This is a genomic window from Streptomyces spirodelae (assembly GCF_017676385.1).
Classification (GTDB): domain Bacteria; phylum Actinomycetota; class Actinomycetes; order Streptomycetales; family Streptomycetaceae; genus Streptomyces; species Streptomyces spirodelae.
Window position 1 is genome coordinate 114,197 of sequence record NZ_JAFFZN010000018.1, and the last position, 43,260, is coordinate 157,456.

Genomic DNA, 43,260 nt, shown 5'->3' on the forward strand with positions numbered 1-43,260 from the left:
AGACGATTTCTCCCATCTTGGTGGCGATGGGTTCGACGAAATCGCTGATTCCCTTGTCGACAGAGTTGGTTATGGAGTCGAGTGACAATGTGGTTACCACCTGTGGGGCGGGTCGGCGCATGGGAGTGTGCGCCGCAGGGAGCGGACATGGTGCAGAACGCCGTCGTCCGTCGGCGAGAGAGGGAAGCGGTCCGCGGACTCGAACCACGATCGCCCTGGTAGTGATGTCGGTACCGGTCCTCCGCAGTGCCGGCGAGGGGTGGTGCCGGATGAGGAGTTGCGTTGTTCTAGCACGTCCGTGCGGTTTCGTGGGTGATGTAAATCACATGACGGCGAGTAGTTGAGCAAAGTGCCAGCACGCGTGATGTGACCGTTATCCGGACAGCCTCCTGCCGTTAACGGGACGGCACACTTTCGTCGCAGGAACCGTCCCGATTCGGGATGCTCGGCTCCGCGCGGCCGCGCCGCCGCCCCGCCTCGCGCTCGCGCCCGACCCCGGGACCGGCCGGGCCCGCCACAGGGCGCACGGGGGCCGTCCGGAGCCGTGGCAGGGACCTGCAGCCCCTGCCACGGGGCCGCCTGCGCGGCGAATCTGGAAGCGACCCCGAACGAGAGGTGGACACCATGTCCCGCAACGTGACCGTGGGCCTCGACGGCTCAGCCGAGAGCCGCGCCGCCGCCGAATGGGCCGCCCGCGAGGCCGAGCTGCGCGCTCTCCCGCTGCGGCTCCTCCATGTCCGCGAGCCCTCCTCCGCCTCCCTCACGCAGTCCCGGCTCCCGGCCGGCGCACCGAGGTGGCAGGACTGGACGGCGCGGATGCCCCAGGAGGCGGCAGAAGGCATCCAGCTGCGCCACTCCCGGGTCGAGGTGACCGCTGAGCAGGTCGAGGGCGCTCCCGTCGAGGTCCTGACGTCCGCGGCCAAGGACGCCGAACTGCTGGTCCTCGGCTCCCGGGGACTCGGCGCCGCGCGCGGCTTCCTGGTCGGTTCCGTGGGGCTGGCCGTCGCCGCACGCGTCGAGAGGCCCGTCGTCTTCGTACGGGCCTGCGAACTGGCCGCCGACGAGCACGCCATGGACCCCGCAGGCATCCCGTCGGCCGCGACCGCGTTCCGCCCGGTCGTCCTCGGCCTCGACGCCGACAGCCCCAACGACGCCGTGCTCGCCTTCGCGTTCGAGGAGGCCGCCCGCCGCAGCACGGCGCTGCGGGCCGTGCACGGCTGGAACCTGCCGCCGTACTACGTCTACGGCCTCTCGGCGGCGCTCGGGCTGCCCGAAGAGCTCGCGGTGCACAAGGCGGCAGAGGTCACCGAGGCGCTGCGCCCCTGGTGCCAGAAGTACCCCGATGTGCGGGTGGTCGAGGAGTCCCGGGTCGGCAGCCCCGCCCAGCACCTGATCGAGGCGTCCCGCGACAGCTCGCTGATCGTCCTGGGCCGCCGTACCCGCAACAGCCGTATCGGCGCGCGCATCGGCTCGGTCACGCACGCCGTCCTGCACCACGCCGCCGTCCCCGTCACCGTCGTCCCGCACGGCTGACGGCTCCGCCTCCGACGATCCGGCCGCTACAGGGGACCTGATCGACGCCGGCTCCGGGCACGGGACCACCGTGATGCCGTCCCCAGCGTTTCGTACGCGCCGGGGACCGGCAGACCGGGTAGAAAGTGCGGTGCGGGGCCTGCCCCGGCTCCGGCATCGGCGCGGGCGACGCGCTGGCCACACGGCTGGAGAGGGCCGGGATGAGTGGAGACGACGGTCTCGCGGCGCGGACCGGACCCCTGCACCGGGCGATGCGGGCCCGGGACCCGGCGGAGGAGCACCGGAGCGCCACCCCGCTCGAGTTGCTGTTCGACCTCACGTTCGTGGTGGCGGTCTCGCAAGCCGCCGCGCAGCTCCACCACGCGCTGGCCGAGGGCCATGTGGGCGACGGGCTCATCGGATATGCCGCGGTCTTCTTCGCCGTCTGGTGGGCCTGGATGAACTTCACCTGGTTCGCCTCCGCCTACGACACCGACGACGTGCCCTACCGGCTGCTGACCCTGCTGCAGATGGCCGGGGTGCTGGTGCTGGCGGCGGGGGTCCCGGACGCGTTCCAGGACGGCGACTTCGCGGTCGTCGTGATCGGCTACGTCCTCATGCGCTTTGCGCTGATCGCCCAGTGGCTGCGGGCAGCAGCCGAGCACCCCGAAGGCCGTGGCACAGCGCTGCGGTACGCCGCGGGGATCACCGTGGTGCAGGCCGGGTGGATCGCCCGGCTGTGGACGACCGGCGGGTGGGCACCGGCCACCTTCGTGCTGCTGGTGGCCGCGGAGCTGGCCGTGCCCGCGTGGGCGGAGTTCCGCGGCGGCCGACCCACCACCTGGCACCCCCGGCACATCGCCGAGCGCTACGGGCTGTTCACCATCATCGTGCTGGGCGAGGTGATTCTCGCCAGTCTCACAGCCGTCCAGTCGGCGCTGAGCGACCACGGCCTGTCCGCCACCGTGCTGCTGATCGCCCTCGGCGGGCTGCTGCTCGTCTTCGCTCTGTGGTGGCTCTACTTCGCCGGCGGCGAGGCCGAACTGGCCACTCTGCGCACCGCCCTCACCTGGGGATACGGTCACTACGCGCTCTTCGCGGCGCTGGCAGCGCTCGGCTCCGGCCTGGAGGCCGCGCTGGACGTCGGCGAGCACCACGCACACCTGAGCGAGCAGTCCGCCGGGCTGGCCGTGGCCCTGCCCGTGGTGGCTGTACTGCTTCTGCTCGGGGCCGTGCACCGGCTGACCGGGGCCGGTGCCGTGGGCCACGGGCTGCTGGTGTCGGCCGGGGCGCTGGTGGTACTGGCGCTGGGATTCAGCCCCGCGCTGTTCGGGCTGGGCGGCGCCGTGTTCGCCATGGGCCTGGCCGTCGCCGCAACTCTGGCCGGGAACGTGGCGGCCCTCCGCCACCGGGCGCGCCTTCCGCGCTGACGGTGAACCGGCCAGGCGGTGCGCGACGGGCGCGACCCGCTGCCTGGTGTCCGGCCGCTACTTCTCCTGCTTCTCCCGGAGGACCTTGCCGGTCCTCACCTCGACCACCAACTGCGTCTGCGCCGCCTCGGCGTGCGCGCCCTCGACGACGGTCACCTGCCAGAGGTCCTCGCCCTTCTTGTTCTTGGTGGTCACCACGGAGTGCAGGTCCTGGTCCGGGTGCCGGGCGGCTGCCTTCCGTACGGCTTCCTCGACCGGGACCCGGAAGTCCTGGAGCTTGCCGGCGTTGTCGTCCGGCGTCGTGTCCTCGTGCCTGCCCGTGACCTTCTTGCCGTCGTCCGAGACGGAGACGTCCCACTCCGAGCCGCTCTCCTCCGCGACCTTGATCTCCCACTCCGGGATGCCCTCGTCGTCGTGCGTCACGTGGTACGCCGTGCTGCGGGGCAATGCGCGCTGTGCCGTCTCCAGCGCCGTCAGCCCGTGGCGGACGGACAGCGAGAAGCGCCGGGGCGAGGCACTCTCCGCCGGGGAGAAGGTGGGCGAAGCAGTCGCTGAGGCTTCGGCCCCGCCCGCGTACAGCCGGGAGTCCGAGCTCTGGCAGGCGGTCAGCGGGCCGAGGCCCAACAGCAGCGCGGCCGCACCCGCGAGGGCTGAGGCAGCGGTACCGGAAGAAGGCACGGATCGGTTTCGGCAGTTCGGCATGCCGCCCTCTGTACCACCGCGAGGCCCCTGCGGAACCTGTCGCAACGCGGGAACCCCGTGGGTGCCGGACAGCGCGCTCGGGTGATCACCACCGCCCGGACGAAGGATGTCCGCACCTGCGCTCCGTCGCCGCGTCCGGAGAGGGGAAGCGGAGGACGCATGAGCGCGTGCCCTGCCGCGATCGAGCTCCACAGCCGCCGAAGGCCAGGAAGGCGAAGGACCAAGGGCGACGGACGGGAAGGCGACGGAGAGAAAGGCCGGTGATCCGGTGAGGTGGATCCGCCGGCGGACCGAGCAGGCAGTGGAGTTGCTCGGCGGCCGGGAGCGCGCGCGGGCCGCCGCTGTACTGGCCGCCGTACTCGCGATGGACGGCGCCGACAAGGGCACGCTCTCGACGGCGGCGGGCGGCCTCAAGCGCTCCTTCGACCTGGGCAACACCGAGATCGGGCTGCTGGTCAGCGTCGTCGCGCTGTCGGCGGCCGTCTTCACCGTGCCCGTGGGGCTGCTGACCGACCGGGTGCGGCGCACCCGGCTGCTCACCATCAGCACGGCGCTGTGGGCGGTGGCCACCTTCTCGTCCGGCCTGGCCCCGTCCTACCTGTGGCTGCTCGCCTCGCGCGCCGCGCTGGGCGCCGTGACGGCGACGGCGGGTCCGACCGTCGCCTCGCTGACGGGCGACTTCTTCCCGGCCCGGAACCGCGCCCGGATGTACGGGTTCGTACTGGCCGGCGAGATGGTCGGCACCGGACTGGGGTTCGCGGCCTCCAGCGTGGTGGAGGACGTGCTGGGCTGGCGCTTCGCTTTCTGGTGGCTGGTCGTACCAGGAGCCGCCGTGGTGTGGGCTGTGGCGCGGCTTCCCGAGCCGCGCCGGGCCGGCCAGGTGCCCGTCGGAGCCGAACCGAGTGAGCGGACCGGGCCGACCGGGCAGGCCGCGGAGCGGGCGGGCGTCGAGCCGGACCCCTCCATGGTCCTGCGCTCCGACCCCCGTCGGGCCTCACGGTGGGCGTCGATCCGCTACATCTTGCGGGTGCGGACGAACCTGATCCTGATCGTCGCCTCCTCGCTCGGCTACTTCTACTTCACCGGGCTGCGCTCGTTCGCCACGCTCTTCGTCACCGACCACTTCGGGGTCAGCACGTCGTTCGCCGGCTTCCTGATCCTGGTGGTGGGCTCGGGCACGGTCATCGGCGTGCTCGTGGGCGGGCCGGTCGCCGACCGTCTGCTGCGGCGCGGCATGGTCAACAGCCGTGTACTGGTGCCCGTCGTATGTCTGGCGGGAGTGCCGCTGCTGGTCGCCCCCGCCCTGTACGTGAGGAGCGTGCTGATCGCGCTGCCGCTGCTGATCTGCGGCGCGGCCCTGCTCGGTGCGATCAACCCGCCTCTCGACGCGGCCCGGCTGGACATTCTCCATCCCTACATGTGGGGCACGGCCGAGGGGGTGCGGACCTTCCTGCGCACCCTCGGCGAGGCCGCAGCGCCCACCCTGTTCGGGTACGTCTCGGTGCACGCCTTCGCGGGCGGCGACGAGGGCCTGACCTACACCCTGATGGTCTTCCTCGCCACCCTGCTGGCCGCCGCTCTGCTGGGCCTCATCGCGCTGCGCACCTACCCGCGCGACGTGGCGACGGCCGCCGCGTCCCACCGGGCCATCTCCGGCCGGGCGGAATCCTCCGGCACCTCCGCGTCGGGCCCGCGCAGCTGACCCCGCGCCCCGGAGCCCGGCAGCAGCCACACGAGCAGCACGGAGGCGGCGGTGAGGGCGGCGGCGGTCAAGTAGGCGGCCGCGTACCCGTCGGCGAGCTGTCCGGGCCCTGGCCGGCCTGCGCCGTCGGCGGTCGCCCCGACCGAGACCGCACCGAGGACGGCGAGGCCCAGTGCTCCGCCGACCTGCCGCGAGGTGTTGACCAGCCCGGCGACCACTCCCGCCTCACGGGCCGCGGCGCCCGTCGTCGCAGCGTCGGTCAGCGGCGTCATCAGCAGGCCGATCCCGGTGGCCATCAGGACACCGGGGCCCAGAATCGTGCCGAGGAAGGTGCCGTCCGCCGACAGCACCAGGCCCTGCCAGCCGAATCCGGCCGTGGTCACCAACCCGCCGACGGCCACCATCGTGCGGGTGCCGAACCGTGCCATCAGCCTGGGTGTCACCTTGGAGCCGACGATGACGCCCGCGGTGTGCGGCAGGAAGGAGACGCCCGCGCGGACGGGGGAGTAGTCGAGCACGTTCTGCATGTAGAGCGAGAGGAAATACCACATCGCGAAGGCGCCCGTCATGGCAACGAATGTGACCACGTTCCCCGCGGCGACAGCGCGCAGCCTGAACAGGCGCAGCGGCACCAGCGGTTCGGTCGTGCGCGCCTCGACCGCGACGAAAGCGCCGAGCGCGAGCAGCCCGCCCACGAGCGGTACCAGGACATCGGCGGAGCCCCACGGGTGCGACTCGGTCCGGCCGATGCCGTACGCCAGAGCGGCGACGCCCACGGTCACCAGCGCCGCACCCGGCAGGTCCAGCCCCCGGCGGCCCGCCCTGTGGTGCTGCTCGTGCAGCCCGAACAGCACCACGGCGACGACCAGCGCTCCGACGGGCACGTTGACCAGCAGCACCCACCGCCAGGACAGCAGATCCGTCAGCAGCCCGCCGACCAGGCCACCGGTCGCACCGCCCGCCGTACCCACGGCCGCCCAGGTGGCGATCGCCCGGGTCCGTGCGGGTCCTTCAGGGAAGGTGGAGGTCAGCAGGGAGAGAGTGACGGGCGCGAGGATGGCGGCGCCGATCCCCTGTACGGCGCGAGCGGCGATGAGTGTCTGCGCCTCCTGTGCAAGTCCGCCCGCGAGGCTCGCGGCGGTGAACAGGCCGAGCCCCACCAGGTAGACGGGTTTCCGGCCGAAGATGTCGGCGGCGCGCCCGCCCAGCAGCAGGAAGCCCGCGAAGGTCAGCGCATAGGCGTTCACGACCCACTGCAGCGTGCTGCTGCTGAGCGCGAGCCCCGCGCGGATGCTGGGCAGTGCGACGTTGACCACGGACACGTCGAGGACGACGAGGAACTGGCCGATGCTGGAGGCCAGCACGACCGCCCAGAGCCGGACGGCGCGCCCCGAGCCCGGGTCCTTGCCGGGAGCGGCGCTCGATGACAGCGATGATTCGGAGAGCATGGCAGCCATCCTGTGCGCCCCGGCCACCCGCGGGCATCGGAACAAGGTCCCACCTGTCCGCGCACTTTGGGCCTAGGCCGCACGACGGGGGCCTGGCGCCTCGGGTCGTCGGCGGGCCGGATCGCCTGCGGTCACGCGGCCGTGGTCCGGTCGCGTGGCTGTGGTCCGGTCGTGCGGCCGCGGTCTAGGGGACACTGCCGGAGCCTGCGGGGCGGGAGTGTGTCAGGCGGGCCAGCTGGTCACGGACCCCGCGGGCCTGGGGGTGCCTGCGGTAGGGCGCGAGGACGCGGCGGAGGGCGGTCAGGGTGGAGGTCGTACGACGGGAGGCGGTGTACGGGTAGTGGGCCAGGGCACGCGTGCACTGGTCGAGGGCGGCCTCCAGTTCGCCGAGGGCAAGCAGGATCTCCGCCAGCCGCGCGTGGGTGAGGACGAGCGCTATGTGGTGTGCCGGGGGGCGGACGGCCAGCGACTCCTGGAACGCGGCGGCGGCCTGCGCGCGGTCGCCCAGGGACAGCAGGGTCTCGCCGCGCTGGTAGTGGAACGCCGTCGTCGGATACCGCGTGAAGGGCTCGAGGGGATCGTCGGCCGCTTCGCGCCGGGGCTCGGTGTCGTGGTACCGCTCGGCGGCCAGCAGATCCGCGAGCGCCGCGCTCCGCTCGTCGCCGCAGGCCCGCACCAGCGCGCGCCCCGCGTACAGATACGTCCGCACATGGCTGCTCGGGGTGGACGCCGCGGTCTCCAGAGCCAGTTGTGACCACTGCTGCGCGTGTGGCAGGTCGTCCAGGCGCAGCGCCAGTACGGCCATGGTGCGCAGGGTGATGGCGTAGACGTTCCGGTCGTCGGCCCGGTGTGCCAGGTCGAGGGCGGCCCGGTAGCAGTGGTAGCCGAGATTCGGCAGTCCGGAGTCGGCGGCCATCGTGCCCAGCAGGTGCATCAGGCAGGCGCTGCCGGTCAGCACGGCTGGATCGGCCGGCCCGGCCGTTCCGCTGCCGGGGGATGCGGTCAGGCGCTGGGCGACGTCGTCGGCGACGTAGGCGCCCAGCGCGGAACGCGCGTGCGCGCCACCGTACTTGGCTGCCAGCTCGGCGAAGACGGTGACCATGTCGGCCAGCCGCGCGTCGGCGCCCGCCGACTCGCCCTGTGCTGCGCCGCCCTGTGCTGGGCCGCCGTGCGCTGAGCCTGACTGCGCCGTGCCGGGCTGCCGACCGGGGGGTGGCTCGTCGGCGGGCGGCCAGGCGGGCAGCCGGACGTCGACGGCGGTGAACATCTCCCGATTGAGCGCCAGCCGCCGCGCCGGGTCGGCGTCGGCGGCGCACAGCGCGGTGAGCCGTTCCACCGGATCGCTGGTCCCCAGCACCGCTTCGGCCGAGGCCCCGGCGGTCGTGCTGCTTTCCAGCCCGGTCTCGCTGACGCGCACCGGGCGGCCGAGGCGCCGCCCGAACACCTGGGCCACCAGGCCCGGGACCGGTGGGCGCGGCCGGGAGCCCTCCAGCCAGTGGGCGACGGCCGTCCGGTCGTAGCGCAGCCGCAGCCCGTACTTGGTCCCCAGAGCGTTGACCGCGCGCGCCAGTTCGCCCGCGCTCCATCCGGACTCCGCCAGCAGGGCGGCGAGTTGGCGGTTCGGCCCGCGAGGTCCCATGGGAGTCTCCCGCTCACTCCGCCCGGTCACGCAGGCCCGGGGCTTCCGGCGGACACAGGGGTCCAGGGTTTTCAACGCGTTCACGCCTTGGTGACCGAAACCGGTCAGCACCGTGCCCGTGCTTGTGTTTCGGTGGAGACATACCCCGGCGAAGCCCTTCCCACATGGGGGAGGGGCAGTTTCGGACTGTACTCACGGGGTGCCATGGCGCGGCGTTGCCGGTGGGTCTGCTGGTGCCGCTCCGCGGGCGACACCAGGGCGCCGACCGCCGGGGCGCACCGCCGCACCGCAGGTCGCGGCGGCCGACCGGCACCCGGCCGCCCGGCGAGGAGCCGACGGCGTGCCCCGTCGCGAAAAAGGCCAGAACACGCCCCCGCCGACGAGGACGCGCCGCCGTTCCCGTCAACACGGTCAACAGCACACCTCACACGCCTCAGTCCCCCAGGCGAGAAGGAGACAGGAATATGCCGCGAGCATACGACCGGCCCGGGTTACCACCGGCGCCCTGGGCGCCGCCGGCCGAGACCATCCATCTGTTCCCCGGGCAGGGGGACTTCGCCGTCTCCCCGCTGGTACGCGCTGTGCGCGCCCACCCCGTGGTGCGCACAGCCGTCGCCGAGGTGTTCGCCCAGGTCGACGAGGTGAGCGCCGCGTACGGGATTCCGGCGCTCGGGCCCGCGCTGCTGGGTGACACACCGCCGAGCGGCCGGACGCTGGCCGCCGGGCCCGTGGGCACACCGCAGGTCGCGCTGTTCGGCGCCTCCATGGCGCTCCACCGGGCGCTGTGCGCGGTCGGCGCGGCACCCAGGCGGATGGTCGCCGTCAGCTTCGGGGAGATCGCCGCGCTCACGGCGGCGGGTGTCTTCGCCGTGCCCGACGGCACCCACCTCGCCTGCAGGCTCTCCCGCTGGCTGAGCCGCTGCCGGGGCGGGATGACGGTGCTGGCGACGGGGATCGACGAGGCGGAGCGGCTGATCACTGCGGTCGCGGCCCGGAAGGTGGCCGTGGCCTGCGTCAACGACCCGGGAGAAACCGTCCTCAGCGGCCCGGTCCGGGAACTCGACCAGGTGGAGGAGCGGGCCGCTGAGCACGGCGTCGGCACCGCCCGGCTCCGGCTGCCCTTCTCCTCCCACCACCCGTCGCTCACCACCCAGGCCGAGGGGTTCGCGGCGGCGATCCGCACCCTGCCCGCACGCCCGGCCCACACCCCGGTCCACTCGACCGTGCGCGGTGGACCGTATGGCAGGGGCGACGACGTGTACGCGGGCCTGGCCGCCTGCCTGACGAGCCCGGCCCGGCTGCCCGCCGTGCTCGACCGGGCGGTGGCCCACGGCCCCGCGCTGCTCCTGGAGTGCGGCACCGGACAGGCCCTCACCCGCAGCGCCCGGCGCGTCCTGGCGCACCGGGACGACATCGCGGCGTACAGCCCGCTCAACTCCCCGGACTTCCCCTGGGAGCGCCCGGACCGCCTGCACCGGGCCGCAGCGCCGGGGGAAGCTCCCGGAACAGCGCACCGTCAGCCGCAGGGGGAGATCGCGTGACCCGGCCCGCAACCGACCCGCCGGCCACCGCACCCGCCCCGCCCCAGCCCTTCACCGACCCTCTGCGGACGCCCCGGGCACAGCGCATCGCCGAGGCGCTCGGCCCCGTCCGCCCTCCCGAACCGGGGGAGAGCACGAGCCGGAACCAGCTGACCCACCATGCGCTGGCGCGGCTGGCCGCGGTGCTGCCGCCGGCCCGCCAACTTCTGCACGACCGCAGCCTGTTGGCGGAGCTGAGTGCCTGCACGGCACTGATGGACCCGGCACTGTACATGACGGTCGTCAACCACTACTTCCTGTGCCTGGGCTCCGTCGTCGCCTCGGCCGACGAGCGGCAGCAGGCCGCACCGGAGCTCGCGCGGGTGGTGGAGGAGCTGGAGAGCGGCCGGCGAAAGGGGGTCTTCCTGGTCACCGAGATCGGCGACGCCACCAGCCATCTGGCCCTCCGCACCACCGCCGAGTTCGACCCGCGGAACCGCGAGTTCGTGCTGACCACGCCCGACCCCGGGGCTGCCAAGTGCTCCGCCGTCGGAACGCCGGGCAGCGCGCAGTCGGCCGTGGTGTGCGCCCGGCTGCGGGTGGGCGGCAGGGACCACGGCGTCCACCCCTTCCTGGTCGACCTGTGCGACGAGCGGCGCACCGCCCCCGGGGTCTCCCTCTCGGGCGCGCTCGGCGCGGAGACGCTGCCGCTGGAGTACGCGCTGGTGCGGTTCGAGGGAGCGAGGCTGCCCTACGACCGCTGGCTGCGCGGCGAAGCCCGGATCGACGCCGACGGCGCATTCCGCGACCCCCACGGCGACCCCGGCCGCGCGCTGCAGCGCACCCTGGACGTCGGCAGGGCGCTGTGGGCGACGGTACCGTCGGCCGCCGCCGCGACAGCCCGCGCCTCCGCCGCCTCGACGCTGCGCCATTCCCGGCACCGGCGCTCGCACGGCCGGCTCGCCCCCGAAGCCCCCGTGCTGTCCTACAGCACCCAACAGCGCGCGGTGCTCGGGGCGCTGGCGGAAGCGTTCGCGCTCGACTGCGCCTCCCGGACCGCGCTGGACATCTGGCAGCAGTCGGAGAAGGCCCGGACCGACCCGAACGCCTCACCCACGACGGAGACGGCGTTCTCCCCGTGGGCGGCGGTCGACCGCCGGCTGTCCGCCTTCAAGGCGCTGGCGGTGGCCGGCGCGGTCCGGGTCACGGCCGAGTGCAGGCGTCGCTGCGGACTCGCCGGGCACCTCACCGTCAACCGGCTCAGTGGCTACGCCGGTCTGGCGGAGGCATTCGGCGCGGCCGGGGGCGACAACCAGCTGATCCTCCTGGACATCGGCCGCGCCCTGGCGGAGGAGGAAGCGCCCGCACCCGCCGACGGCACATCCCGTCCTGCCGGCACCGATGACCCCGCCTGGTGGCTGTGGACCGTCAGCGCGCTGGAACAGCGGCTGACAGCCGGACTCCGGGCCGCGCTCGACGAGCGCCGTCAGCGGGCCCCGGAGGGTATGGACCTGTGGAACCCGCTGCTGGAACAGGCCCGGCAACTCGGCGAGGTCCACACGCTCCGGCTCGCCGCGCAGTCCGTGGCCGACGCGACCCGCACGGCAGACGACACCGACCCGGCCGCAGCCGCTCTGGCCGCCTTGTACGGGACCGGTCAGGCGCTGCGGCTGGCCGGACCGCTGCTGTGGACCGGTGTGCTCTCGCCCGGGGCGGCCGCCGTTCTGGAGGCGGCCGCGGACCGCCAGTGCGCGCGGCTCATGTCCTCCCTCGACACATTGACGGCCAGGCTCGCCCCGCCGAACGCACTTGTCCCTGTCCCGCTGGCCGCCTCCGACTACGCGGCCGCGCTCGCCGCCACCGCCGACCGAACCCCCGGAGGATGCTCGTGACCGGCAGCTTTTCCCATTCCAACGCGTCTTCTGACGTGACTGCCTCGACCGCTGACCCGATTTCCGACCCCACTGCTGTCGCCGACTCCGACGGGGCGTCGGGCATCGGTGTCCTGGGCATGGGCACCTACCTGCCCACGCGGCAGCGCTCCAACGACGAGGTCGCCCGTGCGATCGGTGTCAGCCCCGACTGGATCGTGGAACGCACAGGGGTGCGCAAGCGCCACGAGGCAGCACCGGACGAGGCCGCCTCCGACATGGCGGCCGCCGCCGTGCGCTCCGCCGTGGCGGCGGCCGGACTCGACCCGGACCAGCTCGACCTGCTGGTGCTGGCCACCTCGACGCCCGACGAACTCGGTCCGGCCACGGCGTGCCGCGTCCAGGCCCTCACCAAGGCACGCAACGCCGTCGCCCTCGATGTCGGCGCCGCCTGCTCGGGCTGGCTGTTCGCCACCCGCTTCGCACACGACTATCTGCGCGCGGACGCCGGTTCCCGCTACGCGGCGGTGGTCGGCGTGGAGGCGTACTCGAAGTTCCTCGACCCCGCCGACCGTGCCACCGCCGTGCTGTTCGCCGACGGCGCCGCCGCTTCCGTGCTGGGCCCGGTACCGGCGGGGGAGGGGTTCACCGACTTCCACCTCGGCTCCGACGGTGCCCTCGCTGATCATGTACTGATCCCGGCGGGCGGGAGCCGCGCACCCGCCGACGCCGGCACAGTCGCCGACGGGCGGCACACCATCCGGATGGACGGGCGTGCCGTGCGGGACTTCATCGTCGAGATGTTCCCCCTCGTCGTCTCCGACAGCCTCACCCGCAACCGGCTGCGCGCCGAGGACATCGACGCCTTCGTCACCCACCAGCCCAACCCCCGGATGCTGCGCTCCGTCGGCACGTCGCTGGGTATCCCGCCCGGTCGGCTGCCGATCGTCGCGGACGAGGTGGGCAACATCGGCGCGGCCTCGACGCCCTACGCACTGGCTGCGGCTGCCGTCGACGGCCTGCTGCGGCGCGGGGACCGCGTCCTCCTCGCCACCTTCGGCGCCGGGATGACGTGGGGCAGCGCACTGCTCACCTGGAGCGGAGCCCCCGTCATTCGTACCGCCCCCACTGCCGCGTCAGCCGCGGCCGCCCCCGCGGCAGAAGCCACCGGCTGTCCGGCCGGGACCGCAGAAGCCGCCGGGACCGCAGAACCTGCCGAGACCGCAGAAGCCGCCGTATCCGCCGTATCCGCCGTATCCGCCGAAAGGAGCGCGCGATGAACAGCACGCCCCGCACCGACTCCCTGACGACAGCCGAAGCCTTCCGGCTCGACGGCGCCCGCGCCCTGGTGACCGGAGCGTCACGCGGCATCGGACGCGCCGTTGCCCTCGCGCTCGCCGACGCCGGTGCCGACCTGGCGCTCTCGGCCCGCAGCGAGGCGGCGCTGAAGGACACCGCCGACCAGATCGCCCACCGGGGACGGAAAGCCGTCCCGGTGCCCGGCGACTTCACGGAGGCCACCGCTGCGGGCGGCGTGGTGGACGAGGCGGCAGCGGCGCTGGGCGGCCTCGACGTCGTCGTCCACAACGCCGGCATCCTGCCCACCGAGCCCGACGGCGCACCGCGGCTCGCCCCTCTCCAGCACACCACCCAAGAGGACTGGGACCGGGTGGTGACCGTCAACCTCAACGCCACTGCCGCGCTGTGCCGACGCGTCCACCCGCACCTGGCCGCCTCGACCAGGGCGAGCCTGGTGCTGATGTCCTCGGTCGCCGGAGCGGTGGGCACCCCCATGATGGACGCCTACGCGGCGACCAAGGCGGCCCAGATCTCCCTCGCCCGCAGTCTGGCCACCGGCTGGGCGCGCGAGGGCATCCGCGTCAACGCGCTGTGCCCGGGATGGACCCGCACCGACATGACCTCGTTCGCCGCCGAGGCCGCGCCGCTGTCCGACTGGCTGATGGCGCACGTCCCGCTGGGCCGGTGGGCCGAACCGGAAGAAGCCGCCTGGGCGGCCCTGTATCTGGCCTCGCCCGCGGCCGCCTTCCTGACCGGTCAGGCGCTGCTGCTGGACGGAGGGCTGTCGGTGCCCGACGGAGGACTCGCCGGTATCCCCAAGCCCGCCTCACCGTTCGCCGGGGTGTGACCGGTGACGTCCAGTACCGCCCCACAAGCCGGGCGCACCACCGTCGTCTGCGGCATCGGCGCTTCGCTGCCCGAGCAGGTGCGCAGCAACGCCGATGTGACGCGGGACGGCGCGCTCGCCACTACCGACGAGTGGATCCGCTCCCGTACCGGCATCGCCCACCGCCGCCGCGCCGGACCCGGCGTCGCCACCGGTGACCTGGCCGTGGCGGCCGGCCGGGCCGCGCTGGAATCCGCCGCCGGAGCCCGCCCGGACCTGCTGGTCGTCGCCACCACCACGCCGGACCGGCGCTGCCCGGCCACCGCGCCCGAAGTCGCCCACCAGCTGGGCCTGGGAACCGTCGCCGCCTTCGACCTGGCGGCTGTCTGCTCCGGATTCGTCTACGCCACCGCCGTTGCCACCGGGCTGGTCCGCTCCGGGATGTGTGAACGGCCGCTGGTCGTCGGCGCCGAGACGTACTCGAGCATCGTGGACCCGCAGGACCGGGACACCGCCGTCGTCTTCGGCGACGGCGCCGGAGCCGTACTGCTGCGTGCCGGGGAGCGGGGAGAGCCGGGCGAGGTGATCGCCTGGGACCTGGGCGCTGACGGATCGGGTAGCGACCTCATCGCCATCGCGGCGGGCGGCTCCGGCACACCCGACACCGGGACCCGGCCCCCGCGCGCCCACCGGTACCTGCGCATGCGCGGACGCGAGGTCTACGCGCACGCGGTGCGGCGGATGACCCAGTCGTCCCGCACCGCGCTGCGCCTGGCCGGGTGGGAACCCTCGTTGCTCGGCGCGTTCATCGGCCACCAGGCCAACCAGCGCATCCTGGACACGGTCGGCGACCGGCTCGGCATCGCACCCGAGCACCGGTTCGGCAACATCCGAGACGTCGGCAACACCGCGGCAGCCTCCGTCCCCCTGGCGCTGGCCGACACGGCGGAGCGTGGCCTGGTACGGCCGGGCACGCCCACCCTGCTGACCGCCTTCGGCGGCGGTCTCACCTGGGGGTCGATCGCCCTCACCTGGCCCGCGGCCCGCGCCTGCGCCGACTCCCCGCGCGGAACCCGAGAGCAGGAGCGCCAGCCGGAACAACACCAGCCGGAACACCAGCAACCCGAACACCAGCAACCGCAGCGACGACGAAAGGAAGACCCATGGACCCTGTCCACACCTACGTGACCACCGTGCTCACCGACAAGTTCGAAGTGCCCTCCGACGAGGTGCGGCCCGGGGTGACCCTCACCGAACTGGGGCTGGACTCGCTGGCCGTCACCGAGCTCCTCGTCACCGTCCAGGAGCACTACGGCACCGGCGCGCCGGACGACGCGGTCACGGGTGAGGCCACGCCGGAGGACGTCGTCGCGCTGGTCCATGAACTGCTGGGCGAGACGCAGCCCGTGGGACAGATGGGGGAGGAGTGACCGGCGTACGTACCGACCGGGCGATGGCCGTCACCGGCGTCGGCCTGATGACACCGGCAGGGGTGGGTACCGAGGAGACCTGGCAGCGGATCTGCTCCGGCCGGCCCGTCGCCGCCGACGACCCCGAACTGGCCGCAGCCCCTGTCACGCTCTCCTGCCGGGTGACCGGGTTCGATCCGCGCACCCACCTGGACGGGCCGCGGCCCTGGCGCCACGACAGGTTCACCCAGTTCGCCCTGGCGGCGGCCGGCGAAGCGGTGCGTGACGCCGCCTTGGACCCGCACGGCTGGGACGGCGCCAGGGTCGCGGTGGTACTGGGCTCCGCCGCGGGCGGGGTCGGCAGCTACGAGGAACAGCACCACAAGCTGTCGACCGTCGGTCAGGGCGCGGTCTCGCCGCTCACCCTGCCCGCCTTCCTGCCGAACATGGCCGCGGGCCAGCTCGCCATCGACCTGGGCATCCACGGGCCCGTACTGCACACCGCCACCGCCTGTGCCTCCGGCGCGACCGCGCTGGCCACCGCCGCCATGCTGCTGGACAGCGACGCCTGCGACATCGCCGTGGCCGGCGGCAGCGACGCGATGGTGACGCCCCTGTGCGCGACGGCGTTCGCCCGGGCGGGAGCCCTCGCCCGGCGCGGTGACGACCCGGCTGGTGCCTCCCGCCCCTTCGACACCGACCGGGACGGCTTCGTCCTCGGCGAGGGTGCCGGGGTGCTGGTCCTGGAGCGTGCCGCGGACGCGACCGCACGGCGCGCGCCGGTCCGTGCCCTGCTCGCGGGGCACGGCTCGACGACCGACGCCCACCACGCCGTCGCGCCCCGGCCGGACGGCCGCTGGCTGCGGGATGCCGTGGAACAGGCCCTGGCGCGGGCCGGCGCCGCTCGCGGGGACGTGGACCACGTCAACGCGCACGGCACCGGAACCCCGCTCAACGACCGCACCGAGGCGGCCGTGCTGCGCGAGCTGTTCGGCTCCAACGGTCCGGCCGTCACCTCGGCCAAAGGGGTCATCGGCCACACCATGGGCGCGGCCGGTGCGGTGGAGGCGGCACTCACCGTGCTGACCGTGCAGCGGCAGACCGTGCCACCGACCGCGAACTTCCACACGCCCGACGCGGGCACCTCGGACATCGACGTGGTGTGCGGGGCCGCCCGGCCGTGCTCCGTGGAGCTGGCCGTCAGCAACTCCTGCGGCTTCGGCGGGCACAACGTGGTGCTGGCGTTCGCTCCGGCGGCTACCGCTCGCGGGGGGTGACAGAGCCGGGGCCGCACGGACGGCCCGGGCGCGACGGTGCGGGGGTGCCGGCGCCGTCCGGCCCGGTGGCGGTGTGAGCCGCCACCGGGCCGGGCTCCGGCTGAGGCCCGGACGAGCCGCCCGGTGCGGAGCCGTCGCCGCCGACGGCGCGTGCGGCGAGTGCGTAGTGCTCGGGATCGGTCATGACCGAACCGATACCTCGCCGGGCCGCCGGTACGACAGGTACGCCCGGAAGACCACCCGTGCGGTGGCCGTGACGTGGGATCAGCCGCAGTGCTGGGCCTTCTCCTCATCGGTCATCGGGCGGGTGTGCTGCGTCTTGGTGCTCGGCGCGTCCGGCTTGGGACCGGTGGCCTCGAAGGGCACGTACCAGATGTAGTGGCCGTGGAACCGGTCGGGGAAGTGCATCTCGTACTTCCCGCTGACGGTCTGCAGCTGGGCCTCGCGCGTCACCCAGCCGACCTCGCCCGGCCGCACGTCGATGTTCGTCTGGGCCGACTCGGTGTGCGAACTCTCCCACGTATGCGAGTAGTTCGTCTCGATGCTGACCTTGAACACCTCGGCGAAGCCGTACTCGGCGCTCAGCGACACGCCCACGCTGTTGCTCTCGCCGGTCGTGTCGGACCAGCCGACCGTGGAGCGCTGGAGATCCTTGGTGCAGTTGTAGGCGCTGTCGCCGACCTGATGGGCCTCACCCATGGAATCGCGGGGCGGCCCGTCGGGGTGGAAGACGCAGACGTCGGTGCCGTTGTCACACTTGTCCAGCAGTTCCCGGACGGTGGGCGGGTTGTCGTCCGCCTGCGCCACGCCGGGGGCGAGCGCGGCGCTGCCGGCGGTCACCAGCGCGGCCAGCATGACCGACCACCTGACACGTTGCTTCATGGGGGTTCTCCTCACTGGAGGTGGGGGGTGGGAGCTTCGTCGTCAGCTGAAGCCGATGGACTGGGTGCGGTCGTTCATGAAGGCACCGATGTCGGAGGTGTTCTCCTTGAACGGGCCGTCCCGGTCCCCGCCGAGCCCGGGCTCGGGGTAGAGCCAGATCCAGCAGTTCCCCCACGGCTGCACCGAGGAGATGCGGTTCTTCCAGGCGTCTTCCAGGTCGTACTGGTAGTCGACCCAGCCGTCCTTCTCGCACAGCCCCTCGCCGGTGATGGTCAGCGAGTCGCCGCCGAAGCCGGGGTCGTCGAAGAAGGTGCCCTGGATGACACCACCGGCGCGCTCGTCGCCGTCCGCCGCCAGCGAGCGCGCCTGCGCGCGGAACCGGCTGTCACGCGCCGCCGTACGGGCCGAGGCCGGCGCGTCGTCGATACGCCCGCCGCTCGCGTTCTCGATGGCTTCGGTGAAGCTGGTGTAGCAGTGCTCGGTACCTGTTGTCAGGTCGAGTGTGCAGTGCCGGGGCTGTCCCTCCGCGCCTGACGGGGGACCCGAGGGGACGGCCTGAGCCGCCGGCGCGGTGACCGCACCGAACAGCAGCGCCGAAGCGGCCAGGGTGACCGTACGCCGTACCCGGTGTCTCGGCCGGGAGATCATGTGGCCTCCAAGTGTTCGTGGGGGCACGCCCAGTTGGACGTGGAACAGCAGTACGCGTGCTCGCTCGGCCACGGCTGAAACAACAAGCCCGCGATTGCCCGCAAGTTACCGCTCGTAACAGCAATGACTCGGCGCCCGTGCCCGAGAATGTGGGATACCTGCCATGTCGCCCGCGCACCCGCACACACCGGAGCCCGGCCTGTACCGTCCCCCGTTTGGCTGACGAGGCGTTCCCCGGCCGGCGACCGGCCCCCTGCACGAGCCCCCCGACCGCCACGACTGATCCCCTACCTCCACCTCAAGGAGCAGCTGAGCCCTTTGTCGGTGTGCCGCCGACGTGCCGGGGGCTTCGTGGCGGAACATGGCCAGCGGCGGCCGTGCGCGGACGGCACACCGTGGCGGCCGCCGGCTGCCGAGTGACGGCTGCCGACCTGCGTCCAGCTTCGGGAGCGGTGTGAGCGGCGAGAGCGATACGGGGAGGTCCACCGGCTCGGACGGCCCCGGCTGGGGGCAACTCGACGCTGTCCTGGCCGACGTCATGAAGGCCACCGGTGCCTCGGTGGGTCTGATCTACCTGCTGCCGCCCGGCGAACGGGTGCTCCGGCTCGCGGTGGTCTCCGGAGTGTCCCGCAGCATTGCGTCGCCATGGGCCCGGGTCCCCTGCGACGCGCCCGTCCCGGTGGCGGTCGCGGTGCGGCGCCGGCGGATCGTCTGGCTGGCCGGGCAGGAGGACATGGCCCGCCACTACCCCCGCGTCGGCCTCGTACTGCCGTACGACTTCCGGCTGGCCGCGGCGCCCATCGTGGTCGGCGCCACCGCGCGGGGCGGCATCGTGCTGCTGTGGCCGACCGGCCACCCGTCACGCCTGTCCGCGCGCGAGCGCCACATCGTGGGAGGCGGCTGCCGCAGCGCGAGCCGTGTGCTGCGGCAGGCGGCGGAGAGCGGCCGTCCGCTGTTGCCGCAGGACGAGCCGCGTCTGCTGCACCAGAAGCCGTCGCAGGAGCCCGGGCCCGGCCAGGCGACGGCGGCCTTCGAGTTCGCCGAACGGCTGCCCGACGGCTGCTGCTCCCTCAACGTGGAGGGCCGGATCGTCTTCCTCAACTCCGCTTGTGCCGAGCTGGTGGGAGCCGACGCGGAGGCCCTGCTGGGCACCCGCCCGTGGGAGTCGCTGCCCTGGCTGCGCGACCCGGTGTTCGAGGACCGGTACCGCGCTGCTGTGATCGCCCGGCAGCCGACCACCTTCACCGCACGGCGGCCGCCCGACACCTGGCTGTCCTTCCGGCTCTTCCCCGGCGAACGCGGCGTGAGCGTCCACATCACCGTCGCCGCGACCGAGCACCCTCCCTCGCCGCAGGACCGGAGCCCCGACGAGACCGCGCAACCCGGCGGTGCGACAGCGCTCTACCACCTCACCCATCTGGCGGCCATGCTCAGCGAGGCGGTGCGCGTCACCGACGTCGTCGAGCTGGTGGCCGACCAGCTCGTCCCCGCGTTCGGACCCGCTGCGCTGGCCCTGATGACCGTCGAGGAGGGTCGCCTCCACGTCGCCGGGCACCGTGGCTGTCCTGCTGATCTGGTGGCCGGCTTCGACGCGGTACCCCTCTCCTCCGAGACCCCGGCGGCGTGTGTCCTGTCCACCGGTGTGCCCGCCTTCTTCTCCAACGCAGCCGACCTGGCAAGCCATTCGCCCGCCGCACACCACGGCCAGATGGGTGCCTGGGCCTTCCTTCCGCTGACCGCGTCCGGCACCGCCATCGGCACCCTCGCACTCGCCTACGACCAACCCCACCCCTTCACACCGCCCGAAAGAGCCGTGCTCACCTCCTTGGCCGGACTGCTCGCGCAGACGCTGGACCGGGCCCGCCTCTACGACAACCAGCGGCAGCTGGCCCACAGCCTGCAGACCGGTCTGCTGCCGCACCGCCTGGCCGGCGTCCCGAACCTCGAGGTGGCCGCCCGCTATCTGCCGGCGGGGCACGGGATGGACATCGGCGGCGACTTCTACGACCTGGTCCGCTGCGACGACACCAGCGCCGCCGCGGCCATCGGCGACGTCCAAGGGCACAACACCACGGCGGCCGCGCTCATGGGCCAGGTTCGGACCGCCGTCCACACCCATGCGACCGCCGGAGCCTCACCCGGTGAGATCCTCGCCCGTACCAACCAGCTCCTCATCGATCTGGACACGGGCCTGTTCACCAGCTGTCTCTACGCACACCTCGACCTGCCCCGCCGAGAGGTGCGCCTCGCCACCGCGGGTCACCCACCACCCCTGCTGCGCCATCCGGACGGCCGCACCGAGATCCTGGACGTACCACCCGGGCTGCTGCTCGGTATCGAAGCCGAGACCGACTACACCACCGTGAGCGTGCGCCTGGAACCCGGCTCCGTCCTCGTCCTCTACACCGACGGACTCGTGGAGATCCCCGGCGGTGACATCGGCGACTCCACGGCGGCCCTGGCCCGCAGACTCGCTGAGGCCGCCGCCGACCAGAGCCTCGACGACCTGGCTGACACCCTCACGAGCCCCGCGTTCCAGCCCACACCCCCCACCGACGACATCGCCCTCCTCCTGGTGCGCCCCACCGCCGAACAGGTCAGCGGGAACGTGACCACTCACCGCCCATGAGCCCATCGCCGTTCCTGAGCACATCGAAGAGCGTCCACCCGTCCAACTCCACCTCGAAGCCTGCCCCGGACGGTCGGCCGCACGCGCCGGTACGGGCGACGGCCTGATCCAGCAGCCGGCGGACGTTCCCGGGCTCGTTCAGATTGAGCGAGCGTCCCAGCGCGTCGACGACCACGCCTGACTGCGGGTACCCGGCGGTCAGACGGTGCTCCGGAACGGTGCGGAAGACGATGCGCAGCGTCCGGCGAGGACCGGCCCGGTGCAGGCTGAGCACCTCGCGGCAGTAGGGGTGCCGATGGCGGACGGTCCAGAGCCAGGTGGTACCGCCGACGACGAGCCGACGGAGCCGGCGTTCACTGCGCATGCCCGGACGATACGGGACCTGTGCCGGGCCCGCTCAGCGGCCCGTTCAGCCGGAGGAGGCCGCCTGCAGCGGGGTCCATCGGATGCGCGTGCTGCACAGGGAGACCGCCAGGGAGGAGGCGGCGACGGTCGCCATCCCCCACGCCAGGTTGCCGGCTGCGGCGACGAAGCCGATGAGGGGCGGACCGGCCAGCAGTCCGGTCGTCCCCATGGCGGCGACCAGCGTCAGCGCGTCCGAGCCCTGCCTGGCCGCGGCCGCGTACACGCAGGGTGTCACGGCGGCGATCCCCAGTCCCACACAGGCGAAACCCGCCAGGGCCGGCGCCACGCCGCCGCTCACCAGTGCGGCGGCGAGCCCGGCGCCCGCGAGCGCGCTCCCCAGCAGCACGACACGCGCGTCGCCCCAGCGGGCGCGCCAGCCGTCGGCGAAGAGCCGGGCGAGGACCATCATCCCGGAGACGACGGCGATACCGAGGGGTGCTGTCTGTGCCGACGCCTTCGCGATGTCCCTCATGTACAGGGTCGACCAGTCGTTCATGGCGCCCTCGGCGATCGTGCCGAACACCATGGCGCAGCACATCCACAGCGTCACCCGTGACGGCAGGGGCCAGCGGCGGCCGCGCGCCTCCGTCGTCCCGCCTCCCTTCTCCCTCCCCGCTCGCGCGGCCTCTTCCGCCTGCGTGCCCTCGTCCGCGTATGTCTCGTCCGTGTACGTTTCCTTCCCGGCCGGTTCGTCGTCCGCGAGCAGCCCGGTCCGTGCGTAGACGCCCAGCAGGACCAGGAGCACGACGGCCACTCCGAAGTGGGCCCCGACCGCTTGTGTGACGGTGCTGACGCCGGAGGCGAGCAGGGCGGCGAGCAGCGACCCACCGCTGAAGACCGCGTGCAGCCGGGCCATGGCGTTGCGCTCGAACTTCGCCTCCAGCGCCGCCCCTTGCGCGTTCATGGCGACGTTCAGGCAGCCGACGAGCAGCCCGTCGACGCACATCACCCCCAGGGCGACGGGATAGTTCGGCGCCGCGGCCAGGGCCGGCAGCAGCAGGGTCAGGCCCAGTTGGGAGAGGAGGGCGAGCCGCAGCGAGCCCAGCGCCCGCATCAACAGCGCCACCAGTGGGAACGACGCCGCAGCTCCCACACCCGCGGCCATCAGCAGCATCCCCACCTCGGCCGCCGTCAGGCCCAGTTCGCTCTTGATCGCCGGAATGCGGGAGGCCCAGGTGGCGTACTGGAATCCGAGGGAGCAGAACAGCGCGGCGATGGCCCACTGGCCGCGGACGAATGACTGCTGCTGGGCGCGGACTTCGAGGATCCGGAACACAGATATCAGCTCACTTCGTGCGGCGAGGACGGGACGCGCTGTGGAGCGGCTCCCGGATCGGACGACCGGCTCAGGCAGGGGGACACCGGCTGGGACATGTACAGCGCGCCGGTGCCGTAGCCGCTGTCCGGTGGTACGACGCCGGGGTACGGAGCGAACCCGCGCGCCGCCCAGAACCTGTCGCTGCCCCCGACCGCGACCAGGGAGATCCGCCGGTGCCCGCGTGCCCGGGCGGTGCGGGCGAGGTGGCGCAGGAGGTGCTGCGCCATTCCCTTGCGGCGCAGGGCGGGGGCGACGACGAGGTCGTGGAGATGGAGATTGCCCGTCCGGGTGGTAGCGGGGGAGTGCGCCCGCGTCAGGTCCGGGAAGTGGAAGGCGGGGCAGGGCAGGGCCAGCACATAGCCGGCCGTCCGGGCGCCGACGTGCAGCGCGAAGCATGTGCCAGGTGACGCGGCTGCGCGGGACCGCAGCGTGGCCCGCCCCTCCGAGAGGCCCAGTCCGGCGTAGGCGTCGCGTTCCAGCGCAGCGATGGCGTCCCAGTCCGCGTCGGCGATACGGCGTATCCGCACGGCTTCGTCCGCCCTCAGGAGCTCACCCATGGCGGCTGCCCGGTTCGGTGAACGCGTACGGGAGCGGCGCGAAACCGTTGAAGCCGCGGGTCATATAGCTGAGCGCGTACGCACCGCTGGACAGCACCCACACCGGGTCGCCCGACGCCAGCGCCCTGGGCACGGGGACAAGCGCGTGCTCGGGGGAGCAGGCGTCGTCACCGTCGCAGGTGGGGCCGGCGAGCACGGCCGGGACGTTTGCGCCCCCGGTGTGCCCCGGAAAGACCAGCGGGTAGTGCAGCGCGTCCATCTCGTAGAGGCCGTTGAATCTGCCGCAGCTCAGATACAGCCAGTGCTGCCGCTCGCCGTCGGCCCTTCGGCGCTCCGTGAGACGGGCGACATGGGCCCGGACCGCTCCGTGGTCGGCGACCAGATGGCGCCCCGGCTCGATGGTGAACTCCAGGCCGCCGCCCAGGATGTCGCGCAGGCCGGCCATCCCTTCCCTGATCACCGCGAAGATCTTGTCCAGCGGTGGGTCGTGGGGTCGCCCGCGCCGGTCGAGGTAGCCGAGGGCGGGAAGGCCGCCTCCGAGGTTGATGTGGTCCGGGCGGATGCCGCGCCGGACCAGGGCACGCGCCACCTCGCCCAGGCTCTCCAGCGCGCTGTGCCAGGACTCGGGCGTCAGCTGCTGCGAGCCGACGTGCACGGACAGGCCCGAGGGAACCAGGCCCGCCTCCCGGGCCCGTTCCAGCACCAAGGGGGCCTCGCCGGGCGGGCAGCCGAACTTCTCCCCGAGGCCCCAGACGGCTCCGGCCCCGCTGGTCAGTACACGGCAGAAGACACGGGCCCCGGGGGCGTGCGCGGCGAGGGCCGCCACGTCCTCGGTGCTGTCGGTCGCGAAGTCCCGGATGCCGAGCCGGTGGGCGGCGGCGATGTCCCGGTCGGACTTGACGGTGTTGCCGTAGTGCATCCGGTGCGCCGGTACGCCCGCCCGCAGCGCCTGGCGCGCCTCGCCGGGGCCGGCGGCGTCGATCCCGGCACCCCGGCGTGCCAGGGCCGTGATCACCTCGTCGACCGGGCACGCCTTCATCGCGAACCGCACCCGCACTCCGGGAAGTTCACGGCGCAGCGCTTCGTAGCGCTGCTCGATGCCCGCGAGGTCGAAGACGATCCGGTCCGTGGGGGCTGCGGCGAGCGCCTCGGCCAGGGCAGCGCTGAGGTGCGAGTCCGCCGTGCTCGCCGTCCCGGTGACCGCGCTTGCTGTCCCCACGACCGTGCTTGCCGTCCCCGCGGCGCCGGAGGACGGCCGGGAGAGGGCGCCCGTGCCCATCACCGGCTCACCCCCGGCAGCCCGGACCCGGACGCAGCACCCGGCGGAGGGCCCGGCGGAGGGCTCGGAGCCGTGTGCCGGGCCGCGGCGACGAGTTCGCTCCACACCTCGGTGAGCAGCGCGAAGTCCTCGATGTCGCTGCGCGCCTCGGCGAGCAGGCGTTCCCGGCGCGCGGCCAGCCGGTCGGCGAAAGCGGCGTAGCGGCCGCCCAGGCGCCGGTAGGCGGCCTCGAGAGCGTCGAGGCGCTGGAGGTTTTCCGCGGTGTCCAGCCGGGTGGCCTCCCTGGCGAACGCGGCGACGGTGCCGGCGCGTATCCGTCCGCGCTCGTCCAGCAGCGAGTCACCGGCCTCGGCCATCCGGTCGTAGATGTGGTGCAGATAGAGCATCGACAGCAGGAACTTGGCGAAGCGGCTCTGATACGCCAGGAATCCGGTGTCGGTGCGGCGTTCGGCCGTGTGGTGGTTGACGATGTTGCGGTTGTGCAGGACGCCTGGCAGCCCGGCGTTCCGCACGAGGTGGAGCAGGAAGTAGTCGCTGCCAATGGTGTCGCGCGCGGGCGGCAGCGGCACCTGTTCGTGTACGCCGTGGAAGCTGACGTTGCACATGTCCACCCGCATCGGGTCGACCAGTGTCAGCAGCGAGTGGTCCCGTTCGAACGGCTGTGTACCGGCGCCCCGGAAGGACTCCGCCGCCAGCTCCCGCTTCTGCTCGGCAGACCATCCTGCGGGTGCCCAGAGGCTCACGACGTCGCGGTACACCTCAGGGTCCGCTGCCAGAATCCCGCCGATGTCCACGGACAGCTCCCCGATGAACGAGCTGCCCACCAGCGCCACCCGTCTGGACGACTGCTCCTGGGTCAGCGCGGTCTCGCTGACGCCTCGCGCGGCCTGCGCCGCGGGTTTGCCCAGCGACATCAGCTCGTGGTGCACGGGGAAGACCGGGCGGCCGTGCACGGTCTGGTACCGGCTGTCGGAGTCCCTGCGGTGGACCGACTCGCAGCCCAGCGCTGCCGCGTACAGGAAGGCGCGATCGGTGCAGGCGCCGTAGGAGACACCGTCCGGGAGCAGCAGGTCGAGCAGCAGCTCCGCCTTGGCGCTGCGGGCACGCTCGACCACGCGGGCGAGGAAGTCCCGCTGCCGCGCCTCGTCGACGTGGTGCACGGTGAGGCGGGGGGAGCGGGGCAGGTGCCGGACGGCTTCGGCGTGCTCGGCGTACACGGAGGGCGCGCAGGAGTCGAGGATCAGCAGATGGACATCGTTGTCAAAGCGGTCGGCGGCGTAGTCGGCTTCCGCGCCGACGGCTGCGATCGTCGCCGCGCAGGGCCGGTTTGTGGGGAGGGTCAGGCAGATACCGCGCATGTCTCCTCCCCGGTGGCCTCGGTGGTCTCAGTCGGCTCGATCGTCCTGGTCGCCGCGTCACCCCGCGCCTGTCCCGGCTCGGGGTGCCAGGAGGTCAGGCCCAGCAGTCTGGCCCCCAACCCGGTGAGCCCGGCGGGTCCGTAGCGCTCCGACTCGGGCCGGATGGAGTCGCCGACAAGCGTCGGGTTCCAGTCCGGGGTGCTCAGATGGCGCCAGGAGTCGATCCGCGACTGCCGCAGCCTGTGGTGGCTCTCCAGGGCCGGCATCATCGACAGGTACTGGACCGAGCGCACCCCCTTCTCCGAGGTGTTGGGCGCCACGCCGTGCGCCAGCAGACCGTTCCAGATGAGCAGGTCCCCGGCCTGCAACTCCGGGCGTACGACGGGTATCTCGGACCGGTCGACCGCCGGCCGGATCGGGTCGCGGCCGTCCGGCTGGAGCGCCTTCCAGCGGTCGAACCGGTGGAACAGTTCGGGGCAGCACTGGAAGCCGCCCAGGTCCGGTTCCGTGTCGTTGAGCGCGATGATGCCCTGGACGCGCTGGGGCGGTACGCCGAGCGAGGTGTCGACGTCCCAGTGCAGGTCGATGTCGAAGCCGCGCTCGCGAGGCTCGATGAGTGCACGGTCACGGTTGCGGATGTTGGGCGGGTTGAGGTTGAGCCGATCAAGGGTGACCCACAGCTCCTCGCAGTCCCACACGTCCACGAAGGCGTCGTAGACCCGCCGCGTCTGGCGGCTGTCCCAGATGAGCTGGTGGTGGTACGCCTCGACGAACCCGTAGATGTGCAGCTCGCGTTCGAGGTCGGAGCGGAAATCGCGCTCCTCGTACCAGGTGTCCGGGTGGTCGGGCGAGAGGCCCTGGAAGTCCCAGGCGAAGTCCAGCAGCCGCTGGGCGGCACCGGCGGATATCGCCTCCCTGACGACGATGTAGCCGTAGGTCTGCCAGAAGGCGAAGTCCTCCTCGGACAGCACGCGGAGCGGGCGCGTCTTGCTCAGGTCACGCAGCGGCGTGCGGGCGAGATACGTCTCGCCGTCCTCGCTGAAGTAGGGGATGTTCGATGCGGCTCGGTGGAGATAGCGGTCAGACGTCGCCATATGGGGCTCCAAGTGCTCACGGCTGCCCCCGGGCCGGGAGCGGCAGGCGGTGCGAACAGTGGACGGGCCGGTGCTGGGCCGACGGTGGACGTTCGGGTGCTGCGCCGACGGAAGCTGTGCCGGCAAAGGTCGGGGGCGCGTGTCAGGTCGCGCTCGTGGCAGGGTGCTGCTCGCGTCCGGGTTGCGGCGCGGGACCGGCGGGGCCGGTTCCGGTGGCGAGGCTCCGCAGGCGCAGCGCCGCAGGCCCGCGCTCCGGCCTCACGAACGGAACGCGTGCCCCACGTGCCTCTACGGTGACTCGCGCCTCACCATATTTGGACTAGACCAAAGTGAATGTCAACTCCCGGCCGTGCCCGGCCAGTCCGGCACTCGGCCCTCGTCGCTCAGCGTCCGCCACAGGAAGGTGTGGACCAGAGCCTCGACATACGCCGCCTGCTCGTGGTCGGCCGCACCGGCGTGGCCACCGCCGGTGTTCTCGAAGTAGCGCACGGGCAGCCCCAGCTCACGCATCCGGGCGGCCATCTTCCGGGCGTGGCCGGGGTGCACCCGGTCGTCACGGGTCGAGGTCGTCAACAGCAGCGGTGGACAGCCGCGGTCGGCGTCCAGATTGTGGTACGGCGACCAGTCCAGCAGGTGCGAGCGTTCTTCCGGATTCTCCGGGTCGCCGTATTCGGCGACCCAGGAACTGCCCGCCAGCAGCCGGTGGAAGCGGACCATGTCCAGCAGCGGTACCTCGGCGACGACCGCGCCGAACAGTTCGGGAAAGCGGGTGAGCATGACGCCCGTCAGCAGGCCGCCGTTGCTGCCCCCGGCGATGCCGAGCCGCCGCGGTGCGGTGATGCCGCGCGCGACCAGGTCCCGCGCCACCGCCGCGAAGTCCTCGAAGGCCCGCTTCCGCCCGGCGCCGAGCGCCGCCCGGTGCCAGGCGGGACCGTACTCGCCGCCGCCCCGGATGTTCGCCACCACATGGGCGCCGCCGCGCCGCAGCCATGTCCGGCCGGTCACGGACGAGTAGGACGGGGTCAAGGACACCTCGAACCCGCCGTAGCCGTACAGCAGCGTCGGTACCGGGCCCTCCTGCCGCTCCGGCCCGACGACGAAGTACGGGATGCGGGTCCCGTCGGCCGAGAGCGCGAAGTGCTGCCGCACCCGCAGCCCCTCGGCGGCGAAGCCGGCCGGCGCCCGCTTCAGCGTCTCCGTGCCCGGCACGCCGGCCATCGCCCGGCACAGGGTGGCAGGCTGGAGGTACCCGCTGACGCTGAAGAGGAACTCCTCCGCGTTCTCGTCCTCCTCGGTGGCCGCGGTCGCCGTCACGCCCGCCGTGGACAGCGGCGGCACCTCGCCGAGCGCACTGCGCGACCAGCCGCCGCCCTCGTTCGGGGTGAGCAGGTGGAGGCGGGAGGAGACATCGGTGAGGGTCTCCAGGACGATATGGCGACGGGTGGTGGCGAATCCGTCGAGGACCGTGCGCTCGTCGGGGGTGAACAGCACATCGTGCTCCCGCCCGCCGCGCAGAAAGGCGTCGAAGGAGAAGGCCAGCAGCGCTCCCGCGGGCCGGCCGAGCCAGGGTGAGCGCAACTGGACCAGCAGCCACTCCCGATGAACCTCTGCCAAGGCGTCGTCGGGCACCTCGATCCGCACCGGCGAGCCGTCCGGCACCAGGAGGAAGTGCTCGCTGTGCCAGAAGTCCCGGTTCCGCACGGCCAGTTGCCGCTCATAGCCCGGCGTGTGGTCGTGCCAGGCGTGGACGGACACGTCCTCCTGCCGACCCTCGAAGACGACCGGCGCCTCGTCCAGCGGCGTACCGCGCCGCCAGCGCCGCACCGTGCGGGGGTAGCCGGAGGTGGTCAGCGACCCGGGCCCGGTGTCGGTGCCGACGAGGACGTGGGCCTCGTCGATCCAGCTCACCGAGGTCTTGGCGGCGGGCAGCCGGAAGCCGCCCTCGTCCTCCCCGACGAAGCGGCGCCCCTCCACGTCGTACTCCCGCACCTCAGTGGCGTCCGCGCCGTCCCGGGACAGCTCCACCAGCGCCCGCCGCAGGCCGGGCCGCAGCACCGAGGCACCCGCCCACACCCACGGCACGTCCTCGGCGGCCGCCAGCTCGTCCACGTCGAGCACCGTCTCCCAGCGCGGGCTCGGCCCCCGGTACTGGTCCAGCGTGGTGCGCCGCCACACACCTCGCAGGTGCGAGGCGTCGCGCCAGAAGTTGTACAGGTGCGGGCCGCGCCGTACGACGTACGGAATACGCGCGGGATCGCTCAGCACCTCCCGGATCTCCTCGCGCAGCGCCTCGAACCCGGGATCGGCGGTCAGCTCCGCCACCGTCTCGGCGTTCCGCTCACGCACCCAGCCGAGCGCGGCGTCGCCCTCGATCTCTTCCAGCCACAGATACGGGTCGTCCTCGATCACCGCACGATTGTCCCCCGCGGTCCGCCCGGCACACGACGGGCTCCGCGGGCGGCATGCGCCGCGCAGGGGATCAGGCGCCGTCGGTGGGACGGCGCGCGGTGACGACGTAGTAGTCCAGCAGGCCCTCGCGGTAGCTGGTCAGGAAGTTGCGCGGCCAGGTCACCGGCAGCTCGACCCCGGAGAGGTAGCGGTCGAAGCCGGGCCACACGTGCGCGCCGATGGACTCCCCGCGTACGTCGGTCAGCCCGGCCTCGCCGAGCGCCGTCAGCAGGGTGCCCAGCGGATGGGCGATGTCGAGGCCCTCGGCGAAACTGTCCAGGCGCGCGGCCAGGGACGCGGCCGCCCCGTCCGCGCCGTCCGGCAGGAAGAAGCTGGTGACCGCGAGGCCGCCGCCGGGCCGCAGCACCCGGGCGCTCTCCCGCGCGAACCCCGCGAGGTACGGGAAGTGCTGCGCGGCCTCCACCGAGTAGAGGGCGTCGAACTCGCCGTCGGGGAACGGCAGCCGCTCCGCAGCACCCTGAACGAAGCGCAGCCGCCACGGCTCCCGGGCCAGCAGCCGGGCGTTGACGCGACGGGCACGCGCCAGCTGCTCCGGATGGATGTCCAGCCCTGTCACGGACCGGAAGCCGAACTCCTCCAGCGCCAGGGCGCCGCCCAGTCCCAGACCGCACCCCACCTCCACGGCGCGCCCCCGCGCCGGCAGCGTCCGCAGCACCCTGCGGTAGAGGTTGCGCTCACTGCGCACCCGGTCGTCGGCGGTGAGCGGACGGTCGAGGGGAATTCCCTCCCAGTGGCCGAAGTTGATGAAACCCCCGGAGAAGGCCGGAACCGAGCTGAGATCCTCGGGACCGTAGGCGTCCCGCACCCGCGAGGCGGCCGCATCCGCCGCACCGCTGATTCCCTTGTCCTTGTGACTGGTCACATGCGCAGGGTAGTCGAGAGGGAGCGAGCGCACGGGGGGAAATCCGTTCGCGGGGCGCTCCGCGCCCTCCCTACCGTGGAGCCGTGGACGAGACGAACCCGGAACCGACCGGACCGGACCTCGCCCGGCGTGCCGACCTGTTGCTGGGCGCCCCGCTGGGCCGCGACTACCTGAGCGCCTTCGTGGACGACTGGCTGGAGGACACCCTGTTCGCCGCGCTCGGTCTGGGCGATGTCCCGGGGACGGCGACGGTGTCGGTCGAGGACGACGGCCCAGGCTCCACGCCCCGGAGCCGCACCCTCCACCGCCGCAAGCACCGGGAGTGGTGCGACGTACCCGCCGCCGAGGCGGGCGCCGTGCTGCACGAGGCAGTCGCCCGGCGGGGGTGGAGCGGCCTCGGCGAACTGACCGAGGCCGCGCTGATGGAGCGGCTTTCAGAGGTGTCGAACCTGTTCGGCTTCGGTGGCGGCGACACCGCACGGTGGGGCCTCACCGGGCTCGCCGCCGAGGAACTGCGGCCCGTCGCGGAAGCGCTGGCCGCATCACCTGGAGCCGGTTGGTGGTGGGACCCGGTCGACCGCACGGACCAGCGGCAGCTCGTCTGGGGCAAACCGGGCAGGCGGAAGGGCGCCGGTGGCGGGCTCGCCGGTGTCGAGAAGGCGATGCGGCGCGACATGGCACGGGAGCGCGCCGCCCACAAGAAGGGGCGGCGCGGCCGCCCACGCCCCGGTGAGCGCAATCTCGGCGCCACATGGTGGTCGGTCCCGGACTTCGCCGAGAACACCTGGACGACCGGGACCCGGGGCGGGCTGCCCGCGCTCGAACTCGGCCACTTCATCGACACGTTCACCCCCTTCGAGGAATCGACCGCCACCGTCGGCAGCCTCCGGATCGGCGAACACGCCCGCGTCGCCGAGATCCGTGGCCCCCGCGACTGGAGCGAACTGGTGACCCGCTTCCCCCGCGACGTGTCGGGGACACACGACGGCGAGTGGCGCGACTGGGGCGATGTGGACGGGCCCTGGTATCTGCCGGACTGGGAAGCTCTGGCCGGGCACTACGACGGGGTGCATGTCACCGTCGGCGGCTATCTGTCGTCCTGCGGTCTCGCGCAGCCCGTCCACGACGGCTACACCATGCTCGCGGGCTGGGTGCCCGACGCCACCGTCTGGGTGCGTGACGTCGCCACCGGACACCGGCTGCTCGGCCTCTGGCGTGGCGACCCCCAGGACTGCGGGGAGTGGGAGGAACACCTCGCCGGGTGGGACCCGTATCCGGGCGGCTGACCCGACTCGCTGCCCGCGTACGGGTCCTCGCACCGGGGAGGGCGACGGCCTGTGGGCGGCGTGTGGGTGATGTGTGGCCGAAATGTCGGGACCTGTCGGCCGGATGTCGGCGTTCTGTCCGCCGATGGCCGGAGGCTCGGGTCGTCGGCCCGGGGGCGAAGTCCCGGGCCGGAGACCGGAAGGGGAACACCATGGCACCCGATATCGTCCAGACCCGCACGACGCCCCAGAGCGCACCCGCCTCCGCCGCATCCGGCAGCCGCCGGGTCCTGATCTCCGGCGCGAGTGTGGCAGGACCCGCCCTCGCCTACTGGCTCAACCGGTACGGCTTCCGCGTCACGGTCGTGGAGCGGGCCCCGGCCCTGCGCCCCGGCGGCCAGGCCATCGACGTACGTGGTCCGGCGGTCGAGGTGGCGCGGCGCATGGGCGTACTGGACGAGCTCCGTGCGCACGCGACCGACCTGCGCGGCATCTCCGTACTGGATGAGGACGGCAACGAAACCTTCCGCAGCACCGAGTACACCGCCAGCGGCGGTCGCCTCGACCGCGACGACATCGAGATCCTCCGCGACGACCTGGCCCGGATCCTGGTGGCAGCCTCGGGCCCCGGGGTCGAGTACGTCTTCGACGACTCGATAGCCCAGCTCGACGACGGCCAGGACGAGATCCGGGTGCGCTTCGCGAGCGGACAGGAGCGCGCGTTCGACATCGTCGTCGCTGCCGACGGCGTCCACTCGCAGACGCGAGCCCTGGCCTTCGGGTCGGAGGAGGACTACCTGCGGCCCCTGACCGGGCACCTCGGCGTATGGACGGCTCCCAACATCCTCGACCTCGACCGCTGGCAGATCGCCTACCGCACTCGGGACGAGCAGGCGTGGGGCTGCCTGGTGATGAGCGTACGCAAGAACTCCGAACTGCGGGTCTACGTCGGTCTGGACGGGCTGGACCACCGCGACCCGGCGCTGCGCGATCCGGAGGCGCAGAAGCGGCTGATCGCCGAACGGTACGGAAACGCAGGCTGGGAACTGCCCCGCCTCCTGAGGTACATGTGGTCGGCGCCCGACTTCCACTTCGACGGCGGGGCGCAGATCCACATGGACACCTGGTCGACGGGCCGGGTGGTGCTGCTCGGCGACGCGGGATACTGCGGCTCTCCCGCCTCGGGCCAGGGCACCAGCATGGCCATGGTCGGCGCCTATGTGCTGGCCGGAGAGCTCAAGGCAGCCGACGGCGACGACCGCGCCGCCTTCGCCGCCTACGAGCGCGAACTGCGGCCCTGGGTCACCGCCAACCAGGCGCTGGCAGACCTGCAGATGGCGCGGGCTCACAGCGATGCGGGGGACACGGACACCGGAGGAAACGACGGGCACGAGGACTCCCCGATGACGACGACCGTGGACGACGACTACTACTCGGTCGTGGACGACTTCACCGTCCGCGACTACTGAGAGCCGCCGGGGCGCGCGGAGTTCCCGTGACGCCCGGTGTGTATGCGAAGGAGCGGGTGGGAGGTGTTTCTCCCATCCGCTCCTTGTCGCATGCGGGGTGTTGCGGTGTGGCCTGGGTGTGGGCTCAGTAGGCGGAGTCGACGTTGTCCATGGAGCCGTAGCGGTCGGCTGCGTAGTTGCAGGCGGCGACGATGTTGGCGACGGGGTCGGTGAGCTTGTCGGGGGTTCCTTCGACGTGGTAGCGGTCGAAGGTGGGCTGGATCACCTGGAGGAGGCCCTTGGAGGGGGTGCCCTTCTTCGCGTTGATGTCCCAGTCGTTGACCGCGTTGGGGTCACCGGCCGACTCGCGGATGATGTTGCGCTTGATGCCGTCGTAGGAGCCGGGGATGCCGTGCTCCTTCATGATCGCGCGGGCCTCGCGGATCCACCCGTCCAGATCGTCCGCGTACTCCTGGCCACCAGCCTGCTTGCCATCGGCCTTGCTGTCGGCCTTGCTGTCGGCCTTGGCGTGGGCGGCCTGGGCGGTCAGGTGCTGGGCGGTGGAGGCGGCACTGGCGATCGCGGGACGGGCCTCGTGCTTGCCGGCCTCGGCAGCGTGCGCGGTACCGGCCAGCGCGGTGGTGGCGATACCGGCCGTACCCACAGCAGTCACAGCGGCAGCGGCCAGCCGGCGGGTGGGCTTGAGAGAACGCAGAGCAGTACGCATGCGAGCAAAGAGCCTTCCAGTGGGGGGACGTTCCGGCCGCGTCCTCCGGGGCGCCCCGTGAGGAGGCGTGCATCCCGGTCCCGTCGCGACCTGGCACCCACCCTGGGAACCGGCTCCCCCGCCCGACAACTGTGTGACCTACGACCCCGCATAGTCCCCACCACACAGCCGGGCCGACCACTCCCCACCCCCTCGGGCACATCCGCAACCGGCACCTACGAACCCGCCACATGAGTGACCTGCACCCTATGGGCGGCCTCACATCACGCGCCCTCATGCCATGCGAGGACGGTGCGTACCGCCAGAGACTGGGTACGCACCGTTACGCCGTCACCGCGCTCTCAGGCTCTCTCCTCCCGGGGAGTGGGCACCGGGATGGGGACCGGATCAGGCGCCGGGCCCGGCGCGGGCCCCGGAGTGGGGGGCTGCGGATTGGGCGGTACGGGGTCCGGCTCGGGCCGTGGGGGCTGGGGCGGCACCGGATCGGGCTCCGAAGGAGGTTCCGGGCCCGGCGCGGGCCCGGGCCCTGGCCCGGGTGGCCCGGGGCCAGGGCCCGGAGTGGGCGGTTCGGGTTCCCGGCCGGTCGGCGGCAGGGTTTCGCGCTCCTGGATGTCGGACGGGGCTGCCATGGCGGACTCGCAGCGATGTGAGAAGTGAACACGCTCTGTGCATCCGCCGCTCGTCGTCGGGTCGGTCGCGGCGCGCGGCGGTATCGGTCTCTCCCCGACGGGTCACCGGGGGTCCGGAGCGCGAAACCGCGTGAAACCGCATGTTCCGTCCTGGCCTGGTAACTCCGTGGGGCTGCCGAGGCTGCGAGGGAGTCCCGCATGGAGCGCGTGGATGGCATGACGTACGTACAGGAGGGCCCCTACCGGTTCCGTCTGGAGCAGCAGGGTGGGATGCGGGCTCCCGGTGTGGTGTTCGCGTCCCAGGAACTGCTGCGCGACGCCGAGAAGTCGCTGGAACAGGTCGGCAATGTGGCGACGCTGCCGGGCATCGTGGGTGCCTCGTACGCCATGCCCGACATCCACTGGGGCTACGGCTTCCCCATCGGGGGCGTGGCCGCCACCGATGTCGGGGATGGTGGGGTGATCTCGCCCGGCGGGGTGGGCTTCGACATCTCGTGCGGGGTGCGGCTGCTCGCCGCCGACTGCGACCGGCCGACGCTGGAGCCGGTGCTGCAGACGGTGATGGACGGGCTGGGCCGGGCGATTCCGCGCGGTGCGGGGCCAGGCGGAGTCTGGGAGCCCAGTGGTCGGCGGGAACTGGAGGCGGTCCTGGAGGGCGGCTCCCGCTACGCCGTCGAGCAGGGCCACGGCGAGGAGCGGGACCTGCGGCGCTGTGAGGACGGCGGCGCGGTGGCCGACGCCGATGTGCGCCAGGTGAGCGAGCGGGCGCGGGAGCGCGGCCTCGTGCAGGTCGGAAGCCTGGGCAGCGCCAATCACTTCCTGGAGGTGCAGCGGGTCACCGAGGTCTACGACGAGCCGGTCGCCGCCGCGTTCGGGCTGGCCCTGGACCAGGTGTGCGTCATGATCCACTGCGGGTCGCGCGGGCTCGGCCACCAGATCTGCACCGACCATGTGCGGGCGATGGACAGCGCCATGGCCCGGTACGGCATCCAGGTCCCCGACCGACAACTGGCCTGTACCCCGGCCGACTCGCCGGAGGGGCGAGACTATCTGGGCGCGATGGCGGCCGCAGCCAACTACGGCCGGGCGAACCGGCAATTGCTCGCCCAGGCCGCGCGCCGGGTCTTCCAGCGCGCGGCCGGTGTCCGGCTCGGCCTCGCCTACGACGTCTCCCACAACCTCGCCAAGATCGAGACGCATGCCGTGGACGGGGAGCGGCGGCGGCTGTGCGTGCACCGCAAGGGCGCAACCCGGGCCTTTCCGCCCGGCCACCCGGAGCTGCCCGAGGATCTGCGCGACGTCGGTCAACCAGTCCTCATCCCGGGCACGATGGGGACCGCCTCCTATGTGCTGACCGGCGTCCCCGAGGGCGACGCCTTCCACTCCACCTGCCATGGCGCGGGCCGTTCGCTCAGCCGGCATCAGGCCGCACGGACGATCGGCGGCAAGCAACTGCGCGCACGGCTGGAGGCGGACGGCATAGCGGTCCGTCCGCTGTCCCCCCGCAGTCTGGCCGAGGAGACCCCGGAGGCGTACAAGGACGTCGCGGAGGTGGTGGAGGCGAGCGAAGGCGCCGGGCTGTGCCGCAAGGTGGCCCGGCTGGTCCCACTCGGCGTGGTCAAGGGCTGACCGGCCGACGTCGCAGAACCCGGACCTCCCGCCGAGGAGGCTCAGAGCTTCCGTCGACGGGGACTCAGACGTCCACCGTCACCGCACACGACCATCCCTCCAGGGCCTGCGCGACGGACAGTTCGCTCCAGGAGACGGCTTTCGGCGGCGCACCTGCGACCGGCACCGACCCCAGATCCGTCACCGCCATGCGCACAGCGAGGACTTCCCCGGTGCCTGCCGCCGCACCACCTGTGGCCGCACTGCTTGCCGCCGTACTCCCGGGGCTCACCACCTCGACCCGTACGGGGACCTCACCGTGCACTTCCAGCCGGAAGATGACCTCCTCCAGCAGCGCTGCCAGCAGGTCCTCGTCGCGGCGCCCGGTCACCCGCACCTGGCGCACGGCTCCGGGCTCGGCGCCGGCGAGGTCGGCGAAGCACTCGACCATGCCCAGCACCGCCTCGGCCAGGCACTCTTCCCGGCTGATGCCCCACGCCTCGAAACGCGCGTCGGCCGTGTGCGGCACCGTGCGGTGCCCGCGCTGCCGCTGTGCCGCCCGCCGTCGCGGCGCGTGCTTGTCGTCGTCCGCGTCCCCGGGCATGGGCACCGCTCGTCTCCCTGTCTCTCGCTGTTCTCCCGGTCCTTCGTCGGTTTCCCGCCCTGTCAGTCCGCGCGTACGGGCGTATCGCCCCAGGGGCGTCGGCTGTCCCCGGCCGGGACGAGGCCCGCCGCCGCATGAGCGTCCGGTACCGACAGCGCGATGCGGGCGAAGGGCGTCTGCCCGCGCGTCTCGACGACCACGACCGGCTTCCAGGGGTGGACCGCGACGAAGTCCTGCCCGTCCCCGTGCTGCCACACGCCGAGGTGCGAGAGCCCGGGCAGATAGCTGGTCCGCTTCGGCGTGCCCCGCAGCGGCCGCCACCAGGCGGTGGCCTCGCCGACCCGTGAGACGGCGGACAGCGGCACCCGGATCTCACCGTGCCCGGTGGCCAGCTTCTCCCACCATGACGGCCGGACGACCAGGTCGTCCCCGTCGATCAGCAGCCGTGCCATCGTCCTGGTCCCGTCTCGTCGTGCGCGTTTCGCGGTCGGTCCGCCCGTTCCGTTGCCCTCCCTCCAGCCTGGGCCGCGTGCGCCTGGTGCGCATTCCGGGGCATGCGGGCAGGCCGAAATTCGCACAGTGATCCGACTACCGGTGGGTAGCGGGTGCACATACGCTGTCCGGCCATGACGGACGCACGGATGCGCCACGGCCGGGCCGCTCTCGCCTTCAGCTTCCTTGCGCAGGGCATGGCCTTCGCGTTGCTGGTGACGCGCATCCCCGCCGTGCAGGACCGGTACGGGATATCGAACGCCCTGTTGCCCGCCTTTCTGGCGGCGGTCCCGGTGCTCGCCGGAGTCGGCAGCGTGGGCGCGGAGCACCTGGTCGAACGCGTACGGCCGAGCCTGGTACTCCGCTGGTCGCAGCCCGTGGTGCTGCTGTCACTGCTGGGGGTGGCTGCGGTTGAGGGGGTGGCCCAGCTCGCCCTCGCACTCGGCGCCTTCGGGCTCGCCGTGGGCGCGCTGGACGCCTCCATGAACATGCTCGGGGTGAGCCTCCAGCGCAGCTACGGGCGCAGCATCATGCTGGGTTTCCACGCCGCGTACAGCCTGGGCGGGATTCTCGGTGCCTCGCTCGCCTGGCTCGGCGCGCACTTGGAGCTGTCGCTCGTGGCCTCCTATCTGCCGGTGGCGGCCGTGCTGTTGCCCGCCGCGCTGCTGGGCAGCCGCTGGTACGTGGACGCTGCGGCGCCCGGCCCGGCGGACGCGGGCAAGGGGGCGGCGCAGGCGGCGGGCGTGGCAGGCGCGGGTCCGGGCGCGCGGGAGGCGGCGCCCGCGTTCCGGATGCTGCTCCCGCTGTGCCTGGTGATGACCTTCGCGTACATCGGGGACTCCACCGTCTCCAACTGGAGCGCGAAGTACCTCCAGGACGTACTGGGCAGTTCGGAGCAGCTGGCCACCGTGCCGTACAACGTCTACATGGCGACCACCCTGATCGGCCGCTCGCTGGGGGACCTGGGGGTCAGGCGGTTCGGAGCCGTGGCCGTGGTGCGGGGCGGCGCGCTGCTGGCGGCGCTCGGGTTCGGCACGGTGGCGGCGGCCCCCGGTGCGTGGACGGGCATGCTGGGCTTCACCCTGCTCGGGCTCGGCCTGTGCGTGCTCGTACCGCAGACCTTCGCGGCTGCGGGACGGCTGTTCCCGGGCGCCTCGGATGCCGCCGTCGCACGGCTCAACGTCTTCAACTACGTCGGCTTCCTCGTCGGATCGCCTCTGGTGGGCGCGCTCGGCGACGCCTGGAACTACCGCACCGCCATGCTGGTCCCGATGGCGCTGGTGCTGGTCACCCTCGGATACGCCAGGTCCTTCGCACCCCAGCAGCCGGCGCCCGCCTGAGCACCGGAACTCGGAGCACCGGATGTGCGGGCGCGGCGGATATGCGGCCCGTCAGTGCTTCTGGAGCGTCTCGGAGAGGAGCGACAGCAGCCGCTCCCAGTGCCGCTCCAGGGCTGCCGGGGCGAAGGCGGCCGTGTCGGCCATCGTGAAGCCGTGGACCGTGCCCGGATAGACCTCCGAGGTGTAGTCGGCGCCGGCCTCGTCCAGCACCTTGTTCAGCGTGGCCACGTTCTCGGGCGTCATGGAGCCGTCGTTCTCGGCGTGCCCGAAGTGCATCCGGGCGGTGATCTGTCCGGCGATGCGGTGCGGGCTGTCCGGCTCGTCCGTGACGACATGGCCCGTGTGGAAGCCGGCCATGGCGCCGACCCGCTCCGGGTACGCGGCCGCCGTACGCATCGCCAGCACGCCGCCCATGCAGTAGCCGGTCACCCCGGCCTTCCCGTCCCGTGCCTGCGGCTGCCGGGCGAGGAAGTCGAGGTAGGCCCCGGCGTCCCGGACGGCGTTCTCGCTCGTGTGGGAGCCGAGCAGGGGCAGGACCCGGCCCATGAACGCTTCCCGGTCCTCGCTCCTGCTCAGATCGGGCACCTCGACGACGGGGGCGCGGCCGTGCCGGTAGAAGACGTTGGGAGCCAGCACGTAGTAGCCGTGCGAGGCCAGTTCGGTGACCATGTCCCGGATCACCGGCCGCAGCCCGATGATGTCCATGTAGAAGAGCACGGGAGGGTAGCTGCCGTCCTCGTCCGGGCAGGCGGCGAAGGCGTCGGCAGTGCCGTCCGGGGTGCGGATGTCGACGTTCCGGAAGTGCATGAGGGGTGGCCCTTCTCCGAGGGGTCGGTGACGCGTTCTTGTCCTATCACCGCAGATGCGCCGTGATGTCGTGGGGGCGGCTGAGGCGAGGCCCTCTCCAGGATCGATCACTTCCCTGGCGGAAGTGGTCAGTTGGCGAGCTCATTCGGTCAATTTCCCGGTGGCTGCGGCATGTTCCCCCGGAAAATGCCGGAACCCGCGCCGCACCGCCGGGTATATGCGTAGTGTGAGCCTCACTGTCCGTGGCTGGGGGGTGGCCACTGGTGTTCGATGGGTCATGTTCGGTGGGTCATGTGGTGTGCCGCGCAGGGGAGGGGAGTGCAGCGTGCCCGGAATCGACGAATGCCTCCTGGAGACGATGCGATTGCCCGGCGCGCGCAGTGCCGCCGTGATCGACTGGGTCAGCGGGCTGGCGCTCGGCGTCGCCGGCGAGGCACCGGGCGGTGACTACGAGGCGGCCGCCTGCGAGACAGCGGAGCTGGCCAGAATGGTCGCCGAGTACCGCTCGCTCGGCCCTCTCTCCGCTGCCGGACAGCCGGACGGCGCCTCCGCCCCACCGGCGACTGGGACTCCCACAGTGGACGGCGACCGCGTACCGCCCCCAGAAGCCGTCCCGGCCCCTGCGCCTGTGCACACGGCCGGCCCGGCGCCGGTCGTCGAGGACATCATCACGACGAACAGGGACAGCTACCACCTGCTGCGGTTCGTACCCGGCGCCCTGGACGGCACCCTCTTCCTCCACTTATGGCTCGCCCGGGACGAGGGCAATCTCGCACTGGCGCGGAGGCGGCTGGCGGAGATAGCACAGCGGATGGTCCTTTGATGGAAACCGCCGCGCCTGTCCACGCCCCCGCTCTGCTGCACCGCCTCGCGGAGGAGCGCGTCACCGGAGCGTTCACCCGGGCCGGGGGCACCCTCTTCCTCGTCGACGGCGAGATCGTGCACGCCGAGAGCGCGGCGGCGACCGGGCTGGAGCTGTTGCTGACCCGCGACTGCGCACTGTCACCGGCGCGGTGGGACGCCGCGCTCACCCGGGCGGAACGGGACGGGGGAGTGGCACGGCAGCTGATGGCCGGTGGCCAGGTGCCGGAGGGAGTGCTGGACCTGTGCCGGCGCACCGCCCTGTACGACGCGGCGTTCTTCGTGCTCGCATCCGGCGGCGGGCCGGGACGCTTCCGGCACGGGGTGCGGGACCGGCTCGGGGCGCACGGCGGCGTGCCCCCGATGGTGGTCGAACGGGAGACCGCCCGACGGCTGGCGCTCCTGGACCGGATCTGGCCCGACGCACGCCTCGATGTGCTGCCCCCCGTGCCGACCGCCCGAGCTGCCCCGGCCGCCCCGCAGGACGTCGGGGTCCCGCTGTCGGCCGTACCGGATCGCCGGTTACCGGTACTGCGGCTGGCCGACGGGGTCAGAACCGCAACCGACATCGCCCGTGCGCTGGCCCGCCCCGCCTTCCACATCCTGGTGGAGCTGCGCCGGCTGGCGGCGGCCGGACTGGTCACCCCGGCCGGGCCTGCCGCTGCGGGAACCCCGCACACCGCGGGCACCGCAGCAGCCGCAGCCACCCCCTTCCCCACCGGCGCCCGCCCGTCGGAGGCGCCCGGTGCCGTCTTCGACGCTCCGGACGTCGAACTGCTGCGCCGGCTCAGGGACGCGCTGGAGGCGCTGTGATCAGGGGATTCCGTCAGCGTGCCGAGAGGAGAGTGCTCATGGCGGCGGAGGCGGCCGTGCTGGAGGAACTGCGCGGGTTACGGGTCAGGGTGCCGCAGGTCGGCGGGGCCCTGGCGGCGACCGTGGACGGTTTCGTACTGGCCGAGGACCTGGCACGGGCGCGGGCAGAACGGCCGACGGAAGCCGAGCCGCTGGCCGCACTGACCGCCGCCGCGCTCGGACTGGCGTTCCGGATGAACGAGGCGACAGGGCGCGGTGCTTTCCGCGAGCTGCTGATACACGGAGAGCTCGGGTACGTCGCCACCTACGCGGCCGGGCCTGCCGCGGTGCTCACCCTGCTCGCGGACGACCGCATCAACGTCGGCCGGCTGCACCTGGAGGGGCGTCGTACGGCGAAGCACATCGGTGAACTCGTCGCCGAGGCCCGGCGTTCGGCGGCCTCCCATCCCCCCACCTATGTCGCCCTTACCCGGAGCGAACCTCCACCGGAGCGCCGCCGTCTGCCGCTCGAACGGCGCCGCCGCGGCTCCCCAGAGCCGGACGGCACGCAGCGACAGACCACGGACTGATCACCAGAACCGACGAAAGGACAGCACACCACCATGTCGAACACCGACGCTTCCCTCAAAGAGGCGATGAGCACCATCGACGGCACGATCGGGGTCGCCCTGGTCGACTACACGAGCGGCATGGCGCTGGGAACGCTCGGCGGCGGCAAGGACTTCGACCTGGAGGTCGCCGCCGCGGGCAACACCGACGTCGTCCGGGCCAAGCTGCGCACCATGGAACTCCTGGGTCTCAAGGACGAGATCGAGGACATCCTGATCACCCTGGGCAGGCAGTACCACCTGATCCGCCTGCTGCGGGCGAAGAGCGGCAACGGCCTGTTCCTCTACATCGCGTTGGACGCGGCGAAGGCGAACCTCGCCATGGCCCGGCACCAACTGCGGCGGATCGAGGCGAACCTGGAGGTCTGACCGGAGCCGGGGCCCGGCGGGTGGTGTGGGCCGAACCGGTCACGGAGCCGGCCCCGCAGAAAGCGGCGCCGCCGTGATCCGGCGCGGCTGTCAGGAGGACACCACGCTCTGAGCCCCCGTGCTTCATCCACCCCGGCGAAAGTCAGGGGTTCGGTTGCCTTTCGTAGCTGACGGGCGCGGTGTGCCGGTTCCTAGGCTCCCGGCCATGATCCGTACACACCGCGCGGCGGCCGCCGTGCTCACCGCCGCTCTGCTCGCCCCGGCGACTGCCGCCTGCGCCCCCGACGGGGGTTCGACGGCGGCCGACGCGCGCCCTGCCGCTTCCAGCGCCTCCACCACTTCCACGGCTTCCGCTCCCTCAGGGGTCTCCGATTCCCCTGCTTCCGGGGCCTCCGAAGCGGCGGCCGTGAAGCGCGGCAAGCCCCTGTCCCTTCCTCGCCCCACCGGGAAGTGGGCGGTCGGACGCGACACTCTGCACCTGGCGGACAAGGACCGCCGCGACCCCTGGGTGCCGTCCGCCGGTGCCCGCCGGCTGATGGTGTCGGTCTTCTATCCCGCCCGGCGCGGCGGCCCTCGGCCAAGTGCCGCGCCGTACATGTCGGCCGAGGAGGCCGGGCTGCTGCTGAAGGGGCTGAAGCTGGACAAGTCCTTCCCGCCCGAGCTGCTCGCCTCCGTCCGTACGCACGCCCGTACCGGAGCCCGTCCCGCGCCGGGCAGGCATCCGCTCGTCGTTCTCTCCCCGGGCTTCTCGCTGCACCGCGCCACACTGACCACCCTCGCCGAGGAGTTGACCTCCCACGGCTATGTGGTCGCACTGCTGGACCACGCCTACGAGTCGTTCGGTACCACCTTCGCGCCCCGGGGTTCCGCCGGTGCCGGCAAGGGCTCAGCGCGCACCCTCACCTGCGTCGCGTGCGAGACCGTGGAGTCGGCGCCCGACGACAAGGGGGAGAAGAAGCTGCTCGCGCGTGCGGCACGGAACCGGGCGGCCGACATCTCCTTCGCCGTCGACGCGCTGACGACCTCCGCTCCGGAACACCCCCGTGACTACGCCGAGTTGATCGACCCTCGCCGGATCGGTGCGGCGGGCCACTCGCTCGGCGGCAACGCGGCGGCAGTGGCGGCGGGCACCGACCGCCGTATCAGGGCCGCCGCCGACCTGGACGGCACATTCTTCGCGCCCGTACCGCGGGCGGGTCTCGGGCGGCCGATCCTCATGCTCGGTACCAGGAACGGCCACAATCCCCGCGCCGAGGACAGGACATGGCCCAGGACCTGGCAGCGCCTGAACGGCTGGAAGCGGTGGCTGACGGTCGCCGACTCCGGGCACTTCACCTTCATCGACCTGCCGATCCTGGGCGGTCAGGCGGGTGTTACGGATCCCTCGGCGCCGCTGTCGGGAAAGCGCTCGGGTGAAATCACGACCCAGTATGTGAGGGCGTTCTTCGACAGCCGGCTGCGCGGCCTGCATCGCCCGCTGTTGGACGGCCCCTCGAAGGAGAATCTGGAAGTGAACTTTCATATGCCGTGACGGCACAAGGAAACCGCTCTTC

General features: G+C 72.7%; 39 protein-coding genes (1 of these 39 running past the window's edge). 20 read left to right on the forward strand and 19 right to left on the reverse strand.

All coding sequences use genetic code 11. The features are described from left to right. Window positions 1-88, reverse strand: the start of a protein-coding gene (locus tag JW592_RS19920; protein WP_209266514.1) for an alanine/glycine:cation symporter family protein. Its footprint begins 1,448 nt before the window's first position; only the first 88 of its 1,536 coding nucleotides appear in the window; it begins with the start codon at window positions 86-88; its stop codon lies off the left edge, out of view. A gap of 536 nt (window positions 89-624) precedes the next feature. On the opposite strand from JW592_RS19920, the gene JW592_RS19925 reads away from it, so the two are divergent. After that, complete coding sequence (locus JW592_RS19925; RefSeq protein WP_209266515.1) at window positions 625-1,533, forward strand: universal stress protein; 909 nt, start codon at window positions 625-627, stop codon at window positions 1,531-1,533. 200 nt (window positions 1,534-1,733) lie between these two features. Further along, the gene (locus JW592_RS19930) at window positions 1,734-2,942 is read left to right on the forward strand and encodes a low temperature requirement protein A (protein ID WP_229376433.1); all 1,209 of its coding nucleotides are present in this window, start codon (window positions 1,734-1,736) and stop codon (window positions 2,940-2,942) included. A 57-nt stretch (window positions 2,943-2,999) separates the two neighbouring features. On the opposite strand, the gene JW592_RS19935 is transcribed toward JW592_RS19930, so the two are convergent. Continuing rightward, window positions 3,000-3,644 (reverse strand): hypothetical protein, encoded by a 645-nt coding sequence (locus JW592_RS19935; protein WP_209266516.1) that lies wholly within the window; start codon window positions 3,642-3,644, stop codon window positions 3,000-3,002. A 268-nt stretch (window positions 3,645-3,912) separates the two neighbouring features. Here JW592_RS19935 and JW592_RS19940 point away from each other — a divergent pair, with 268 nt between their 5' ends. Further along, complete coding sequence (locus tag JW592_RS19940; RefSeq protein WP_209266517.1) at window positions 3,913-5,346, forward strand: MFS transporter; 1,434 nt, start codon at window positions 3,913-3,915, stop codon at window positions 5,344-5,346. On the opposite strand, the gene JW592_RS19945 is transcribed toward JW592_RS19940, so the two are convergent. Further along, a complete protein-coding gene (locus JW592_RS19945) occupies window positions 5,250-6,794 on the reverse strand; it encodes an MFS transporter (protein WP_209266518.1) in 1,545 nt (514 codons plus the stop codon). The genes JW592_RS19940 and JW592_RS19945 overlap by 97 nt on opposite strands. A gap of 184 nt (window positions 6,795-6,978) precedes the next feature. Beyond that, complete coding sequence (locus JW592_RS19950; protein WP_209266519.1) at window positions 6,979-8,433, reverse strand: tetratricopeptide repeat protein; 1,455 nt, start codon at window positions 8,431-8,433, stop codon at window positions 6,979-6,981. Between the two features lie 464 nt (window positions 8,434-8,897). Between JW592_RS19950 and JW592_RS19955 the strand changes: the two genes are divergently transcribed. The 7 genes from JW592_RS19955 to JW592_RS19985 are packed head-to-tail and all read left to right on the forward strand — an operon-like array spanning window position 8,898 to window position 16,635. Continuing rightward, window positions 8,898-9,974, forward strand: a complete 1,077-nt coding sequence (locus JW592_RS19955) for an ACP S-malonyltransferase (RefSeq protein WP_209266520.1) — start codon at window positions 8,898-8,900, stop codon at window positions 9,972-9,974. Further along, on the forward strand, window positions 9,971-11,845 hold the full coding sequence (locus JW592_RS19960; RefSeq protein WP_209266521.1) for an acyl-CoA dehydrogenase family protein: 1,875 nt from the start codon (window positions 9,971-9,973) through the stop codon (window positions 11,843-11,845). Before JW592_RS19955 ends, JW592_RS19960 begins: the two co-directional genes overlap by 4 nt. Window positions 11,846-11,904: 59 nt before the next feature. Beyond that, window positions 11,905-13,104 carry a 3-oxoacyl-ACP synthase III family protein gene (locus JW592_RS19965; RefSeq protein ID WP_307805477.1) on the forward strand — a complete coding sequence of 400 codons (1,200 nt, stop codon included), beginning with the start codon at window positions 11,905-11,907 and terminating at the stop codon, window positions 13,102-13,104. Then, on the forward strand, window positions 13,101-13,970 hold the full coding sequence (locus tag JW592_RS19970; RefSeq protein ID WP_209266522.1) for an SDR family NAD(P)-dependent oxidoreductase: 870 nt from the start codon (window positions 13,101-13,103) through the stop codon (window positions 13,968-13,970). The genes JW592_RS19965 and JW592_RS19970 overlap by 4 nt, the downstream gene beginning before the upstream one ends. 3 nt (window positions 13,971-13,973) lie before the next feature. Then, window positions 13,974-15,137 carry a beta-ketoacyl-ACP synthase III gene (locus tag JW592_RS19975; protein WP_209266523.1) on the forward strand — a complete coding sequence of 388 codons (1,164 nt, stop codon included), beginning with the start codon at window positions 13,974-13,976 and terminating at the stop codon, window positions 15,135-15,137. Then, the gene (locus JW592_RS19980; RefSeq protein ID WP_209266524.1) at window positions 15,113-15,379 is read left to right on the forward strand and encodes an acyl carrier protein; all 267 of its coding nucleotides are present in this window, start codon (window positions 15,113-15,115) and stop codon (window positions 15,377-15,379) included. The genes JW592_RS19975 and JW592_RS19980 overlap by 25 nt, the downstream gene beginning before the upstream one ends. A 23-nt stretch (window positions 15,380-15,402) precedes the next feature. Next, window positions 15,403-16,635: a beta-ketoacyl-[acyl-carrier-protein] synthase family protein gene (locus JW592_RS19985; RefSeq protein WP_209266556.1), complete on the forward strand. Its 1,233-nt coding sequence runs from the start codon at window positions 15,403-15,405 to the stop codon at window positions 16,633-16,635. On the opposite strand, the gene JW592_RS19990 is transcribed toward JW592_RS19985, so the two are convergent. The 3 genes from JW592_RS19990 to JW592_RS20000 form a co-directional block, all read right to left on the reverse strand. Beyond that, window positions 16,616-16,819, reverse strand: a complete 204-nt coding sequence (locus JW592_RS19990; RefSeq protein ID WP_209266525.1) for a hypothetical protein — start codon at window positions 16,817-16,819, stop codon at window positions 16,616-16,618. The two genes, JW592_RS19985 and JW592_RS19990, sit on opposite strands and share 20 nt — an antisense overlap. Window positions 16,820-16,899: 80 nt before the next feature. Continuing rightward, window positions 16,900-17,517 carry a hypothetical protein gene (locus JW592_RS19995; RefSeq protein WP_209266526.1) on the reverse strand — a complete coding sequence of 206 codons (618 nt, stop codon included), beginning with the start codon at window positions 17,515-17,517 and terminating at the stop codon, window positions 16,900-16,902. Window positions 17,518-17,559: 42 nt separating this feature from the next. Next, window positions 17,560-18,165, reverse strand: coding sequence for a hypothetical protein (locus tag JW592_RS20000; protein WP_209266527.1), 606 nt, complete (start codon window positions 18,163-18,165; stop codon window positions 17,560-17,562). 454 nt (window positions 18,166-18,619) lie between these two features. Here JW592_RS20000 and JW592_RS20005 point away from each other — a divergent pair, with 454 nt between their 5' ends. After that, window positions 18,620-20,794 carry a SpoIIE family protein phosphatase gene (locus JW592_RS20005; RefSeq protein ID WP_307805473.1) on the forward strand — a complete coding sequence of 725 codons (2,175 nt, stop codon included), beginning with the start codon at window positions 18,620-18,622 and terminating at the stop codon, window positions 20,792-20,794. Here the strand turns inward: JW592_RS20005 and JW592_RS20010 are convergent. From JW592_RS20010 to JW592_RS20045, 8 genes are all read right to left on the reverse strand, one after another. Beyond that, the gene (locus JW592_RS20010) at window positions 20,763-21,158 is read right to left on the reverse strand and encodes a hypothetical protein (RefSeq protein WP_209266529.1); all 396 of its coding nucleotides are present in this window, start codon (window positions 21,156-21,158) and stop codon (window positions 20,763-20,765) included. The genes JW592_RS20005 and JW592_RS20010 overlap by 32 nt on opposite strands. Before the next feature lie 45 nt (window positions 21,159-21,203). Further along, the gene (locus tag JW592_RS20015) at window positions 21,204-22,475 is read right to left on the reverse strand and encodes an MFS transporter (RefSeq protein WP_372446545.1); all 1,272 of its coding nucleotides are present in this window, start codon (window positions 22,473-22,475) and stop codon (window positions 21,204-21,206) included. A gap of 5 nt (window positions 22,476-22,480) precedes the next feature. Then, on the reverse strand, window positions 22,481-23,074 hold the full coding sequence (locus tag JW592_RS20020) for a GNAT family N-acetyltransferase (RefSeq protein ID WP_209266530.1): 594 nt from the start codon (window positions 23,072-23,074) through the stop codon (window positions 22,481-22,483). Then, complete coding sequence (locus JW592_RS20025) at window positions 23,067-24,353, reverse strand: type III PLP-dependent enzyme (RefSeq protein ID WP_209266531.1); 1,287 nt, start codon at window positions 24,351-24,353, stop codon at window positions 23,067-23,069. Before JW592_RS20025 ends, JW592_RS20020 begins: the two co-directional genes overlap by 8 nt. Next, a complete protein-coding gene (locus JW592_RS20030; RefSeq protein WP_209266532.1) occupies window positions 24,353-25,711 on the reverse strand; it encodes a DUF6271 family protein in 1,359 nt (452 codons plus the stop codon). The genes JW592_RS20025 and JW592_RS20030 overlap by 1 nt, the downstream gene beginning before the upstream one ends. Next, window positions 25,693-26,805: a phytanoyl-CoA dioxygenase family protein gene (locus JW592_RS20035; protein WP_209266533.1), complete on the reverse strand. Its 1,113-nt coding sequence runs from the start codon at window positions 26,803-26,805 to the stop codon at window positions 25,693-25,695. Before JW592_RS20035 ends, JW592_RS20030 begins: the two co-directional genes overlap by 19 nt. Window positions 26,806-27,141: 336 nt before the next feature. Next, window positions 27,142-29,214: a prolyl oligopeptidase family serine peptidase gene (locus JW592_RS20040; RefSeq protein ID WP_209266534.1), complete on the reverse strand. Its 2,073-nt coding sequence runs from the start codon at window positions 29,212-29,214 to the stop codon at window positions 27,142-27,144. A gap of 70 nt (window positions 29,215-29,284) precedes the next feature. Then, on the reverse strand, window positions 29,285-30,136 hold the full coding sequence (locus JW592_RS20045; RefSeq protein ID WP_307805474.1) for a class I SAM-dependent methyltransferase: 852 nt from the start codon (window positions 30,134-30,136) through the stop codon (window positions 29,285-29,287). 83 nt (window positions 30,137-30,219) lie between these two features. Between JW592_RS20045 and JW592_RS20050 the strand changes: the two genes are divergently transcribed. Both JW592_RS20050 and JW592_RS20055 read left to right on the forward strand, forming a co-directional pair. Further along, window positions 30,220-31,422: a hypothetical protein gene (locus JW592_RS20050; protein WP_209266535.1), complete on the forward strand. Its 1,203-nt coding sequence runs from the start codon at window positions 30,220-30,222 to the stop codon at window positions 31,420-31,422. 191 nt (window positions 31,423-31,613) lie between these two features. Further along, entirely contained in the window at window positions 31,614-32,870 is a 1,257-nt protein-coding gene (locus JW592_RS20055) for an FAD-dependent monooxygenase (protein ID WP_209266536.1), read from the forward strand. 124 nt (window positions 32,871-32,994) lie between these two features. On the opposite strand, the gene JW592_RS20060 is transcribed toward JW592_RS20055, so the two are convergent. Further along, on the reverse strand, window positions 32,995-33,576 hold the full coding sequence (locus tag JW592_RS20060; RefSeq protein WP_209266537.1) for a transglycosylase SLT domain-containing protein: 582 nt from the start codon (window positions 33,574-33,576) through the stop codon (window positions 32,995-32,997). A gap of 827 nt (window positions 33,577-34,403) precedes the next feature. On the opposite strand from JW592_RS20060, the gene JW592_RS20065 reads away from it, so the two are divergent. After that, entirely contained in the window at window positions 34,404-35,834 is a 1,431-nt protein-coding gene (locus JW592_RS20065; protein WP_307805475.1) for an RtcB family protein, read from the forward strand. A gap of 64 nt (window positions 35,835-35,898) precedes the next feature. On the opposite strand, the gene JW592_RS20070 is transcribed toward JW592_RS20065, so the two are convergent. Together JW592_RS20070 and JW592_RS20075 are read right to left on the reverse strand one after the other, a co-directional pair. Further along, window positions 35,899-36,417 carry an archease gene (locus JW592_RS20070; RefSeq protein ID WP_209266560.1) on the reverse strand — a complete coding sequence of 173 codons (519 nt, stop codon included), beginning with the start codon at window positions 36,415-36,417 and terminating at the stop codon, window positions 35,899-35,901. A gap of 62 nt (window positions 36,418-36,479) precedes the next feature. Continuing rightward, complete coding sequence (locus JW592_RS20075) at window positions 36,480-36,869, reverse strand: hypothetical protein (protein WP_209266538.1); 390 nt, start codon at window positions 36,867-36,869, stop codon at window positions 36,480-36,482. A gap of 174 nt (window positions 36,870-37,043) precedes the next feature. On the opposite strand from JW592_RS20075, the gene JW592_RS20080 reads away from it, so the two are divergent. Further along, a complete protein-coding gene (locus JW592_RS20080) occupies window positions 37,044-38,249 on the forward strand; it encodes an MFS transporter (protein ID WP_209266539.1) in 1,206 nt (401 codons plus the stop codon). A gap of 51 nt (window positions 38,250-38,300) precedes the next feature. Here JW592_RS20080 and JW592_RS20085 read toward each other — a convergent pair whose 3' ends face one another. Next, the gene (locus JW592_RS20085) at window positions 38,301-39,056 is read right to left on the reverse strand and encodes a dienelactone hydrolase family protein (RefSeq protein WP_209266540.1); all 756 of its coding nucleotides are present in this window, start codon (window positions 39,054-39,056) and stop codon (window positions 38,301-38,303) included. Between the two features lie 325 nt (window positions 39,057-39,381). Between JW592_RS20085 and JW592_RS20090 the strand changes: the two genes are divergently transcribed. The 5 genes from JW592_RS20090 to JW592_RS20110 all read left to right on the forward strand — a co-directional run bounded on the left by JW592_RS20090 (window position 39,382) and on the right by JW592_RS20110 (window position 43,238). Then, window positions 39,382-39,879, forward strand: a complete 498-nt coding sequence (locus JW592_RS20090) for a hypothetical protein (RefSeq protein WP_209266541.1) — start codon at window positions 39,382-39,384, stop codon at window positions 39,877-39,879. Beyond that, window positions 39,879-40,730 (forward strand): transcriptional regulator, encoded by an 852-nt coding sequence (locus JW592_RS20095; protein ID WP_209266542.1) that lies wholly within the window; start codon window positions 39,879-39,881, stop codon window positions 40,728-40,730. The genes JW592_RS20090 and JW592_RS20095 overlap by 1 nt, the downstream gene beginning before the upstream one ends. A 38-nt stretch (window positions 40,731-40,768) precedes the next feature. Continuing rightward, the gene (locus JW592_RS20100) at window positions 40,769-41,299 is read left to right on the forward strand and encodes a roadblock/LC7 domain-containing protein (RefSeq protein ID WP_209266543.1); all 531 of its coding nucleotides are present in this window, start codon (window positions 40,769-40,771) and stop codon (window positions 41,297-41,299) included. Between the two features lie 33 nt (window positions 41,300-41,332). Then, window positions 41,333-41,707 carry a hypothetical protein gene (locus JW592_RS20105; protein WP_209266544.1) on the forward strand — a complete coding sequence of 125 codons (375 nt, stop codon included), beginning with the start codon at window positions 41,333-41,335 and terminating at the stop codon, window positions 41,705-41,707. Between the two features lie 205 nt (window positions 41,708-41,912). After that, window positions 41,913-43,238, forward strand: a complete 1,326-nt coding sequence (locus JW592_RS20110) for an alpha/beta hydrolase family protein (protein WP_209266545.1) — start codon at window positions 41,913-41,915, stop codon at window positions 43,236-43,238. Window positions 43,239-43,260: the final 22 nt, after the last annotated feature.

Bases quoted from the DNA above. Each gene is read 5' to 3' on its own strand.
- JW592_RS19925 (WP_209266515.1), top strand. From the start codon at position 625: ATGTCCCGCAACGTGACCGTGGGCCTCGACGGCTCAGCCGAGAGCCGC.
- JW592_RS19930 (WP_229376433.1), top strand. From the start codon at position 1,734: ATGAGTGGAGACGACGGTCTCGCGGCGCGGACCGGACCCCTGCACCGG.
- JW592_RS19935 (WP_209266516.1), bottom strand. From the start codon at position 3,644: ATGCCGAACTGCCGAAACCGATCCGTGCCTTCTTCCGGTACCGCTGCC.
- JW592_RS19945 (WP_209266518.1), bottom strand. From the start codon at position 6,794: ATGCTCTCCGAATCATCGCTGTCATCGAGCGCCGCTCCCGGCAAGGAC.
- JW592_RS19950 (WP_209266519.1), bottom strand. From the start codon at position 8,433: ATGGGACCTCGCGGGCCGAACCGCCAACTCGCCGCCCTGCTGGCGGAG.
- JW592_RS19955 (WP_209266520.1), top strand. From the start codon at position 8,898: ATGCCGCGAGCATACGACCGGCCCGGGTTACCACCGGCGCCCTGGGCG.
- JW592_RS19970 (WP_209266522.1), top strand. From the start codon at position 13,101: ATGAACAGCACGCCCCGCACCGACTCCCTGACGACAGCCGAAGCCTTC.
- JW592_RS19980 (WP_209266524.1), top strand. From the start codon at position 15,113: ATGGACCCTGTCCACACCTACGTGACCACCGTGCTCACCGACAAGTTC.
- JW592_RS19985 (WP_209266556.1), top strand. From the start codon at position 15,403: ATGGCCGTCACCGGCGTCGGCCTGATGACACCGGCAGGGGTGGGTACC.
- JW592_RS19990 (WP_209266525.1), bottom strand. From the start codon at position 16,819: ATGACCGATCCCGAGCACTACGCACTCGCCGCACGCGCCGTCGGCGGC.
- JW592_RS19995 (WP_209266526.1), bottom strand. From the start codon at position 17,517: ATGAAGCAACGTGTCAGGTGGTCGGTCATGCTGGCCGCGCTGGTGACC.
- JW592_RS20000 (WP_209266527.1), bottom strand. From the start codon at position 18,165: ATGATCTCCCGGCCGAGACACCGGGTACGGCGTACGGTCACCCTGGCC.
- JW592_RS20010 (WP_209266529.1), bottom strand. From the start codon at position 21,158: ATGCGCAGTGAACGCCGGCTCCGTCGGCTCGTCGTCGGCGGTACCACC.
- JW592_RS20020 (WP_209266530.1), bottom strand. From the start codon at position 23,074: ATGGGTGAGCTCCTGAGGGCGGACGAAGCCGTGCGGATACGCCGTATC.
- JW592_RS20025 (WP_209266531.1), bottom strand. From the start codon at position 24,353: ATGGGCACGGGCGCCCTCTCCCGGCCGTCCTCCGGCGCCGCGGGGACG.
- JW592_RS20030 (WP_209266532.1), bottom strand. From the start codon at position 25,711: ATGCGCGGTATCTGCCTGACCCTCCCCACAAACCGGCCCTGCGCGGCG.
- JW592_RS20035 (WP_209266533.1), bottom strand. From the start codon at position 26,805: ATGGCGACGTCTGACCGCTATCTCCACCGAGCCGCATCGAACATCCCC.
- JW592_RS20055 (WP_209266536.1), top strand. From the start codon at position 31,614: ATGGCACCCGATATCGTCCAGACCCGCACGACGCCCCAGAGCGCACCC.
- JW592_RS20060 (WP_209266537.1), bottom strand. From the start codon at position 33,576: ATGCGTACTGCTCTGCGTTCTCTCAAGCCCACCCGCCGGCTGGCCGCT.
- JW592_RS20065 (WP_307805475.1), top strand. From the start codon at position 34,404: ATGGAGCGCGTGGATGGCATGACGTACGTACAGGAGGGCCCCTACCGG.
- JW592_RS20070 (WP_209266560.1), bottom strand. From the start codon at position 36,417: ATGCCCGGGGACGCGGACGACGACAAGCACGCGCCGCGACGGCGGGCG.
- JW592_RS20075 (WP_209266538.1), bottom strand. From the start codon at position 36,869: ATGGCACGGCTGCTGATCGACGGGGACGACCTGGTCGTCCGGCCGTCA.
- JW592_RS20080 (WP_209266539.1), top strand. From the start codon at position 37,044: ATGACGGACGCACGGATGCGCCACGGCCGGGCCGCTCTCGCCTTCAGC.
- JW592_RS20085 (WP_209266540.1), bottom strand. From the start codon at position 39,056: ATGCACTTCCGGAACGTCGACATCCGCACCCCGGACGGCACTGCCGAC.
- JW592_RS20095 (WP_209266542.1), top strand. From the start codon at position 39,879: ATGGAAACCGCCGCGCCTGTCCACGCCCCCGCTCTGCTGCACCGCCTC.
- JW592_RS20100 (WP_209266543.1), top strand. From the start codon at position 40,769: ATGGCGGCGGAGGCGGCCGTGCTGGAGGAACTGCGCGGGTTACGGGTC.
- JW592_RS20105 (WP_209266544.1), top strand. From the start codon at position 41,333: ATGTCGAACACCGACGCTTCCCTCAAAGAGGCGATGAGCACCATCGAC.
- JW592_RS20110 (WP_209266545.1), top strand. From the start codon at position 41,913: ATGATCCGTACACACCGCGCGGCGGCCGCCGTGCTCACCGCCGCTCTG.